At 41.4% G+C, this 57,671-nt stretch carries 46 protein-coding genes and 2 pseudogenes (2 of these 48 cut by a window edge); 24 read left to right on the forward strand and 24 right to left on the reverse strand.

The genetic code is table 11. From position 1 onward, the window contains the following. Both NYE20_RS09570 and NYE20_RS09575 read left to right on the forward strand, forming a co-directional pair. Positions 1-13,444, forward strand: partial view of an amino acid adenylation domain-containing protein gene (locus tag NYE20_RS09570; protein WP_339185227.1) — the 3' portion only. The gene continues 3,023 nt to the left of window position 1, outside the view; only the last 13,444 of its 16,467 coding nucleotides appear in the window; the start codon falls outside the window, past its left edge; its stop codon occupies positions 13,442-13,444. Positions 13,445-13,458: 14 nt separating this feature from the next. Continuing rightward, positions 13,459-21,093, forward strand: coding sequence for a beta-ketoacyl synthase N-terminal-like domain-containing protein (locus NYE20_RS09575; protein WP_339185043.1), 7,635 nt, complete (start codon positions 13,459-13,461; stop codon positions 21,091-21,093). Positions 21,094-21,137: 44 nt separating this feature from the next. On the opposite strand, the gene NYE20_RS09580 is transcribed toward NYE20_RS09575, so the two are convergent. The 4 genes from NYE20_RS09580 to aprX all read right to left on the reverse strand — a co-directional run bounded on the left by NYE20_RS09580 (position 21,138) and on the right by aprX (position 25,284). Beyond that, positions 21,138-22,355, reverse strand: a complete 1,218-nt coding sequence (locus tag NYE20_RS09580; RefSeq protein ID WP_128740345.1) for a cytochrome P450 — start codon at positions 22,353-22,355, stop codon at positions 21,138-21,140. Between the two features lie 229 nt (positions 22,356-22,584). Beyond that, on the reverse strand, positions 22,585-22,941 hold the full coding sequence (locus tag NYE20_RS09585; protein ID WP_003231786.1) for a hypothetical protein: 357 nt from the start codon (positions 22,939-22,941) through the stop codon (positions 22,585-22,587). 78 nt (positions 22,942-23,019) lie between these two features. Next, positions 23,020-23,844 carry a hypothetical protein gene (locus NYE20_RS09590; protein ID WP_161621590.1) on the reverse strand — a complete coding sequence of 275 codons (825 nt, stop codon included), beginning with the start codon at positions 23,842-23,844 and terminating at the stop codon, positions 23,020-23,022. 111 nt (positions 23,845-23,955) lie between these two features. Next, positions 23,956-25,284: a serine protease AprX gene (aprX, locus tag NYE20_RS09595; protein WP_161621591.1), complete on the reverse strand. Its 1,329-nt coding sequence runs from the start codon at positions 25,282-25,284 to the stop codon at positions 23,956-23,958. A 224-nt stretch (positions 25,285-25,508) separates the two neighbouring features. Here aprX and NYE20_RS09600 point away from each other — a divergent pair, with 224 nt between their 5' ends. From NYE20_RS09600 to NYE20_RS09610, 3 genes are all read left to right on the forward strand, one after another. Continuing rightward, complete coding sequence (locus NYE20_RS09600; protein WP_014476869.1) at positions 25,509-25,742, forward strand: hypothetical protein; 234 nt, start codon at positions 25,509-25,511, stop codon at positions 25,740-25,742. A 279-nt stretch (positions 25,743-26,021) separates the two neighbouring features. Continuing rightward, the gene (locus NYE20_RS09605; RefSeq protein WP_003245758.1) at positions 26,022-26,729 is read left to right on the forward strand and encodes a poly-gamma-glutamate hydrolase family protein; all 708 of its coding nucleotides are present in this window, start codon (positions 26,022-26,024) and stop codon (positions 26,727-26,729) included. Positions 26,730-26,798: 69 nt separating this feature from the next. Continuing rightward, positions 26,799-27,251: an OsmC family protein gene (locus NYE20_RS09610; protein ID WP_003231775.1), complete on the forward strand. Its 453-nt coding sequence runs from the start codon at positions 26,799-26,801 to the stop codon at positions 27,249-27,251. 13 nt (positions 27,252-27,264) lie between these two features. Here NYE20_RS09610 and ebrB read toward each other — a convergent pair whose 3' ends face one another. The 3 genes from ebrB to NYE20_RS09625 all read right to left on the reverse strand — a co-directional run bounded on the left by ebrB (position 27,265) and on the right by NYE20_RS09625 (position 28,359). Then, entirely contained in the window at positions 27,265-27,618 is a 354-nt protein-coding gene (ebrB, locus tag NYE20_RS09615) for a multidrug efflux SMR transporter subunit EbrB (protein WP_014476870.1), read from the reverse strand. 13 nt (positions 27,619-27,631) lie between these two features. Then, positions 27,632-27,949 (reverse strand): multidrug efflux SMR transporter subunit EbrA, encoded by a 318-nt coding sequence (gene ebrA, locus NYE20_RS09620; RefSeq protein WP_015483253.1) that lies wholly within the window; start codon positions 27,947-27,949, stop codon positions 27,632-27,634. 134 nt (positions 27,950-28,083) lie between these two features. Continuing rightward, on the reverse strand, positions 28,084-28,359 hold the full coding sequence (locus NYE20_RS09625; protein ID WP_003245252.1) for a hypothetical protein: 276 nt from the start codon (positions 28,357-28,359) through the stop codon (positions 28,084-28,086). An 88-nt stretch (positions 28,360-28,447) separates the two neighbouring features. Here NYE20_RS09625 and NYE20_RS09630 point away from each other — a divergent pair, with 88 nt between their 5' ends. The 9 genes from NYE20_RS09630 (at position 28,448) to NYE20_RS09670 (ending at position 35,319) form a co-directional block, all read left to right on the forward strand. Next, on the forward strand, positions 28,448-28,861 hold the full coding sequence (locus NYE20_RS09630) for a YmaF family protein (RefSeq protein ID WP_003231769.1): 414 nt from the start codon (positions 28,448-28,450) through the stop codon (positions 28,859-28,861). Between the two features lie 99 nt (positions 28,862-28,960). Beyond that, positions 28,961-29,905: a tRNA (adenosine(37)-N6)-dimethylallyltransferase MiaA gene (gene miaA / locus NYE20_RS09635; RefSeq protein ID WP_021479248.1), complete on the forward strand. Its 945-nt coding sequence runs from the start codon at positions 28,961-28,963 to the stop codon at positions 29,903-29,905. A 39-nt stretch (positions 29,906-29,944) separates the two neighbouring features. After that, positions 29,945-30,166: an RNA chaperone Hfq gene (hfq, locus tag NYE20_RS09640; protein WP_003221097.1), complete on the forward strand. Its 222-nt coding sequence runs from the start codon at positions 29,945-29,947 to the stop codon at positions 30,164-30,166. A 194-nt stretch (positions 30,167-30,360) separates the two neighbouring features. Continuing rightward, complete coding sequence (locus NYE20_RS09645) at positions 30,361-30,633, forward strand: YmzC family protein (protein ID WP_014479841.1); 273 nt, start codon at positions 30,361-30,363, stop codon at positions 30,631-30,633. Between the two features lie 81 nt (positions 30,634-30,714). Beyond that, positions 30,715-30,945, forward strand: a complete 231-nt coding sequence (locus NYE20_RS09650) for a hypothetical protein (protein WP_003245262.1) — start codon at positions 30,715-30,717, stop codon at positions 30,943-30,945. Positions 30,946-31,187: 242 nt separating this feature from the next. Beyond that, positions 31,188-31,580 (forward strand): class Ib ribonucleoside-diphosphate reductase assembly flavoprotein NrdI, encoded by a 393-nt coding sequence (nrdI, locus tag NYE20_RS09655; RefSeq protein ID WP_003231758.1) that lies wholly within the window; start codon positions 31,188-31,190, stop codon positions 31,578-31,580. Then, on the forward strand, positions 31,540-33,642 hold the full coding sequence (gene nrdE / locus NYE20_RS09660) for a class 1b ribonucleoside-diphosphate reductase subunit alpha (protein ID WP_038828297.1): 2,103 nt from the start codon (positions 31,540-31,542) through the stop codon (positions 33,640-33,642). The genes nrdI and nrdE overlap by 41 nt, the downstream gene beginning before the upstream one ends. 17 nt (positions 33,643-33,659) lie before the next feature. Then, the gene (gene nrdF / locus NYE20_RS09665; RefSeq protein WP_003231754.1) at positions 33,660-34,649 is read left to right on the forward strand and encodes a class 1b ribonucleoside-diphosphate reductase subunit beta; all 990 of its coding nucleotides are present in this window, start codon (positions 33,660-33,662) and stop codon (positions 34,647-34,649) included. Positions 34,650-34,698: 49 nt separating this feature from the next. Continuing rightward, the gene (locus tag NYE20_RS09670) at positions 34,699-35,319 is read left to right on the forward strand and encodes a hypothetical protein (RefSeq protein WP_032725746.1); all 621 of its coding nucleotides are present in this window, start codon (positions 34,699-34,701) and stop codon (positions 35,317-35,319) included. Between the two features lie 63 nt (positions 35,320-35,382). Here NYE20_RS09670 and cwlC read toward each other — a convergent pair whose 3' ends face one another. After that, the gene (gene cwlC / locus NYE20_RS09675; RefSeq protein WP_017694914.1) at positions 35,383-36,150 is read right to left on the reverse strand and encodes a sporulation-specific N-acetylmuramoyl-L-alanine amidase; all 768 of its coding nucleotides are present in this window, start codon (positions 36,148-36,150) and stop codon (positions 35,383-35,385) included. Positions 36,151-36,783: 633 nt separating this feature from the next. Between cwlC and NYE20_RS09680 the strand changes: the two are divergent. From NYE20_RS09680 to NYE20_RS09690, 3 genes and pseudogenes are all read left to right on the forward strand, one after another. Then, positions 36,784-37,338: pseudogene (locus NYE20_RS09680) on the forward strand (AAA family ATPase); the annotation flags it as partial. A 110-nt stretch (positions 37,339-37,448) separates the two neighbouring features. Then, a complete protein-coding gene (locus tag NYE20_RS09685; protein ID WP_032721590.1) occupies positions 37,449-37,742 on the forward strand; it encodes a hypothetical protein in 294 nt (97 codons plus the stop codon). 257 nt (positions 37,743-37,999) lie between these two features. Next, positions 38,000-38,533 carry an N-acetyltransferase gene (locus NYE20_RS09690; protein ID WP_163135728.1) on the forward strand — a complete coding sequence of 178 codons (534 nt, stop codon included), beginning with the start codon at positions 38,000-38,002 and terminating at the stop codon, positions 38,531-38,533. 124 nt (positions 38,534-38,657) lie between these two features. Here the strand turns inward: NYE20_RS09690 and yokF are convergent, their stop codons facing one another. Further along, positions 38,658-39,548, reverse strand: a complete 891-nt coding sequence (gene yokF / locus NYE20_RS09695; RefSeq protein WP_163135730.1) for an endonuclease YokF — start codon at positions 39,546-39,548, stop codon at positions 38,658-38,660. Positions 39,549-39,728: 180 nt separating this feature from the next. Here yokF and NYE20_RS09700 point away from each other — a divergent pair, with 180 nt between their 5' ends. Both NYE20_RS09700 and NYE20_RS09705 read left to right on the forward strand, forming a co-directional pair. Continuing rightward, positions 39,729-39,980 carry a hypothetical protein gene (locus NYE20_RS09700; RefSeq protein WP_061891062.1) on the forward strand — a complete coding sequence of 84 codons (252 nt, stop codon included), beginning with the start codon at positions 39,729-39,731 and terminating at the stop codon, positions 39,978-39,980. Positions 39,981-40,067: 87 nt separating this feature from the next. Further along, positions 40,068-40,604 (forward strand): SMI1/KNR4 family protein, encoded by a 537-nt coding sequence (locus tag NYE20_RS09705; RefSeq protein WP_163135732.1) that lies wholly within the window; start codon positions 40,068-40,070, stop codon positions 40,602-40,604. A gap of 33 nt (positions 40,605-40,637) precedes the next feature. Here NYE20_RS09705 and NYE20_RS09710 read toward each other — a convergent pair whose 3' ends face one another. After that, complete coding sequence (locus NYE20_RS09710) at positions 40,638-41,639, reverse strand: hypothetical protein (protein ID WP_250621107.1); 1,002 nt, start codon at positions 41,637-41,639, stop codon at positions 40,638-40,640. A 251-nt stretch (positions 41,640-41,890) separates the two neighbouring features. Between NYE20_RS09710 and NYE20_RS09715 the strand changes: the two genes are divergently transcribed. The 3 genes from NYE20_RS09715 to NYE20_RS09725 all read left to right on the forward strand — a co-directional run bounded on the left by NYE20_RS09715 (position 41,891) and on the right by NYE20_RS09725 (position 44,772). After that, the gene (locus NYE20_RS09715) at positions 41,891-43,606 is read left to right on the forward strand and encodes a ribonuclease YeeF family protein (protein ID WP_163135734.1); all 1,716 of its coding nucleotides are present in this window, start codon (positions 41,891-41,893) and stop codon (positions 43,604-43,606) included. 8 nt (positions 43,607-43,614) lie between these two features. Next, the gene (locus tag NYE20_RS09720; RefSeq protein WP_003246188.1) at positions 43,615-44,112 is read left to right on the forward strand and encodes an SMI1/KNR4 family protein; all 498 of its coding nucleotides are present in this window, start codon (positions 43,615-43,617) and stop codon (positions 44,110-44,112) included. A gap of 63 nt (positions 44,113-44,175) precedes the next feature. Beyond that, the gene (locus NYE20_RS09725; protein ID WP_163135736.1) at positions 44,176-44,772 is read left to right on the forward strand and encodes an SMI1/KNR4 family protein; all 597 of its coding nucleotides are present in this window, start codon (positions 44,176-44,178) and stop codon (positions 44,770-44,772) included. A 323-nt stretch (positions 44,773-45,095) separates the two neighbouring features. Here the strand turns inward: NYE20_RS09725 and NYE20_RS09730 are convergent, their stop codons facing one another. Further along, positions 45,096-45,185 carry a putative holin-like toxin gene (locus tag NYE20_RS09730; protein ID WP_250621108.1) on the reverse strand — a complete coding sequence of 30 codons (90 nt, stop codon included), beginning with the start codon at positions 45,183-45,185 and terminating at the stop codon, positions 45,096-45,098. 155 nt (positions 45,186-45,340) lie between these two features. Beyond that, complete coding sequence (locus tag NYE20_RS09735; RefSeq protein ID WP_163135738.1) at positions 45,341-46,339, reverse strand: hypothetical protein; 999 nt, start codon at positions 46,337-46,339, stop codon at positions 45,341-45,343. 167 nt (positions 46,340-46,506) lie between these two features. Between NYE20_RS09735 and NYE20_RS09740 the strand changes: the two genes are divergently transcribed. Together NYE20_RS09740 and NYE20_RS09745 are read left to right on the forward strand one after the other, a co-directional pair. Next, positions 46,507-46,839, forward strand: a complete 333-nt coding sequence (locus NYE20_RS09740) for a YolD-like family protein (RefSeq protein ID WP_339185057.1) — start codon at positions 46,507-46,509, stop codon at positions 46,837-46,839. Beyond that, the gene (locus tag NYE20_RS09745) at positions 46,832-48,082 is read left to right on the forward strand and encodes a UV damage repair protein UvrX (protein WP_339185059.1); all 1,251 of its coding nucleotides are present in this window, start codon (positions 46,832-46,834) and stop codon (positions 48,080-48,082) included. Before NYE20_RS09740 ends, NYE20_RS09745 begins: the two co-directional genes overlap by 8 nt. 41 nt (positions 48,083-48,123) lie before the next feature. On the opposite strand, the gene NYE20_RS09750 is transcribed toward NYE20_RS09745, so the two are convergent. From NYE20_RS09750 to NYE20_RS09805, 12 genes and pseudogenes are all read right to left on the reverse strand, one after another. Continuing rightward, positions 48,124-48,300, reverse strand: a complete 177-nt coding sequence (locus tag NYE20_RS09750; RefSeq protein WP_163136453.1) for an aspartate phosphatase — start codon at positions 48,298-48,300, stop codon at positions 48,124-48,126. Then, on the reverse strand, positions 48,290-49,426 hold the full coding sequence (locus tag NYE20_RS09755; RefSeq protein ID WP_068947494.1) for a Rap family tetratricopeptide repeat protein: 1,137 nt from the start codon (positions 49,424-49,426) through the stop codon (positions 48,290-48,292). Before NYE20_RS09755 ends, NYE20_RS09750 begins: the two co-directional genes overlap by 11 nt. A 127-nt stretch (positions 49,427-49,553) precedes the next feature. Then, a complete protein-coding gene (locus NYE20_RS09760; protein WP_017696899.1) occupies positions 49,554-49,805 on the reverse strand; it encodes a phage holin in 252 nt (83 codons plus the stop codon). Positions 49,806-49,825: 20 nt separating this feature from the next. Next, on the reverse strand, positions 49,826-50,218 hold the full coding sequence (locus tag NYE20_RS09765; protein WP_017696898.1) for a hypothetical protein: 393 nt from the start codon (positions 50,216-50,218) through the stop codon (positions 49,826-49,828). Positions 50,219-50,334: 116 nt separating this feature from the next. Further along, positions 50,335-51,438 carry an N-acetylmuramoyl-L-alanine amidase BlyA gene (gene blyA / locus NYE20_RS09770; protein WP_129137743.1) on the reverse strand — a complete coding sequence of 368 codons (1,104 nt, stop codon included), beginning with the start codon at positions 51,436-51,438 and terminating at the stop codon, positions 50,335-50,337. Between the two features lie 23 nt (positions 51,439-51,461). Beyond that, positions 51,462-51,698: a hypothetical protein gene (locus tag NYE20_RS09775; RefSeq protein ID WP_174616783.1), complete on the reverse strand. Its 237-nt coding sequence runs from the start codon at positions 51,696-51,698 to the stop codon at positions 51,462-51,464. After that, a pseudogene (locus tag NYE20_RS09780) lies at positions 51,678-52,496 on the reverse strand (hypothetical protein); the annotation flags it as partial. The gene NYE20_RS09775 and the pseudogene NYE20_RS09780, both read right to left, overlap by 21 nt. 216 nt (positions 52,497-52,712) lie before the next feature. Beyond that, complete coding sequence (locus NYE20_RS09785) at positions 52,713-52,862, reverse strand: XkdX family protein (RefSeq protein WP_159376901.1); 150 nt, start codon at positions 52,860-52,862, stop codon at positions 52,713-52,715. Then, positions 52,863-53,243: a hypothetical protein gene (locus NYE20_RS09790; RefSeq protein ID WP_250621130.1), complete on the reverse strand. Its 381-nt coding sequence runs from the start codon at positions 53,241-53,243 to the stop codon at positions 52,863-52,865. Between the two features lie 22 nt (positions 53,244-53,265). Continuing rightward, complete coding sequence (locus NYE20_RS09795; protein ID WP_250621128.1) at positions 53,266-55,053, reverse strand: teichoic acid biosynthesis protein; 1,788 nt, start codon at positions 55,051-55,053, stop codon at positions 53,266-53,268. A 12-nt stretch (positions 55,054-55,065) separates the two neighbouring features. Next, positions 55,066-55,884, reverse strand: coding sequence for a hypothetical protein (locus NYE20_RS09800; RefSeq protein WP_159377208.1), 819 nt, complete (start codon positions 55,882-55,884; stop codon positions 55,066-55,068). A 15-nt stretch (positions 55,885-55,899) separates the two neighbouring features. After that, positions 55,900-57,671: the 3' portion of a phage tail protein gene (locus NYE20_RS09805; protein WP_163136451.1), read on the reverse strand. It continues 871 nt past the right edge of the window; the window shows 1,772 of its 2,643 coding nt (coding positions 872-2,643); the start codon falls outside the window, past its right edge; it ends in the stop codon at positions 55,900-55,902.

The raw sequence follows: 57,671 nt of genomic DNA on the forward strand, positions 1-57,671 counted from the left end.
AGACGGATTTTTCGATGCGGGCGGCGATTCGCTTCTGGCTGTAGCTGTGGCTGAACGAATCAAAAAAGAATTCGATTGTGAGTTTCATGTTACTGAGCTGTTTGAGTATTCCACGATCCGTGCAATCAGTGAATACATTTTGGAGATGAAAAACTCAGATCTAGCCGGGACACAAAATGAAGATCATTATGATATCAAAAAAGATAGAAAACACCTAGAACAGAAGATTCCTCCTTATTTTGACGACAGTGTTGCGATTGTGGGGATATCTTGCCAGTTCCCGGGTGCGAAAAATCATCATGACTTCTGGAACCACATCAAAGAAGGCAAAGAAAGCATACGATTCTTTTCTGAAGAAGAGCTTCGCGCAAATGGAGTTCCCGAAGAATTGATACAGCATCCTGACTATGTGCCGGTGCAATCTGTGATCGAAGGGAAAGACTTATTCGATCCCGGTTTCTTTCAAATCTCGCCAAAAGATGCTGAGTATATGGACCCTCAGCTCCGCCTCTTATTGCAGCACTCCTGGAAAGCGATTGAAGATGCAGGATATGTGGCTAAGGAGATTCCGGCAACAAGCGTATATATGTCTGCAAGCAGCAATTCATATAGAACGTTATTGCCGAAGGAGACAACAGAAGGACATAAATCACCGGATGGCTATGTCTCATGGGTTTTAGCCCAAAGCGGAACCATTCCCACAATGATCTCACATAAGCTCGGATTAAAAGGGCCAAGCTATTTTGTTCATTCTAACTGTTCTTCATCACTAGTCGGTTTATATCAAGCATACAAAAGCCTGACATCGGGCGAATCACAATATGCGCTTGTCGGAGGCGCAACATTGCACGCACAATCAGCGATCGGCTACGTGCACCAAAACGGGTTGAATTTTTCAAGCGACGGGCATGTGAAGGCGTTCGATGCTTCGGCTGACGGAATGGCCGGAGGTGAAGGCGTAGCAGTCATCCTGCTGAAAAAAGCTGTGGATGCCGTAAAAGACGGAGACCATATTTATGCCATTATGCGCGGAATAGGCATCAATAATGATGGGGCAGAGAAGGCCGGCTTCTATGCGCCTAGTGTAAAAGGCCAAACAGAAGTGATACAGCATGTATTGGATACAACCAAGATCCATCCTGAAACGGTCAGTTATATTGAAGCACACGGTACGGGAACGAAATTAGGCGATCCTATTGAAATGTCTGCTCTAAATAAAGTGTACAAGCAATACACCGACAAAACACAATTTTGCGGAATTGGTTCAGTGAAAACGAATATTGGCCATTTGGATACAGCTGCGGGGTTAGCCGGATGCATTAAAGTTGCGATGAGTTTATACCATAATGAACTTGCACCGACCATCAACTGTACGGAGCCGAATCCGGATATAAAGTTTGAAAGCTCTCCTTTTTATGTTGTCCGTGAACGAAAATCGTTAGAGAAACACGCAGGTGTCCATCGGGCGGCTCTGAGCTCATTCGGCCTTGGCGGAACTAACGCCCATGCAATATTTGAGCAATATGAAAACATTTCTGATGCAGGTACCGAAAACGAAGGCAATCAGCCTTACATCATTCCTATATCAGCAAAAAATAGTGAACGGCTCCAAGTATACGCGAAGGAAATGCTGTCCTATATCAGTCAAGACGAGCAAAGGCATTTCTCTTTAAGAGATATTGCATATACCTTCCAAGTCGGCCGTGAAGCAATGGATAACAGGATCGTTTTTATAGTGAACGATCTGGAAGAGTGGAAACATCAGCTGGAAGCTTTTGTGACTGGAAAGCCGCTCGCAGAAGGCTGTATCCAAGGAGAAAAAACGAGAATGACATCCGCTGAACAGCTGCTTGGAAATGCTGAAGCAGATGATATGGCTTCATCACGGATATCAAAAGAAGAATTGAGAAAGCTTGCCGAGATGTGGGCAAATGGCTTTCACGTTGAATGGCGCAGGCTCTATCCAAATACAAAGCCACGCCGCATCAGCTTGCCGACATACCCTTTTGCCGAAGAACGATACTGGCCTGAAAGCAGCACCGGCGCTATCACAACAATTGAACCATCTCGTTTGCATCCTTTGGTGCACCATAATACATCGGTTCTGTCAGAGCAGCGTTTCAGCTCCATTTTCACAGGACAAGAGTATTTTATTGCCGAGCATATCATTAAAGGCATGGCGATTTTGCCGGCGGCGGTCACGCTTGAAATGGCAAGAGCCGCTATAGAACAAGGAATTGGCGGATTGGAGGATCATGAAACTGGAATCAGGCTGAAAAATGTCGTGTGGATTCGCCCGGTTGTAGCAGGAAGTGAGCCGGTTCAGGTAAATATCGGACTTTACGATGAAGATGGCGGACACATTGCTTATCGGATGTATGGTGAGCCGGAATCCGCTGATGCAGAACCAGTTGTATATAACCAAGGTATAGCGGAATTGATTCAGTTAAAGCGAGAAAAAGCACTGGATCTTTCTAAGATCAAGAAACAATGTGATCAAAGCAGAATGGATGCTGCCTCGTTTTATGAAGGGATGATCGGCGCCGATTACGGTCCAGGTTACAAGAGTGTAGAGGCCGTATATAAAGGCGGCGGCCAGCTGCTTGCCAAATTATCACTGCCAGAATCTGTTGCACATACGTTGGGCGATTATGTTCTTCATCCAAGTGTAATGGACGGGGCGTTACAGGCGGCTGAATATTTGCAAAATGTCGTCAGAGCGGAACTTTCAGACACTGAAGACTTTAAGGCAGCACTGCCATTTGCCCTGGAGGAACTTGAGGTCTTTCGTCAGTGCGTTTCTGACATGTGGGTTTATGTTCAATTCAACTCGAAAAACAAACCAGGAGATTTGATACAGAAAGTCGATATTCACCTATGTGATGAGCATGGCATGATCTGCGTGCGGCTGAAAGGATTTTCGACGAGAGTGATGGAGGCAGATATACAAACCGAACCATCAAAAATCAACGCTGAAACTTTATTGCTTCAGCCCGTTTGGCAAGAACAAAAGGCTGCTAACAGCTTAGCTGCAAAAAAATATGCAGAGCATCTCGTGTTCCTATGTGAATATGATCATGTGACGAGAGAACAGATTGAAGCAGCCATCGAGGATGTCCATGTATACAGCCTGGAAGCAAGGCCTTCTTCAGTAGATGGGCGTTTCCATTCTTATACAGAACAAGTGTTTAAAAAAGTACAAGAGATCATTCGTATGAAACCGAAGGACGGCATTCTCGTTCAGATCGTAACCTCTGCAGAGGGAGAACAGCAATTGTTTTCAGGGTTGACAGGACTGCTGAAAACAGCTTGTCAGGAAAATGCCAAACTAACCGGCCAAATGATTGAAGTCAGCGGTGAAGATAGTGGAGAAAGCATCGCTGGCAAACTGTTAGAAAATCAAATGAGCGGCGATTCATATGTCAAATATCAAAACGGGACACGGTATATTGCTGATTGGCGTGAAATTAAACAGGCAAAAGGCGTCGGCAGCAAACCGTGGAAAGACAATGGCGTTTATCTCATTACAGGAGGTGCCGGCGGACTAGGTCATATTTTTGCAAAGGAAATTGCGGAACAAACGAAAAATGCGACAGTCATTCTGGCAGGCCGCTCACCTCTTAGCGAAAGCAAAAGCAAAAAGCTGGAAGAGCTTCATAGCAAGGGGGCTGACATCACCTACCGGCAAACAGATGTTACCAATAAAATTGAAGTCTATCAGCTCATTGACGACATTCAAAAAAGATATGGCCGTCTGAACGGTATTCTTCATAGTGCCGGAATCATCAAGGACAGTTACCTGGTTAATAAACAGGCAAAAGATCTGCACGATGTACTGGCGCCTAAAGTAAAAGGGCTTGTTTATCTAGACGAAGCGAGCAAGGATTTGCCTTTAGACTTCTTTATTCTCTTTTCATCTCTTTCAGGAAGTTTAGGGAGCATTGGCCAGTCTGACTATGCGGCAGCCAATGTATTTATGGATATGTATGCAGGCTATCGAAATAGGCTTGCCGACCTCAGCCAGCGGCATGGGAAGACGCTTTCTGTAAACTGGCCTTTATGGAGAGATGGAGGCATGCAGGTCGATCAAGAAACTGAGAAAAGGCTTGTGCAACTGGCCGGTATTGTTCCTATGAGGGCAGAAAAAGGAATTCAGGCATTATATCAAGCACTTCATTCAGAGGCAAACCAAGTAATGGTGATCGAAGGCGATGTACAGAAAATAAAACAAAACATGCTGGCCAAAAACGCCTCCGCACCTATGGAAAAGAAGGAAGCAGAACACATGACTGAACAAATAAATAGCATTGATACAGACAGTTTGCTGGATAAAGTAAAGGCGATGTTAAAGCGAGAGATCGCCAAGCTGTTAAAGGTCAAGCTTGAAACGATTGATGATCATGCTGAGATGACGGTGTATGGTTTTGATTCTATCTCCATGACTGAATTCACCAACCATATCAATCGCGCCTATCAGTTAGAGCTGACGCCAACCGTATTTTTTGACCACCCGACGATTCATGCGTTTGGCAAGCATTTGTCAGAAGAATATCAATCGGTATTTGCGAAGACATTTGCTGTGCGCGCTGCATCGGCTCAGCTTCAGCCTGCTGCGAAACAGGAACAAGCCGTGCGTGCCAAAGCTAAAAGACGCAGAAAGCAGCAAGTCACGCTGCCAAACGCCATACAGAGCGATGCTGGGCCTGAGCCAATTGCCATTGTGGGCATAAGCGGGATTTTCCCTATGGCGAAAGACGTTGAGGCGTACTGGAACATCTTAAAAGAGGGCAAAGACTGCATGACGGAAATCCCGAAAGATCGCTGGGATTGGCGTGAATATGAAGGTGATCCGGCGAAGGAAGTCAATAAAACGAACGTGAAATGGGGCGGTTTTATTGACGGTATTGCAGATTTTGATCCATTATTCTTTGGCATTTCCCCGCGTGAAGCTGAACAAATGGAACCTCAGCAGCGCTTACTGCTGACTTACGCCTGGAAAGCGATCGAAGATGCAGGATATTCGGCGAAAAGGTTGTCAGGCACAAAGACCGGCGTCTTCATCGGAACGGGAAATACAGGATACAGCTCTCTTCTATTTAAAGCGAATTCGGCAATAGAAGGATCAGCGGCAGCCAATACGAGCCCATCGGTCGGTCCGAACCGGGTCAGTTATTTCCTTAATCTGCACGGGCCGAGCGAACCGATTGATACAGCGTGCTCAAGTTCACTAGTGGCGATCCACCATGCCATCTCTTCAATTGAGGAAGGCACTTGTGACATGGCATTAGCCGGCGGTGTAAATACGATTATCCTTCCTGAGGTGTATATCAGCTTTGATAAGGCGGGAGCACTGAGCAAAGAAGGAAAATGCAAGACATTTTCAGATCAAGCCGATGGTTTTGCACATGGGGAAGGTGCCGGCATACTGTTCCTGAAAAAATTAAAAGCGGCTGAAGAAGCGGGAGACCACATTTACGGAGTCATAAAAGGCAGTGCAATCAATCACGGCGGCCGTGCAGCCTCTTTAACGACTCCCAATCCGAAGGCGCAGGCAGATGTTATTCAGTCGGCATATCAAAAAGCGGGAATCGATCCGAAAACCGTGACCTACATTGAAGCCCACGGAACCGGGACGGAGCTTGGAGACCCGGTTGAAATTAACGGTTTGAAATCAGCTTTTAAAGCATTGGGTGTAAATGAAGGAGACACATCAGCCAATCCTTACTGCGGTTTAGGTTCTGTAAAGACAAACATTGGCCACTTATCGCTGGCAGCCGGTGCAGCAGGAGTTATTAAAATATTATTGCAGCTTAAGCATAAAACCTTAGTGAAAAGTCTGCATTGCGAAAACGTGAATCCATACATTCAGCTGAAAAACAGTCCGTTCTATATCGTACGGGAAACGGAAGAATGGAAAGCGCTGAAAAATGAACGGGGAGAAGAGCTTCCTCGCCGGGCAGGTGTCAGTTCATTTGGAATCGGCGGGGTAAACGCCCACGTGATTATCGAGGAATATATTCCGGAAGCATCCGATGAGAATATACCATCCATCACGCCGGAACATCCGGGTATTTTCGTTTTATCGGCTAAAAATGAAGCGCGGCTAAAAGAACATGCACAGCAGCTGGCAGATGCGCTTGATAAGCAAACATATAGTGACGTAAATCTCGCCCGAATCGCTTATACACTGCAAGCCGGACGGGATGCGATGGAAGAACGTCTCGGGATTATTTCCGGTTCCATTGAGGATGTACAGCAAAAGTTAAAAGACTTTGCAGCAGGCAAAAGCGGTGTGGAGGATGTATTTAAAGGCAGGATTGATAAAGGCACACTCCAAATGCTGACAGAGGACGAAGAGATTCAAGAAGCTGTCGAGAAATGGATGGAACGGGGAAAGTATGCAAAATTGCTTGAATTATGGGTAAAGGGGCTTGATGTAGACTGGACGAAATTGTATGGCGAGAATCTGCCAAAGCGCATCAGCTTGCCGACGTATCCTTTCGCAAAAGACCGTTATTGGATCTCTGATCATATTGAAAAAAGCAGCAGCATTGATGCAAATCAAGCAGCCTCCCGCCTTGGCGGAGCCGTGCTGCATCCATTAATGCATCAAAACACATCGAATCTCTCGGAACAAAGGTTTAGCTCTATTTATACGGGAGAAGAGTTTTTCCTTGCTGATCATGTTGTGAAAGGCCAACGGATTTTGCCGGGAGTGGCTCATCTTGAATTGGCGCGGGCAGCTGTTGAGCAGGCCGCAGAGGTACAAGGTGTACCGCGCATCATGAAGCTAAAGAATGCGGTGTGGGTGCGGCCTATTGTTGTAGAGGATCAGCCGCAGCAAGTACACATTAGGCTTTTACCGGGAGAAAATGGTGAGATATCTTATGAAATCTATGGTCATTCAGACGTTACTGGCGAACAGTCAATCGTCTACAGTCAAGGCAGCGCGGTATTGAATCCTGCTGGAAATCTGCCGGCGGTTGATTTGCAATCTCTGCGGGAGCAGTGTCAGGAAAGCCATTTCAGCGTAAACGAAGTATACGACACCTATCGAATGATTGGATTTGAATATGGTCCTGCTTATCGCGGAGTGAAAAAAATCTATACAGCTGAACAATTTGTTTTGGCAAAATTGTCATTGCATCCGTCAGCTGCAGATACGCTCAGCCAATACAAAATGCACCCTGGGCTGATGGATTCTGCTTTGCAAGCGTCAAGCATTTTGACAGGCGCCGGGGATAACCAGCTGACACTGCCTTTTGCGGTCCAGGAGCTTGAAGTCTTCGGAGCATGTTCGTCAGAAATGTGGGTCTACGCAAGATACAGCCAAGGCAGCAAGGCAACTGATAAGGTGCAAAAGCGCGATATTGATGTTTTAGATGAGAGCGGCAATGTTTGCGTACGGATGAAAGGATTATCTTTCAGAGCAGCGGAAGGCGGCTCTGGATCGGCGGAATCTGATCAAACGCTGGAAACCCTGATGTTTGAAGAAAAATGGGTGCCTAAGGATTTTAAAAAAGAAAGTCCTGAGCCTCATTACGAACGGCACATTGTCATGCTTTGCGACATGAATGGCCTCTCAAAAGATCGCATTGAATCAAGAATGACAGGAGCGGAATGCATCGTTTTGGAGTCATTCCGCGAAGGACTTGCAGAGAGGTTCCAGGATTATGCCGAACAAGCGCTTGAGACGGTCCAGGGTCTTCTCAAAAGCATACCTCAGGGCAATGTTCTGATCCAGCTGCTTACCTCTGCACAAAGAAAGCAGTACTCATTCTCAGGGCTATCGGCGCTCCTTAAAACTGCCGGTATGGAGAATAAAAAACTAATCGGCCAGACGATTGAAATCGATTCACATGAAAATGTTGAAAGTGTAATAGAAAAACTGAAAGAGAATAAAAGGCACACAGAAGATCAGCACATCAAATATGAAAAAGGCAAACGGTACATCAATGATCTGGATGAAATGCAAATAGATGATCGGGAAATAAGCATGCCGTGGAGAGATAAAGGTGTATACCTCATCACGGGCGGCGCGGGAGGACTTGGGTTTATTTTTGCAAAAGAGATTGCTCGTCAATCTGAACAGCCTGTTCTCATTCTGACAGGCAGATCTGAGTTGAATGCGGAGCAGCAGGCGGAGCTTAACGAGCTTCAGCAATTAGGGGCTCGCGCAGAATACAGGCAGGTAGACGTAACACAAACGGAAGCAGCCTTAGAGCTTATCACAAGCATTACGTCTGATTACGGAGACTTGAATGGCGTCATTCACAGCGCAGGGCTGATTAAAGATAACTATCTTATGAGCAAAACCAATGAAGAGCTGACACAAGTTTTAGCTCCTAAGGTGAAAGGGCTTGTGAATGTGGATGTGGCAACCGAGCATCTTGCGTTAGATTTCTTTATCCTCTTTTCTTCAATATCAAGTGTTGCTGGCAGCGCGGGACAGGCGGATTACGCAATGGCTAACGCATTTATGGACAGGTATGCTGCTTATCGAAATGCGCTTGTAACCGCTATGTACAGACACGGGCAAACGTTGTCGATCAATTGGCCGCTCTGGAAAGAAGGCGGCATGCGCGCGAATAAAGAAATTGAAAACATGACGTTGAAAAACACAGGTGTGACTCCAATGCGGACCGAGACCGGCATTCAAGCGCTGTATAAAGCTTTGGCATTTGGCAAAGATCAAGTCATCGTCATGGAAGGATTCAAAGACATGATGAGGGAAAAGCTGACTCAAAAGCCATCTTCTGATGATGTACCAATGAAAACAGTGCAAGTACGGGTGACATCTGAAGCAAGAATGGATCAAGGGAATATGTTTGACCACATTCAAGAAGTTTTAAAGCAAACAATCTCTCAATTGCTCAAAATCAAACCTGAAGAGATTGACCCGGACATGGAGTTTAATCAATATGGATTTGATTCGATTACGTTAACTGAATTCGCAAATACACTGAATGAGAAGTACAAGCTGGATCTTACGCCTACGATCTTCTTTGAGCACGCAACTGTTTATGCATTTGCAGGGTATCTGTCAGAAGAATATCCAAATGCTTTTACAGCTCAAACGCCTGCCAAAGCTGAGGTGCTGATGCAGCCTGTCGAACAGAATATAAAAAATATGATGTTTTCGACTGAAAACCGCTTTGTAAAACCTTCGGCAACACCAATGCAAAAGGAAGCTGATCACAAGCCTGAGCCTATTGCGATTGTTGGGATGAGCGGCGTTTTCCCAAAGGCAAAAGACATTGAGGAATATTGGAAGAACCTGTTATCGGGCACGGATTGTATTACAGAGGTTCCAAAAGACCGCTGGGATTGGCAGGAGTATTACGGAGACCCTCTGAAAGAAGCGAATAAAACAAACGTCAAATGGGGCGGTTTTATTGATGAAGTAGCTGACTTTGATCCATTGTTCTTCGGCATATCTCCGCTGGAGGCTGAGCAGATGGAGCCTCAGCAGCGCCTGTTAATGACCTATGCGTGGAAGGCGGTAGAAGAAGCGGGACACTCAGCGAGAAGCCTGGCAGGAACCAAAACGGGCATCTTCATCGGGACAGGAAACACAGGGTACAGTTCACTTCTGTCAAATGTAGACATCGAAGGCTCAGCGGCTGCGAATATGAGTCCTTCTGCAGGACCGAATAGAGTCAGTTATTTCCTGAACATTCATGGACCGAGTGAACCGATCGACACTGCGTGCTCAAGCTCTTTGGTCGCCATTCATCATGCGGTTTGCGCCATTGAAAATGGAAACTGTGAAATGGCGATTGCGGGAGGGGTCAACACGGTCGTAACTCCGCAAGGCCATATCGCCTATGATAAGGCCGGGGCGTTGAGCAAAGAAGGAAGATGCAAAACATTTTCTGACAAAGCCGATGGATTCGCAGTCAGTGAAGGTGCCGGCATTCTCTTTCTGAAAAAGCTGACAGCGGCTGAACGAGACGGTGATCATATTTACGGTGTCATTAAAGGAAGTGCGGTAAACCACGGTGGCCGCGCAAATTCTCTAACGACTCCTAATCCGAAAGCTCAGGCGGATGTCGTAAAAACAGCATATGAAAAAGCGGGAATTGATCCAAGAACCGTAACTTATATTGAAGCGCATGGGACTGGAACCGAGTTGGGCGATCCAGTAGAAATCAACGGCTTAAAAGCGGCATTTAAAGAGCTGTATGAAAAAACGGGGGACCCGGCTGTTCATGGCAGCCATTGCGGACTTGGATCAGCGAAAACAAACATCGGTCACTTATCGCTTGCGGCCGGTGTGGCGGGTGTCATTAAAGTGTTATTGCAGCTCAAGCATAAAACGCTTGTCAAAAGTCTGTACAGTGAAACTGTTAATCCGTATATCAGACTGGATGACAGCCCGTTTTATATTGTGCAGGAATCGAGAGAGTGGCAGGCGCTTCGGGATGAAGCCGGCCGAGAGCTGCCGCGCCGCGCAGGCATCAGTTCGTTCGGGATAGGCGGCGTCAATGCCCACGTGGTCATTGAGGAATATATTCCGAAAGAAACAACCCATCCTGCAACAGCACCAGCTGTGACAGCACAGCACCCGGGCATCTTTATTTTGTCGGCAAAGGATGAAGATCGTCTGAAAGACCAAGCCCGGCAATTAGCAGACTTTATCAGCAAGCGATCTATCACTGCTCGTGAACTCACTGATATTGCTTATACACTCCAAGAGGGGCGTGATGCAATGGAGGAGAGATTAGGGATCATCGCTGTCTCGACTGGGGACTTGCTGGAAAAACTGAACCTCTTTATAGAAGGGGGCACCAATGCGAAGTACATGTACAGAGGCAGAGCAGAAAAAGGTATCGCACAAACATTGAGATCAGATGACGAAGTACAGAAAACGCTCAACAATAGCTGGGAGCCTCACATATATGAAAGCCTGCTTGATTTATGGGTAAAAGGCATGGAAATAGGCTGGAGTAAACTGTATGACGGCAAACAGCCGAAACGCATCAGCCTCCCTACCTATCCATTTGCGAAAGAACGCTACTGGATAACGGATACGAAAGAGGAGGCAGCCGCCCATCAAACAGCTTTAAAAACAGTCGAATCAGCAGCTTTGCATCCATTGATACATGTCAACACATCTGATTTGTCAGAGCAGCGTTTCAGCTCGGCCTTTACAGGTGCTGAGTTCTTTTTCGCCGATCATAAGGTGAAGGGAAAACCGGTTATGCCGGGCGTGGCATATCTTGAGATGGTTCATGCTGCCGTTACAAGAGCAGTGAGAAGAACCGAAGATCAACAATCTGTTATTCACATCAAAAATGTTGTGTGGGTGCAGCCGATTGTGGCGGACGGCCAGCCTGTGCAAGTGGATATCAGTCTAAATCCCCAGCAGGACGGCGAGATTGCTTTTAACGTCTATACAGAGGCTGCACACAATGATCGAAAGATACATTGTCAAGGCAGTGCTTCAATCCGCGGGGCAGGAGACATTCCAGTCCAGGATATCAGCGCGCTTCAAGACCAATGCAGTTTAAGCACACTCTCACACGACCAGTGTTATGAATTGTTTAAGGCGATCGGCATTGACTACGGACCTGGTTTTCAAGGGATAGATCGGCTTTACATCGGCCGCAATCAAGCCTTGGCAGAGCTTTCTCTGCCTGCTGGTGTAACTCACACACTGAATGAATTCGTTCTTCATCCAAGTATGGCCGACTCTGCTTTACAAGCGTCGATCGGGCTAAAGCTGAATTCCGGTGACGAGCAGCTTTCTCTGCCTTTTGCACTGCAAGAGCTAGAAATATTCAGCCCGTGTACAAATAAAATGTGGGTGTCTGTGACATCTCGTCCTAATGAGGACAAAATACAGAGACTGGATATTGATTTGTGTGATGAACAAGGCCGAGTGTGTGTAAGAATCAAGGGGATTACCTCAAGGCTGCTGGAAGAAGGCATACAACCGCCAGACGGGCCGACATCACTAGGAAACTCCAAAGCAACTCTTAACGGAGCGCTTCTTATGGCGCCGATATGGGATCGAGTGCAGCTGGAGAAGAGGATCATTTCGCCTGCTGATGAGCGTGTTGTCATCCTCGGAGGGGATGACAACAGCAGAAAAGCTGTTCAAAGGGAGTTTCCGTTTGCCAAGGAGCTGTACATTGAGCCGAACGCATCAATTCATAGAATTACAGGCCAGCTTGAAGCACTCGGATCGTTTGACCACATCGTGTGGATGTCTCCATCTCGTGTGACAGAGTGCGAAGTCGGCGATGAAATGATTGAAGCCCAAGATCAAGGCGTCATTCAAATGTATAGGCTCATTAAGGCAATGCTTTCTTTAGGCTATGGACAGAAGGAGATAAGCTGGACGGTCGTGACGGTGAACACACAATATGTTGATCAGCATGATATTGTCGACCCGGTCGATGCCGGGGTACACGGCCTGATCGGTTCAATGACAAAAGAATATCCAAATTGGCAGATAAAGCTGATCGATGTTAAAAAATACGAAGACCTGCCGTTATCTCAACTCCTTTCCTTGCCTGCCGATCAAGAAGGGAATACGTGGGCCTATCGAGACAAGGTCTGGCATAAGCTTCGTTTGATTCCAGTACACAACAATCAACCGGTGCACACGAAGTATAAGCACGGAGGTGTTTATGTTGTCATAGGCGGAGCTGGCGGTATTGGTGAGGCGTGGAGTGAATATATGATCAGAACATATCAGGCGCAGATCGTTTGGATTGGCAGAAGGAAAAAGGATGCAGCCATTCAAAGCAAGCTGGACAGACTTGCACGTCTAGGGCCAGCCCCGTATTACATTCAAGCAGATGCGGCTAACCGAGAGGAATTAGAACGCGCGTATGAAACAATGAAACAAACGCATCGTGAAATCAACGGCATCATCCATTCTGCGATTGTCTTACAAGACCGAAGCCTGATGAATATGAGTGAGGAATGTTTCAGAAACGTTCTTGCTGCAAAGGTTGATGTAAGCGTGCGAATGGCTCAAGTTTTCCGGCATGAACCACTGGATTTTGTTTTGTTTTTCTCTTCCGTACAATCGTTTGCAAGAGCTTCCGGACAAAGCAATTACGCTGCGGGCTGCAGTTTTAAGGATGCTTTTGCACAGCGGCTGTCTCACGTATGGCCTTGTACAGTAGCCGTGATGAATTGGAGTTATTGGGGAAGCATTGGTGTTGTTTCATCACAGGATTACCAGAAGAGAATGTCTCAGGCAGGCATAGGCTCAATTGAAGCCCCTGAAGCAATGGAAGCTTTGGAATTGCTGCTCGGGGGACCGCTGAAGCAGCTAGTAATGATGAAAATGGCAAACGAAACGAATGATGAAGCGGAACAGGCAGAAGAAACGATTGAAGTGTACCCGGAAACTCACGGCTCCGCCATTCAAAAGCTGCGAAGCTATCACCCGGGTGACAGCACAAAGATTCAACAACTGTTATAGGAGGGGAAGCGCCAATGCTGAACACAGAAGACATTCTCTGTAAAATGCTTTTCGCACAATTACAGTCCATAGGGTTTTTCACAGAAAGTAAATCCCAGCAGGTATTGGAGAATTTCTATGGCAGATGGTTTGAAGAAAGCCAATCGATTTTAGAACGGCATCAATTTCTCAAGCGAACGGAGAACGGATATATTCCAACACGCTCAATAGGCACCATGAGCGAGCTGTGGAAAGAATGGAATGAACAAAAATTTGACCTGCTTCAAGACAATAATATGAAAGCCATGGTGACATTGGTGGAGACAGCACTTAAAGCCTTGCCGGAGATTCTGACCGGCAAGGCGTCAGCCACCGATATCCTGTTTCCGAATTCATCTATGGATTTAGTAGAAGGGGTCTATAAAAACAATCAAGTCGCAGACTATTTTAATGATGTTCTTGCAGATACGTTAACAGCCTATCTGCAAGAACGTCTGAAGCAAGAGCCTGAGGCGAAGATTCGAATATTAGAAATCGGAGCCGGGACCGGCGGGACAAGCGCGGCTGTTTTTCAAAAATTGAAAGCATGGCAGACACATATAAAAGAATATTGTTATACAGATCTGTCTAAAGCTTTTTTAATGCATGCAGAAAATAAGTATGGTCCTGACAATCCATATTTGACATATAAACGATTTAATGTCGAGGAGCCTGCGTCTGAACAGCATATTGATGCGGGAGGCTACGACGCGGTCATCGCGGCAAATGTGCTTCATGCCACAAAAAATATCCGGCAGACATTGCGAAATGCAAAAGCAGTTTTGAAAAAAAACGGGCTGCTCCTTTTAAATGAAATTAGTGATCATAATATATATTCGCATTTGACGTTCGGCCTTTTAGAGGGCTGGTGGCTGTATGAGGATCCTGATCTCCGCATTCCGGGCTGCCCGGGCCTGTATCCGGATACTTGGAAAACGGTGCTTGAGAGTGAAGGATTTCGCTATGTTTCCTTTATGGCTGAACAATCGCATCAGCTCGGCCAGCAGATCATTGCCGCTGAAAGTAACGGAGTCGTCCGTCAAAAGAAGAGAACGGGGGCAGAAGAAGATCCAAGCCATATACAAATGAATGCTGAAATCGATCATTCACAGGAAAGCGATTCTCTCATCGAACAAACGGCACAATTTGTGAAGCATACGCTGGCAAAATCAATCAAACTATCACCAGAGCGTATTCACGAAGATACGACATTTGAGAAGTATGGAATTGATTCGATTTTGCAGGTGAATTTCATTCGTGAATTAGAAAAAGTGACGGGAGAGCTTCCAAAAACCATTTTATTTGAACATAACAACACAAAAGAACTCGTCGAATATTTAGTAAAGGGGCATGAAAATAAGCTCCGGACAGCATTGTTAAAGGAAAAAACGAAGCCTGCAAAAAATGCAGCTCCACTTCAAACAGAGCGTACAGATCCTAATAAGCCATTTACTTTTCATACACGCCGCTTTGTTACAGAGCAGGAAGTCACTGAAACTCAGCTAGCAAATACCGAACCACCAAAAAAAGAAAAGACAAGTAATTTGCAAGGAACACATTTTAATGATTCTAGTACAGAAGATATCGCAATAATCGGGGTAAGCGGGCGCTATCCGATGTCTAACAGTTTAGAAGAGCTTTGGGGGCATTTAATCGCCGGAGACAATTGTATTACAGAGGCACCGGAATCCAGATGGCGCACATCTTTATTGAAAACATTATCAAAAGATCCAAAAAAGCCGGCAAATAAGAAACGCTATGGCGGATTTTTACAAGATATAGAGGCATTTGACCATCAGCTTTTTGAGGTGGAGCAAAATCGGGTGATGGAAATGACACCGGAACTCCGTTTATGTTTAGAAACCGTCTGGGAAACGTTTGAGGACGGCGGCTATACGCGAACCCGGCTGGATAAATTGCGGGATGATGACGGAGTAGGTGTTTTTATAGGGAATATGTATAACCAGTATTTTTGGAATATCCCATCTTTAGAGCAGGCAGTCCTCAGCTCAAATGGGGGAGACTGGCACATTGCAAATCGCGTTTCCCACTTTTTTAACCTGACCGGACCGAGTATCGCTGTCAGCTCAGCGTGCTCTAGTTCATTAAACGCCATACATCTTGCGTGTGAAAGCCTGAAATTGAAAAACTGCTCAATGGCGATTGCTGGAGGTGTCAATTTAACACTCGATCTCTCTAAATATGATTCTTTGGAGCGTGCCAATCTGCTGGGAAGCGGCAATCAAAGCAAAAGTTTTGGCACAGGAAACGGGCTTATTCCCGGGGAAGGCGTCGGAGCTGTCCTGTTAAAACCGCTTTCGAAGGCGATGGAAGATCAGGATCATATTTACGCTGTGATCAAAAGCAGTTTTGCCAACCATAGCGGCGGAAGACAGATGTATACAGCTCCGGACCCGAAGCAGCAAGCAAAGTTAATTGTCAAGTCGATTCAGCAGTCGGGCATTGATCCAGAGACTATCGGCTATATTGAATCGGCGGCAAATGGTTCGGCGCTGGGCGATCCTATTGAAGTAATTGCCTTAACAAACGCGTTTCAACAATATACAAACAAGAAACAGTTTTGTGCGATAGGCTCTGTCAAATCCAATCTGGGGCATTTAGAGGCGGCTTCCGGTATTTCTCAGCTGACAAAAGTGCTGCTGCAGATGAAGAAAGGGACGCTGGTGCCGACAATTAATGCGATGCCTGTCAATCCAAATATTAAGCTGGAACACACGGCTTTCTATCTTCAGGAAGAAACAGAGCCATGGCATCGCTTGAATGATCCTGAAACTGGAAAACAATTGCCACGCAGAAGCATGATCAATTCCTTCGGAGCGGGGGGAGCCTATGCCAATCTTATTATAGAAGAATATATGGAGACGGCCCCTGAGAAAGAACATATCGCTCCCCGCCAGCAGGAATTCACTGCCGTTTTCTCAGCCAAAACAAAATGGAGCCTGCTTAGCTATCTAGAAAATATGCAATTGTTTTTAGAGAAGGAAGCTTCTCTGGATATTGAACCCGTTGTACAGGCTTTACACAGGAGAAACCATAATTTAGAGCATAGGGCTGCATTTACAGTGACATCAACTCAAGAGCTGTTCGAAAAACTAAAGGTGTTCCGAACATCAAGAGAAAGCTCACTCCAGCAAGGCATCTATACATCATTCGATTTACAGCCATGTGCGGAATCAGCATCTAGGGATAGAGAAATAAACGCAGCAGAGCAATGGGCACAAGGGGCATCGATTGCTTTTAAAGAAGCTGATATAGGGAACCGAACAGGCTGGGTTCATCTGCCTCACTATGCATTTGACCATAATACATCATTTCATTTCGATGTATCGTCTATCAATGAGAAATCGTCAGATGTTGAAGACAATATCAATCAGCCGGTCATTCAAGATCAATTCACTTATGATGAGCCTTACGTTCAAGGACACGTCTTCAACAATGAACGGGTGCTTGTCGGTGCCACATATGGCAGTCTGGCCATTGAAGCATTTTTTAACCTGTTCCCTGAGGAAAACAGCGGCCGTATCAGCAAATTAAGTTATACCAGTCCAATTGTCATCAAACAAGGCGAGACCATTGAACTTCAGGCAAAGCCGCTGCAAAAAGATCAAGTCATAGAACTGCAAATCATGTATCGCGAGCCGTCCTCTGGTTTGTGGAAGCCTGCCGCAATCGGACAATGCGGAATCGGTTCTTTTGAGCCAAAAAAAGTCAATATCGAGAACGTTAAGCATTCATTAACTAAGCTTCATCACATCGATCAGATGTATAAAACCGGAAACGGTCCTGAATGGGGAGAGTTATTTAAGACAATTACTCATCTCTACAGAGACCACAAGTCTATACTGGCAAAAATTCGCCTGCCCCAAAGCGGGCCGGCAAATGGGCACCATTACATTGTAAGCCCATTGATCACAAACAGCGCGTACTTGGCTATCCTCAGTTTCTTAGAGCAGTTTGACATGACAGGCGGCTTCCTGCCGTTTGGAATCAATGATATCCAGTTTACAAAGCAAACGATAAAAGGGGATTGCTGGCTTTTGATTACATTGGTTAAGAATACAGGTGACATGCTGCTGTTTGATGTAGATGTGATCAATGAGTCGTCAGAAACAGTGCTGCACTACTCGGGCTACTCGCTTAAACAGCTTCGTATTTCGAATCAAAGAGGAAATCAAAATAAGGCCATCAAAGCCAGCAATCTGAAAGCTCGTATCAGAAGCTATGTAACAGATAAACTGGCAGTAAACATGGCCGATCCGTCAAAATTGTCAATTGCAAAAGCGCATATCATGGATTTTGGAATCGATTCTTCTCAATTGGTTGCACTGACAAGGGAGATGGAAGCAGAGACAAAGATCGAATTAAATCCGACTCTGTTTTTTGAATATCCGACTATTCAAGAGCTAATCGACTTTTTTGCGGACAAACATGAAGCATCATTTGCTCAGCTGTTTGGTGAAGCTCATCAGCAGGAAGAACGCCCAGCTCAAATTGAAAACCAAATGAAACAGATTCCGGCATACGAGACGAACACGGATAAAACAATCGAACACGCGGCAGACGGCATAGCCATTATCGGCATGTCGGGACAGTTTCCGAAAGCAAACAGCGTAACGGAATTTTGGGATAACCTTATCCAGGGAAAGAACTGTGTCTCTGAAGTGCCGAAAGAACGCTGGGACTGGCGCAAATATGCCGCAGCCGATAAGGAAGGGCAATCAAGCCTTCAATGGGGCGGTTTTATAGAAGGAATAGGTGAGTTTGATCCCCTGTTTTTTGGCATATCGCCTAAAGAAGCGGCGAATATGGACCCACAGGAGTTTCTGCTCTTGATACATGCATGGAAGGCGATGGAAGATGCAGGCTTAACAGGGCAGGTTGTATCCAGCCGCCCGACAGGGGTATTTGTCGCAGCCGGCAATACGGATACAGCTGTGGTTCCTTCCCTAATTCCAAACCGTATATCCTATGCACTTGATGTAAAAGGGCCAAGTGAATATTATGAAGCTGCCTGTTCCTCAGCTCTAGTGGCTTTGCACAGAGCTATACAATCCATTCGAAATGGCGAATGTGAGCAAGCCATTGTCGGGGCTGTGAATTTGCTGCTTTCACCAAAAGGCTTTATTGGCTTTGACTCAATGGGCTATTTGAGTGAGAAAGGACAGGCCAAATCCTTTCAAGCAGATGCAAATGGCTTTGTCAGAAGTGAAGGAGCAGGAGTTCTCATCATTAAACCATTGCAAAAAGCCATTGAAGATTCTGACCATATTTATTCGGTTATTAAAGGTTCAGGTGTATCGCATGGCGGCAGGGGAATGTCACTTCACGCGCCAAATCCGGCCGGCATGAAGGATGCAATGCTGAAGGCTTATCAAGGAGCGCAAATTGATCCCAAAACGGTGACCTATATAGAAGCACATGGGATCGCCTCTCCATTGGCAGACGCGATAGAAATAGAGGCGTTAAAGTCAGGCTGCAGTCAGCTCGAATTGGAACTTCCACAGGAAGTACGGGAGGAAGCGCCATGTTATATCAGCAGCTTAAAGCCGAGCATCGGACACGGTGAACTCGTATCAGGCATGGCTGCTCTTATGAAGGTCAGCATGGCGATGAAGCATCAAACAATACCAGGCATAACCGGATTTTCGTCTTTGAATGACCAGGTGTCATTAAAGGGCACCCGTTTCCGCGTGACTGCCGAGAATCAGCAATGGAGGGATTTAAGTGACGATGCAGGCAAAAAAATTCCGCGCAGAGCGAGTATCAACAGCTATAGCTTTGGAGGCGTAAATGCGCACGTCATTTTAGAAGAATATATTCCTTTACCAAAACCACCGGTTAGTATGAGTGAGAATGGTGCCCACATTGTAGTTCTTTCTGCAAAGAATCAAGACAGGCTAAAAGCAATTGTTCAACAGCAGCTTGACTATCTGAATAAACAACAAGCACTGTCATTACAAGATTATGCTTATACACTCCAAACCGGCCGAGAGGAAATGGAAGACCGCCTGGCGCTCGTCGTCCGCAGTAAAGAAGAACTGGTAATCGGCTTGCAAGAACACTTAGCTGCAGAAAAAGGCGATAAGCCGAAAAGTTCTATACCTGTCTTTAGCGGAAATGCAGAAAATGGCTCGTCAGATCTCGAAGCCTTGCTGGATGGTCCATTAAGAGAAATGGTGATCGAGACTTTGTTGTCTGAAAACAACCTTGAAAAGATCGCGTTTTGCTGGACAAAAGGGGTGCAAATCCCATGGGAGAAGCTTTATCAAGGAAAAGGTGCCCGCAGAATACCGTTGCCAACCTATCCATTTGAAAAGAGAAGCTGCTGGAACGGCTTTCAAGCAGTAGAGAATACGCCTTCTGTTTCACAGGATGAGCGTATCAACAACAGCAGCGATCATCACATATTAGCAAATGTACTAGGGATGGCTCCGGATGAACTGCAGCCTCATAAGCCATTGCAGCAGTATGGATTTGATTCAATTTCTTGCATACAGTTATTACAGCAATTGCAATCAAAGGTGGACCCTCTCATTGCCTTGACGGAGCTTCAAGCATGCCATACTGTTCAGGACATGATGGACTTGATCGCAAAGAAACAGGAGGATACATCCTTACAAAATGATCAAGCTCGCACGTTTCCGGAATTGATACCGTTAAATGACGGCAAGCGGGGGCGCCCTGTCTTTTGGTTCCATGGCGGAGTAGGAGGAGTTGAAATCTATCAGCAATTTGCACAAAAGAGCCAGCGCCCTTTTTACGGCATTCAAGCCAGAGGATTCATGACTGATTCTGCTCCTTTGCACGGAATTGAACAAATGGCTTCCTATTATATAGAGATCATTCGATCCATACAGCCTGAAGGTCCTTATGATGTAGGCGGATATTCCTTAGGCGGGATGATTGCATATGAAGTCACTCGCCAGCTGCAAAGCCAAGGCCTTGCTGTCAAAAGCATGGTGATGATTGACTCCCCATATCGTTCTGAGACAAAAGAGAATGAGGCATCTATGAAAACGTCAATGCTGCAAACAATTAATACGCTGCTGGCATCGATTGCGAAACGGGAAAAGCTTACGGATGTTCTCATCAGCCGTGAAGAGGTGGACATAAGCTTAGAGGATGAAGAATTCCTGTCTGAGTTGATTGACTTGGCAAAAGAACGAGGGCTAAACAAACCAAATAAGCAAATACGTGCGCAGGCTCAGCAAATGATGAAAACACAGCGCGCCTATGATTTGGAGTCGTACACTGTTAAGCCTCTCCCTGATCCTGAGACGGTAAAATGTTATTATTTCCGCAACAAAAGCAGGTCTTTCTTTGGTGATTTAGACACTTATTTCACTTTATCAAATGAAAAAGAACCGTTTGATCAAGCTGCTTATTGGGAGGAATGGGAGCGGCAAATTCCCCATTTCCACCTGGTGGATGTCGATTCTAGCAACCACTTCATGATATTAACCGAACCGAAAGCGTCAACAGCCATGTTAGAATTTTGTGAAAAGCTTTATTCAAACAGGGGAGTAGTGAATGCGAATTTCCTTAAGGCTTTCCGGAAGAAACATGAAGCGAGGGAAGAAAAAGAAACAGATGAATTGGTGAAGCGCTGAGAAAACACAAACGCCCCCTCTTTTAAAAGGGGGCGTTTTGAATGTTATTTTGAAAGTGAAACAGGGAGACTTTCTAATCCTCTTAAAAAGACATTTTTTCTCCATTGAATGTCTTCAGGTGCAACCGCAAGTTCAATATCAGGAAATCTCTTCAGAAGTGCGTTAAATGCAATGTGGCCTTCCAGCCTGGCAAGAGGCGCTCCTAAGCAGAAATGAATGCCAAAACCGAAAGAAATATGTCTGTTAGGCGACCGATTTATATTTAATATTTCGGGGTTCTCAAAAAAATTCGGGTCGCGATTGGCAGATCCAATGCCTATAAAAATCATGTCTCCTCTTTTGATCGAATGCCCCTTATATGTAAAGTCTTCGATGGCCCACCGATTTGCCATCATAACGACAGGTGAGGTGTATCGCAGCAATTCTTCAACCGCTGTAGCGATCATTTCAGGATGCTGCTTGAGCTTCTCACATTCCTTCTTGTGCTGCAGCAATGCGAGTGTGCCTGAGCCGAGTAAGTTAACAGTCGTCTCAAGGCCGGCTACAACGAGCAAGAACAGCATCGAATAGAGCTCTTTTTCGCTTAACTTGCTGCCGTTTTCCTCAGCATGCACAAGTTTGCTGATTAAATCGTCTTTTGGCTTTATCCTTCTGTCATGGATCAGCTTGGCGATATAATCTTTAAATTCACGAAGAGCCTGATTTGTCAGCTCTCTATTACCTTCAGAGGTATCAACCATCGCATTGGTCCAGATTTGAAACTGTGACCGATCTTCTTTTGGGATTCCCATCAATTCAGATATAACAATAAAAGGCAAAGGGGAAGCGAAGGATTTCATGATATCCGCTTTATTTTCTTTTTCCATTTCATCTAAAAGCTGTTCAGCAATTTGTTCAATGCTGCCGCGCAGATTTTCAATGGTTCGGGGAGTAAATGCTTGATGAACAAGTGATCGCAGGCGGGTATGGTCAGGTGTGTCTTTTGCCAGCATATGATCGGATACAAAATCGATATCTTCACTAACGTTGAGCATTTTAATTTGTTCTTGGTTCATCACATTTTTTACGTCTCTTGTAATTCGATTGTCTTTTAAAAAGGCCATACAATCATCGTATCGGGTAATTAACCAGGCCGGATATGTGGCTCCGAACCGTTTTAATTCAAATCGGTGAATGGGCTCTTCCTCTCTAAATCGCCCTAAAACTGAAAAAGGATTGTGATGAAACTCTTTACCATGCGGATGAAACATCAATTTTTCCATTTGCATTCTCCTCGCCTAATAGGGTAAATAGATGAATCAAATTGCTGAATTAGTTTACAAAAAACAGAATGATTTGAAATGTAATCCTGTCTCTAAAACTATATATCTATTTTAGGAGTCATTCAATAGGGTGAAGAACGAAAAAAGTGAAAAAAGGCTCGATATAAAGCAGCGCCTTTGAACGAAAGCTCAAAGGCGCTACGCTGTATTATTTTGATGAAAGTGACTGTCAGCTGTGCTGGATATCAATTGTATATACTGCACGATCTGTTACGACCTTCAATCCTTCGTTTTCTTGGTGAATATGAATGTCACCTAATAAAGGAATCTCATAGGCATTTTGCGGAAGCGGTACGTTTCCGTCCTCAGTGAATGTTGTTCCTTCGCCTTCTAAAACAAGCTCTTCTTTCGCAACATAATCATCAGGATGATTCGTACTGCGTATAGCCACTTTTTGAAGGTGGAGAACAATCTGATCCAAGTCTGATATCTCTTCATCATGGGTCAATTCACCTTTTCTAATATCAAGCGTCTGGCCGACTTTTGATTCCAGCCATTGAGAAAGCTGTGTATTCGTGTGTGCCATCAATATTCCTCCTTTTGATCTACACGATACTATTCCCAATTGCTGCATCTTTTACACGGAAAAGAGCCGCCTCACTCTTTATGTATGAAACAATTCGCTGTTGAGAGCCTTGATATAGCGTACGGCAGAACGCTGGACCGCTTCACCTGCATTTTCTTTGACAACTTTAGAAAAAGCATTGTAAAGCCGGTTGAATTGAAGCGGTTTTACTTTGGCTGCTATTTCTTCAACTTTGGAGGCGGGAAGGGGAATGAGATTTGGGTAGCTGTACATAAAGCTGACCCAGTTTCGGTCCGCCGCAACCGTAATGATATCTCCGGTCAATAGACACCCTTTCCCTTCATTGCCCTTGCTCCAATGCAAAACAGCACCGCCTTTAAAATGTCCGCCCAGTCGGTAAAGGTCCAGTCCCGGCTTTACGTTGAGCGTTTCCCCTGACCAGAAGTGAATGTGATTGCTTGGCCTTGTCACCCATTCTTTATCATCCTCATGGATATAGATCGGCGCCTGAAACGCTTCAGCCCACTCAACCTGAGTAGAGTAATAATGCGGATGAGACAAGGCAATGGCTTGAATACCGCCTAATTCGTTGATTTGGTCAATTGTCTTTTGGTCAAGATATGTCATGCAATCCCACAGCACATTGAAGCCCTTATGCTGGATAAGATGGGCTGTTTGTCCAATCGCAAACTCTGGTTCAGTTTTGATGCTGTAAAGATGCTCTTCTTCCTTTTGGAGGATGTTTTGAAGGGTTCCTTTCTCACGCATGTCTTCAAGAGTTGTCCAAGTTTGTCCATCGGGATGAATATACTGTCTTTCATCCTCGCAAATCAGACACGAGTTGGGCGGATCTACAGTCTGTGCATGTTGCACACCGCATGTATTGCAGATATAATATGGCACTTTCTTCACTTCCTTCATCTATTTTCCATTATTTTACCTTATGATTATGAATATTCAAACGAAAAAACCGGCAGTTCTGCTGAGAGAGAATTGCCGGCTTTTTGGTGCTTTTTATTGGCCAGGGACGGAATTTTTTGCGTTGACAGCGCCCGCTCCGTAGATATTCGGATCTTCATCTTTCCATTTGTCCGTGCCGTTTTTCAAAAGCTCTTTTACTTCATCGGGGGTAAGATCCGGGTTTTGCTGAAGAATTAAAGCTGCGATTCCTGCGCAAATCGGTGTTGCCATCGAGGTTCCTGACATTGTAAAGTACTGAGACCCTACACGGCTTGACTTTTGGAGCTTATCAATATAAGAATTCGGAGAGCGAAGGGAAATAATATTAACACCCGGCGCTAAAATATCGGGCTTTTCTTTCCCATATACTGTCGGGCCGCGGCTTGAGAAGGAAGCGACAGTATCATCATCGCTGCTTGCAGTATTGTTATCGTCAAGCGCACCTACTGTAATCACCTTTTCGCTCACGCCCGGGCTTGCAATGGTCTGCGAATCAGGGCCTGAGTTTCCGGCAGCGACACAGACGACAATCCCTGCGCTCCACGCTTCCTCAACCGCTCTGACTAACGGATCTTCCTGTTCATGATCATATCTAAGGGCATCGCCCCCGAGCGACATGCTAATAATATCAATCGGTTCATCGGGGTTGTCCTCATTGTATTGAATACACCACTCAACACCCTCTATAATATCTGCTAACGTTCCTGAACCCTGCTTGTTTAATACCTTTACGCCGATGAGATTGGCTTCCGGTGCAGGTCCGCGGTATTGACCGGAAGAGGATGCACCGCTGCTTGCGACATCACCTGCACAGTGTGTGCCATGACCATTATCATCGTACGGCTCTGTTTTTTGATTGACCATGTCCGCGAACCCGATAATTCTGCCTTCTAGATCAGGGTGCGGGTAGATTCCTGTATCGACAACAGCGACAGTAACACCTTTTCCTGTCAGGGTTTGCCCGTTTCTGACGACTTCCTTCGCATGGCTTGCTTCGGTTGCCGTGTCTAAAAGCGCTTTGACTTCGCGGTTTAAATACACTTTACGGATATTGCTGCATTCAGAGAGAAGGGAATGTAATGCTGAAGGAGTAACCTCCGCGCTGCAGCAGTTGATTTTGTTGAAGCGGCTTTTTAGCTTGCTGCGTTTTTCTTTTTGCAGAACCTCTCCAGCCATTTGAAAGCCGGTCTCGTGACAGCCTTCCTCAAATTCGATAATGACTGACATTTTTTTTCTGTTTTGCAATTTGGTTTCGAAAAATTTATGCAAGAAGCAAGGAGTCCATTTGAAGGGCCTGTAAAGCTGCAATACGGTTTCCCGTAACGGCCAATCTAGCTTGTGAGCATTTGCTCTCACCATTTGTACCATAGAGTACCCAAACATGTATTTTCCTCCTATTATAAGGTTCTCTGTATACTCTATGAACAGATGATAGGTTTGGTAAGTTTGTTTGTCCTCTATAAGAGACAGACAAGAGTTTGTTTTTCTGAATCTTTCGCATTAGATGCGATAGATTCAGAAGTTGAGGAAATCATTGGGGATTGAAAAAGAACGTTTGTTCGTATTATAATGTGATCATATCAAACTGGGAAGGGGAGAGCAACCGTATGAATTTCTACTTGCACCGATCTTTGGAAAGCCAAATGCCAATCAGCATTATATATATGAAGAAAGACGGAACGATTAGTAAAAGAACGATTATTGTGAGACAGAAAAGCAAAACGAAAATCAAAGCATTTTGTTTTTCGAAACAACAGATCAGAACATTTTTATTGGACTCTATCCTCTCCTGTGACTTTGTGAGAACAAATAAGCAAAATCTCTATTCTGCAGGCCGGTAACAGCTGTCCGTCTCAGCAACCGGGCAGCCTGTTACTAAAACCCTCCTTGAACCTATATACATTTATTTGCCAAGTGAGGTTGTTCCTACCTTTTATGTCTTTCCTCTCAACCTTTTTTCACTCTTATTTGAAATGAACCGCTAATAACCGTGACAATCAATTGATTTTTTGAAACCGGGAACTTTTTCACTGATGATATTGTGTATACAATGGTAAGATAAAACCTATTGGCTAAACCTCATATAATGAACCGCGCCATTCTTATGAAAGGAGTTAAACATGAGAAGATTTTTACTAAATGTCATATTAGTCTTAGCCATTGTCTTGTTCTTGAGATATGTTCATTACTCATTGGAACCAGAACCATCAAATCAGCCAGATACATATTCAAATTTCAGCAGCTTGGCAGAGAATGAGAGCCCAGCCGATTACGATATTTCATATAATGAGAAAAAAGGAAGCAAAGTCTTAATTATGTCTCCGCATGGCGGAAGAATTGAAGGCGGAGTAAGTGAGCTTGTGCGTTATTTCAATAATGAATACTCTACATACCTGTTTGAAGGGTTGAAGTCCCACGATAACCAAACACTGCACATTACAAGCACCAACTTTGATGAGCCATTGGCAAAAAAGAAAATCAAGGAGCATCAATATGTGGTGGCTTTTCACGGATATAAAGGAGAGAACAAGAATACGCTTGTAGGGGGAACAGACCGAAAACGGGCTAAAATGATTGTGAGAGCCCTTGAGCGGAGAGGGTTTTCCGCTGAGTTAGCGTCGTCTAAAAGCGGTCTTGCTGGATTGAATGCCGAAAACATTAATAATCAAGGGGAAACGGGGCTAAGTATCCAGCTGGAAATCAGTCGTGAGCAGAGAGAAGCATTTTTTGATGATTTTTATTATAAAAATAGAAAATACACAAAGAACAGTGAATTTTATGCTTATGTCAGTGCGATCAAAGGTGTCCTGGAAAAAGAGTATTCGTAACAAGCAGATCAGAAGACAAAATAAGAGAAGATCAGTAGACTGAAATAGGATAAAAAAGGAGGCAAAACAATGGCAGATCATCATTTTTATTTAAAAGCGAATTGGCCGGGTAACCGCAATGATGTCGGTACGATTGAAAGCGGAAACCTGATCACATCGATTTCCATTCCTAAAGAAATGGATGGCCCGGGAGAAGGGACCAACCCAGATGAAATGCTTCTCGGGGCGGCAGCGACCTGTTACATTATTACACTTGCAGCGATGATGGAGAGAAGCGGGCTGGAAAAAGAAGACTTACAGATGGAGTCAGAAGGCATTGTCGACGTCACAAAAGGAGTCTTTACATACAAAAAGATCATTCACCGTCCCTCTGTCGTGCTTAAACATGATGCTTCACAAGACGACGTCGCATTGGCGCACAAGCTTTGTAAAAAAGCGGAGTCGTCATGCATGATTTCGCGTGCAATTCAAGGAAATGTCGAGCTGCAGCTTGAAGCCTCTGTGAAACTGGGTGGAGAATAAAGAAAACAGACGGTCACTCACAGACCGTCTGTTTTTTATCTTCAGCGTGGGCTTTCGATTGATTTAGCACGACCACGCCTGCAATGACAAGCGTGAGACCGAATACACCTTTTAAACTGATGGTTTCGCCAAAAAGCAAAAACCCGACAATTGCTGTAAGTGCGGTACCAACGCCCGACCATGTTGCATACGCGCTTGATAAGTCAATTGTTTTTAAAGAAAAGCTTAGAAACGTAAAAGCAGAAAGAAATCCGACTATGACTCCGGCAATGGGCCAGGCTTGTGTAAATCCTTCTGAAAGCTTCAGCATCGTGCTCCCAAACACTTCAGATACAATGGCGAGAGCCAAATAAAGCAATCCTCTCATCTTCATCACTCCTTTACTGCCAATTAAGTAACACGACCCCTGATAGTAATAAAAGAATCCCGATAAGCCCTTTGGCATTCAGATCTTCCTTGAACCATTTTACTCCGATCACTGTCGTCAGCACCGTGCCCGCCCCGCTCCAAGTCGCATAGGAGAGGCTCAGGGGAATATGGTTTAAAGTCAGGGACAGCATATAAAAGGCGAGGGAATAGCCAATAACGACCAAAGCACTTGGCTTCCACTTTTTGAAGCCATCAGATACTTTCAGCATGGCTGCTCCTATCGATTCCGAACATATGGCAATCGTGAGGAATATATATCCTATCAACATCATGAATTCTCCTCACTATATTTTTAGATTAGAAAAAACTTCAGCTAGAAAAATATTAGTGTATGCCTATGTATGAGTCAAGAGATTCATTTTCACACACTAAAAAAGACCCCTTTTTAAGGGGTCTTGTGCGTTTAATAATAAAAAGGGAACGGGGCATACGGATAATAGGGGTATCCGCCATACAAATAAGGATTAAATAAAGCGCTTCCTATAAGCCCGCCTGCAAGGCCACCGATAAACGGTCCTCCAAAAAATCCGAATGGCCGGCCAAACCCATAACCAAATCCGGGTCTTCCAAACCCGTAACCGAACCCGAACGGTCTTCCAAACCCAAATGGTCTCCCGAATCCGAACGGCCTTCCAAATATTCTTGTATCTTCAGGGCTGAAATGCTCTAACTCGTTCATGTTTTCTTTCCTCCTGTAATAAAGTGTAGATGATGCAGTGTATTCACCCTGCCCGGATTTGATTGGGCGAATCGAGGAAAAGGAGGATGTGAACACATTGGGCCTGTATCAGTCTGACTGGTCAAAAGCACCGCCCCACGCACATGCTTATCATGTCAAAACAACGAGAGAACAGGGCCATTATCATCTAATCGAAGGGTTTACTCAGCCGGCAAACGGATCAAATACCGATCAGCATACACATTACTATACAGGGATCACTTCATTTGAAAACGGCCATTTTCATCGGTATTACGGAATCTCAGGACCGGCGATTCCCTTAGCAGATGGCACACATTATCATGAAATCGAAGAAACGACGTATCTGGCCTATAACGAGCCGATTGAGATCCAGTACGGAGGGGTTGTGTACGATCCCGGAGATGACAGAAGAAAAACGCATCGTCATACCCTGAAAGGAAAGACAAGGGAAATTGTCGGCAATGAGCCGCTCGGCTGGTAGAAGGATGTTTACCGATGCAAAAAAAGGGCAAAATGGATAGGTGGTTGTCCATGTTGAATGCTATAATGGGGGGAGATTTATAAAAGAGAGTGATACATATTGAATAATACGAAGCAGCCCGTTGTCATTTTAGTCGGACCGACGGCAGTGGGGAAAACCAATTTAAGTATTCAGCTAGCCAAATCCTTAAACGCGGAAATTATCAGCGGAGATTCGATGCAGATTTATAAAGGGATGGATATTGGAACAGCTAAAATTACCGAACAGGAGATGGAGGGAGTGCCCCATCATCTGATTGACATTTTAGATCCCCAAGACTCTTTCTCTACTGCCGATTATCAAAGCTTAGTAAGAAATAAAATCAGCGAGATTGCAAATAGAGGAAAGCTTCCGATGATTGTCGGCGGTACAGGGCTTTATATACAATCTGTGCTTTACGATTATACATTTACGGAAGAGGCAAATGATCCCGTGTTTCGAGAGAGCATGCAAATGGCAGCTGAGCGGGAAGGCGCTGACTTTCTTCATGCCAAACTTGCTGCAGCAGATCCCGAGGCAGCAGCTGCGATTCATCCGAATAATACAAGAAGAGTCATTCGCGCACTGGAAATTTTACATACGTCCGGAAAAACGATGTCCCAGCATTTGAAGGAACAAAAACGAGAACTTCTGTACAATGCAGTGTTAATTGGCCTGACAATGGATAGAGACACGCTTTACGAAAGAATTAATCAGCGGGTCGATATGATGATGCAGTCAGGCCTTCTTCCGGAAGTGAAACGCTTATACGACAAGAACGTGAGAGACTGTCAATCAATACAGGCGATAGGCTATAAAGAGCTGTATGCATATTTTGACGGTTTTGTGACACTTTCCGATGCTGTCGAACAGCTAAAGCAGAACTCGAGGCGGTATGCGAAACGCCAGTTGACGTGGTTTCGCAACAAAATGCAGGTCACATGGTTCGATATGACACCGCCTGTTGATATGGAGCTGAAAAAAAAGGAAATTTTCACACATATAGCAGGAAAACTCGAACTTTAATCGAAACTTTATGATATAGAGAATCAAGGAGGACGAAACATGAAACCGATTAATATTCAGGATCAGTTTTTGAATCAAATCCGGAAAGAAAATACGTATGTCACTGTTTTTTTGCTGAACGGCTTTCAGTTGCGGGGCCAGGTGAAAGGCTTTGATAACTTTACCGTATTGTTGGAATCGGAAGGTAAGCAGCAGCTTATATATAAACATGCGATCTCAACGTTTGCGCCGCAAAAAAACGTCCAGCTTGAACTCGAATAGATCAAAAAATGCCATGTCAAGACATGAGGAAAGGCTGCCGGGGGTTCCCGGCGGCCATTTTTAACATGCATCCACTTTTGCTCCAAGCTTTTTGTGTAAGCTGACCATGCCAAGGCACGGTCTTTTTTTATGAGAACAACATACGGAAGTAAAATGGTATATTATGTATAAAATGAATTTGGGAGTGATCGACCTTGTTTGAAAGTGAAGCAGAACTGAGACGAATCAGGATTGCACTTGTATGGATAGCTGTCTTTTTACTGTTCGGGGCGTGCGGGAATCAAGATACCATTATTGAAACAGACAGCGGCAATTCAGACTATGAAACGCCTCAGCCCACCTCGTTTCCACTTGAACATAACCATTTTGGCGTTATGGAGGACGGCTATATCAAAATTTATGAGTATAATGAGTCCCGCAATGAGGTAAAGCTGAAGAAAGAATACGCGGATGATGAGCTTGAATAAAATTCACAAGCATTCGAATTTACAAAGCGGATGCCAGCCGCTAAACTAAATACAGACACAGATCAAACAGAGGGTGAAAACATGAAGCATAAAGTGATCGTGAATCATTGGGAAGAAATTTGCGAAGATGATTCTTGCTATGAATACGGAACAAGTATCATTGTGAACGGAAAAGAATTAATCAGAGAAGCGTCAATTATCACTGCTTTGAAGGCGGTTTTAGAAGAGATCGGCGCGGATGTTGAAATAGAAGAAACAGTAGAGAGCGAAAAATGCTGTGATAGCTTAAGAAAAAAAAATCTAGACTACTAAGCAGTTTTTTTTCATGTTATGATATACATCGGCTAAAAACGACACCCCGAGTAGGACGAGAGATGATTCTCGTTCTGCTCTCTTTTTTGGGCCCTAATGAGTCTGCCCATTTGCCTGATTTGATCAAAATATGAATTTTTCATAAAAACGAATCTATATATTGTGTTTTTGCTAGAGGGTAGTATACTATATATAGTGTTAGTGATGAGAGATTCATATTTTTTGATAGGTCGTGATAAAACGTGGTACAAATCATATTTGATTCGAAAACAGGGAATGTTCAGCGGTTTGTGAATAAAACAGGCTTTCAGCAGATACGCAAGGTGGACGAAATGGACCACGTGGACACTCCGTTTGTTTTGGTCACCTACACGACAAACTTCGGCCAGGTACCGGCATCAACACAATCATTTCTCGAAAAATACGCCCATCTCTTATTAGGAGTCGCTGCGAGCGGCAACAAAGTATGGGGCGATAACTTTGCAAAAAGCGCCGATACCATTTCAAGACAATATCAGGTGCCGATCTTGCACAAATTTGAACTCAGCGGCACATCTAAAGACGTTGAATTGTTTACTCAGGAGGTAGAAAGAGTTGTCACAAAATCAAGTGCCAAAATGGATCCAGTTAAATAACGAAATCATGATCCAAAAAGATGGGAAATTCCAGTTTGATAAGGATAAAGAGGCTGTACATAGCTATTTTGTAGATTATATCAATCAAAACACAGTCTTCTTTCACGATTTAAAAGAGAAGCTGGATTATTTGGTTGAAAATCAATACTACGAAGAGGAATTCTTAAGCCTTTATTCTTTTGAAGACATTAAAGAAGTGTTTAAGACAGCTTACGCTAAGAAGTTTCGTTTTCCTTCCTTCATGAGTGCGTTTAAATTCTATAATGACTATGCTTTGAAAACGAATGACAAGAAAAAAATCCTCGAGCGTTATGAGGACCGGATCTCAATTGTTGCGCTGTTCTTCGCTAACGGCGACACTGAGAAAGCAAAAGAATATGTAAACCTGATGATCAATCAAGAATATCAGCCGAGCACACCGACATTTTTGAATGCCGGCAGAAAACGCCGCGGTGAACTTGTGAGCTGTTTCTTGCTCGAAGTTAATGATTCTTTAAATGACATTTCAAGAGCAATCGATATCTCCATGCAGCTTTCTAAGCTTGGCGGCGGGGTTTCTCTTAACCTGTCCAAGCTTCGCGCGAAAGGTGAAGCCATTAAAGATGTTGAGAATGCGACAAAAGGCGTTGTAGGCGTCATGAAGCTTCTTGATAACGCGTTCCGTTACGCTGACCAAATGGGACAAAGACAAGGGTCCGGCGCGGCGTATTTAAACATTTTCCACCGCGATATCAATGATTTTCTTGATACGAAAAAGATTTCTGCGGATGAAGATGTGCGCGTCAAAACGCTTTCGATCGGTGTTGTCATTCCGGATAAGTTCGTTGAGCTTGCACGCGAGGACAAAGCGGCTTATGTATTCTATCCGCACACGATTTATAAAGAGTACGGCCAGCACATGGATGAGATGGACATGAACGAAATGTACGACAAGTTTGTCGACAACCCTCGGGTGAAAAAGGAAAAAATCAACCCGCGGAAACTGCTTGAAAAATTGGCGATGCTTCGTTCTGAATCAGGCTATCCATACATCATGTTCCAAGATAACGTCAATAAAGTGCATGCGAATAACCATATTTCCAAGGTCAAATTTTCTAACCTTTGCTCTGAAGTGCTGCAGGCATCTCAAGTTTCTTCATACACAGACTATGATGAAGAAGATGAAATCGGTCTGGATATTTCCTGCAACCTGGGTTCGCTTAACATTCTCAATGTCATGGAGCATAAATCAATCGAAAAGACAGTCAAGCTTGCGACAGACTCTTTAACACACGTGTCTGAAACAACTGACATCCGTAATGCGCCTGCTGTAAGACGGGCAAACAAAGCGATGAAATCAATCGGCCTCGGTGCTATGAACCTTCACGGCTACCTTGCGCAAAACGGCATTGCGTATGAAAGTCCGGAAGCGCGTGACTTTGCAAACACGTTCTTTATGATGGTGAACTTCTACTCCATCCAGCGTTCTGCGGAAATTGCAAAAGAGAAGGGCGAAACATTTGATCAATATGAAGGATCAACCTATGCGACAGGTGAATACTTCGACAAATACGTTTCAACTGATTTCTCACCGAAATACGAAAAAATCGCCAACCTGTTTGAGGGTATGCATATCCCGACGACAGAGGACTGGGAAAAGCTAAAAGCATTTGTCGCTGAACACGGCATGTATCACAGCTACAGATTATGCATTGCGCCGACAGGCTCTATCTCATACGTTCAATCAAGCACGGCGTCTGTTATGCCGATTATGGAACGGATTGAAGAACGAACATACGGCAACTCAAAAACGTACTACCCAATGCCTGGGCTTGCATCTAATAACTGGTTCTTCTATAAAGAAGCCTACGATATGGACATGTTCAAGGTTGTTGATATGATCGCCACTATCCAGCAGCACATTGATCAGGGAATCAGCTTTACATTGTTCTTAAAAGACACAATGACGACCCGTGATTTAAACCGAATCGATCTGTATGCACATCATAGAGGTATTAAAACCATTTACTATGCAAGAACGAAAGATACTGGGCAAGACAGCTGCCTTTCTTGTGTTGTTTGATTAAAGGAGAGTTTATAGTGACAAAAATTTATGACGCAGCAAACTGGTCAAAGCATGAAGACGATTTTACCCAAATGTTCTATAACCAAAACGTGAAACAGTTCTGGCTTCCTGAAGAGATTGCTTTAAACGGCGATCTCCTCACATGGAAGTACCTCGGAAAAAATGAGCAGGATACTTATATGAAGGTACTGGCCGGACTTACGCTTCTTGATACAGAGCAGGGGAATACGGGGATGCCGATCGTGGCTGAACACGTAGATGGCCACCAGCGGAAAGCGGTGCTGAACTTCATGGCGATGATGGAGAACGCTGTCCATGCGAAGTCGTACTCTAATATTTTCATGACCCTTGCACCGACTGAAACGATCAATGAAGTATTTGAATGGGTTAAACAAAATAAATATTTGCAGAAAAAAGCGCAAATGATTGTCGGGCTTTACAAAGCCATTCAAAAAGATGATGAAATTTCACTGTTCAAAGCGATGGTTGCTTCCGTCTATCTGGAAAGCTTCCTTTTCTACAGCGGTTTCTATTATCCGTTATATTTCTACGGACAAGGAAAACTGATGCAAAGCGGTGAGATCATTAACCTGATCCTTCGTGACGAAGCGATTCACGGCGTGTATGTCGGTCTCCTTGCTCAGGAAATTTATAATAAACAGACAGAAGAGAAAAAAGCAGAGCTTCGTGAATTTGCGATTGACCTTCTGAATCAGTTATATGAAAATGAGCTTGAATATACAGAGGATTTGTACGATCAAGTCGGACTCTCACACGATGTAAAGAAATTCATCCGCTATAATGCGAATAAAGCGCTGATGAATCTTGGATTTGATCCATACTTCGAAGAGGAAGATATTAATCCGATCGTATTAAACGGATTAAACACAAAAACAAAATCGCATGACTTCTTCTCTATGAAGGGGAATGGCTATAAAAAAGCGACAGTTGAGCCGCTCAAAGATGATGACTTTTATTTTGAAGATGAAAAAGAGCAGATATAATATCTGCTCTTTTCGGCTTGAAGGTTCAAATGAGGAGGACGCAGTACCCATGGGAAAAATGGACGAAATGATTTTAGTTGCCCCGCGCGATGATGTGTTTAAGAAAGAAAGCTTAACCTTCCAGGGCGTGTACAATGAAGATAGCAGAGTAGCAGAAATCATGGCTCAGATTGAAGCGGCCTATCGTGAAATGAGAAGAGGGGACGCAGAAGAAGATCCGCGTTTCAAGCAGCCGATACCTTATGTCGTCATTAAGCGTGAAGATGAAGTTTTTCTTTACGAGCGGCTGGCTGGCGGCGGTGAATCGCGTCTGCACAACAAGCTTTCTCTCGGCTTTGGCGGCCATATGAACGCCATCGAAGGGGCAGCTTCATTTGCTGAAGTCTTAAAGCTGAACACAGACCGTGAGCTTGAGGAAGAACTGCAAATAAATGAAGAAGATAAACAGGCGATTGTCACACTGGGATTGATCAATGATGATGAAAACAGTGTTGGCAAAGTGCATATCGGTATTCTTTCTGCGCTTCAATTAAAGCCTGGGGCACAAGTGGAAGTGAAGGAGAAAGAACAAATTGCGGGTAAATGGATGAAAGTTTCTGAATTAAAACAGGATGACATCTACAACCGTCTGGAAACATGGTCACAGTTTGTTGTTGATATTCTTGAATAAAAAAACCCGGTTTCTCGCGATGAGGAGCCGGGTTTTTTTATGAGACGCTCGTCCCCGTCTCGGTTATGATTCTAGGATCACAATAGCGTCAAAGCCGGCATTTTTCGCTCTGGCAGCGAGGGTGTCTGCATTGTCTTTGGATGAAAATGCGCCAATCTGCACTTTGTATAATCCGTCCTTTAATAGGACAATCGAGTCAAAACCTTTGGCTTCGGCTTTACTTGCGAGCGAGTCGGCATTCGCTTTGACTTTAAATGCGCCGATTTGAACCTTATATAACCCTGAGCTGGAAGTCTTTTTAAGGTTAAAGGCTTGCTCCAGCCCGTTTGCATGTCCTCTCGCTAAGCTTTGAATAAAACTGCTCGTTTTCAGCTTATTTGCATCGGCAACGGTATCAATGAAGCCGTTCTCGGTCAAGAGGGCAGGCATTGCCGACTCCCTTAGGACGTGGAAGTTCGCCGTTTTTTTGCCGCGATCGGCAAAGTCGACAGCTTGTATCACTTCAGAGTGAATTGCCGATTGATAAGTCGTCGTCGGGGCTCCTACACCTGGATAAATATAGCTTTCAAAACCTGTGCCTCCCCCGGAATTAACGTGAATGGACAAAAAGAAATCTGCTCCCCAGTTATTTGCGGCATTTGTCCGGTCGTTTAAGCTGACATATTGGTCGCTTGTCCGGCTCAGCAGCAAAGAAACGCCTTCATATTCATTAGTTAATATCGTACGTAAGGCTAAAGCGATTTGCAGGGTTAACGTTTTTTCCTGAAGGCCATTACCTGTTGCGCCTGGATCAGACCCGCCATGGCCAGGATCAATAAAAATTTTAACCATTTTTCATCACCTCATTACAGGATATGAAAAAACACGGCTTCTGCTTGTACGATTATCATTCAACTGAAAAATGAGGAAATAACCCTTTCACACCGGGAATTATTTCTCGGGAAAGCGCACAATTCAACATGAAGCGACAACAGATACGGCCCGACATGAAATATGTGCATACGCCATATGTTTGTTTGTACTATGGGTTCGGTTAACCTGCACTGATTCCTGCTGATTTTAAGCTTTACGTTCATAAGCATTTGAAACGTAAATTGATGAGAAAAGCTCCTTTCATTAAAGACACCACTTTATAAATCGAAAAAAAGAAAAACACTTCAGGTATCTTACGGCGGGTAATACGCTTCGTACAAAAAACAGCCCGTTACATGAAAAAAGGATTGGCGAATGGGGATAATAATGAGAAAAAGAAGCTCACTATAATACTCTGACAAAATGATTAAAAACAAAATCTCATGGTTTGTCCACCCCATGTCCGTGAATACAATAAGAAATAAAGTATTTCTCGGGAAAGCGCAGGATTCCTTATTGTTCCCGAAAAAAGCAATTGTTTCGACACATGATAGGCGTTTGTCACAATCGGCATCCGCTTGAATATCATATAGAGAGAACAGAGAGGTGAAGATGTTGGAGCGCGCTGTGACTTATAAAAACAACGGACAGATCAACATTATTCTGAACGGGCAAAAGCAGGTGCTGACGAATGCTGAGGCAGAGGCGGAATATCAGGCTGCATTGCAAAAAAACGAAGCAAAGCACGGCATTTTGAAGGAAATCGAAAAAGAGATGAGCGCATTAGTTGGGATGGAGGAAATGAAACGCAACATCAAGGAAATATACGCCTGGATTTTTGTGAACCAAAAACGCGCGGAGCAAGGCTTGAAGGTTGGAAAGCAAGCGTTGCACATGATGTTTAAAGGAAATCCGGGAACGGGAAAAACGACGGTTGCACGGCTCATCGGCAAGCTGTTCTTTGAAATGAATGTCCTGTCAAAAGGCCACTTAATAGAAGCGGAGCGGGCTGACCTGGTCGGGGAGTATATCGGACACACCGCCCAAAAGACGAGAGACTTAATCAAAAAGTCATTAGGTGGCATTTTGTTTATAGACGAAGCCTACTCGCTGGCAAGAGGCGGCGAAAAGGACTTTGGGAAAGAAGCGATCGACACACTTGTCAAGAACAAGGTTTTAACTTTTATGCCACTTCTCAACTCGATATCCCTAAGCCTCAACGTCAGCATAAATACGTATGGCAGCAATATTTAGAGCGATTTAATGAGATCAAAAAAATGCACTTTGAAGAGCTTAAAACTGTAGGAGAGATTTCTAAGGAACTAAATATTTCAGATTGGATTATTTTAGATTTATTTAAATCACAAAATGTGGACAAGCTTTCATTTCAGGAATTGTCTAAGCGTAGACGAACTAAGGACTTTGCTTTTCTTTATGATCTGCATTTCAATAAGAAAATGAGCCTGAAGGAAATTAGTCGAGCTTTCGATTATTCTCCACCTTATATCCGTCAAGTTTTTAAGGATCAGGGAATTAAACACTTAACCTTTAAAAATCAGTATAAAAATTGAATTTGATTTTACATCTAGTTTTGGCTTTATCGGATATGTCTGTATATAATAATTAATTCTAAATAAAATTCCCATTTTATTTAGATCTGAAAGTGGCTTGATTGCATACCAAATATAAGGTACCCTGTATATGTATCATAGGGGTTTAACAGCCACTATAACTCCAGAGAGCTCCCTCACATAGCTCTCTGGTTTTTTTAATTTATAGGATGAAGAAAAATCTTATGGTAATCAATTAAAAGAACAGGAGACTATGAATGGAATTCTTAATTAGACAAGAACTCACACATGAATATAATACGACTGAAGAAATTGTTAAAAGAGCTTTTTTTAATGAAGAATATAGTGACAAAAAAGAGCATTTACTTGTAAATAGGATTAGAAAATCAGATGCATTCATTCCTGAACTTTCATTGGTCGCATTAAATCAAGATAAAGATATCGTAGGTCATGTCCTTTTATCTAAAATAAAAATCATAGATGGCGATAACACTGTCGATTCTTTAGCACTTGCTCCAGTTTCTGTTGCGCCTGATTATCAGAAAAAAGGAATTGGGAGTAAATTAATTCGTACTGCGTTAAAAAACGCAATAGAGCTTGGTTATCGTTCAGTAATTGTTTTAGGACATAAAGATTATTATCCAAGGTTTGGTTTTAAGCCAGCTAGCTTATGGAATATAAAAGCCCCATTTGAGGTGCCTGATGAAGTGTTTATGGCTCTAGAATTAGCAGATAATTCTCTTGAAGATGTGCAAGGTATCGTTAATTATTCAAAAGCTTTTTTTGAGTAAAAATTAGATGATTGATTAGATATTGTTAAAAAGAGGTTGTCCCGAAATTTTTTTAATCTGTGGATAGCCTCTTTTTGTGTAAAGAGCCCAAAAAATAAAAAAGAAAGCCACAAAAGGCTTTCAATTAGCGTTCACATGCATAATTGTCATGATCCCTGTCCATTTTAGATTGGTAAGCAGGGTGGGAGCTAGGCACTCCATTCGGATATTTCTTTCTTAACTCTGTACAATTTTTAAACGTTTCTGTTTCTCCAGTTGACTCTGAAGAAGCTTCTTTTTCAGTTGTAGTCGAAGTTTCACTTGATGTCTTTGGAGTAGTAGGCTGTTTAGCTGCCGGTTTAGATGTTGTTGCTTTTTTAACTGCAGTGGTTTTCTCTTTCACACAGCCATTAAATCCTCGGTCAGTCACATATCCATTCTTGCTCCAGATAGAAAGCTTCTCTGATTTTGCTTCTTGCTCGTCTTTCTTAAATTGATCTATGTATTTCGTATTTGGCTCATATACATACGCTACTCTGGCCAATCCTTCTTTTAGCAATGTCTCTTGAACAGATTTGCCATCCACATAAACGTATGCTAACAGTCTTCCATACTTATCTCTGCGATCGCCTTTATCAAATTCCAGCTGCAGTTTACCACTGTTGACCAATTCTTTGTTCCGTTTAGATGCATCCTCACCGTATGGTTGAACACAAGAATTTGGTTTCTTAGTTTCAGGTGTATCAACGAGCAAGTAGCGGACTGTATCTACATTTCCATTGTAGCTTACTTTAATTGTGTCACCATCAACAGCTCTATCTAGAGCAACATCGACCAATTCCTTTTTGTCTTTCTCTTTAGATTTGTCAGTAGTTTTTTCTTTAGTAGCTTCCTTTTGTTCTGTTTTCTTTTCTACATCCGTAGACGCTTGTGGTGTTTCTTTTTCCGTGCTTACTTTTTCAGAATCATTGGAGCTGCAAGCTGCCAACGATAAACTCAAAGTGAATGCTGCAAAACCTAATAATACTTTCTTCAACTTCATTTCCCCTTTTAGAATGTTTGTTCTCTATTTATATCGGTAAACCATCAATAATTATAATCCTATATCTAATTATTGTGAATTTAATTTTTCCTTAATATCATTGCATTTCCCTTTAAAACTTCCAGACGCATGTTAAAATTTCACTGAATTCATAGTCAAAAGGGGAATGTTTTTATGCTTGGAATCAACGTTGAAAAATTAAATGAAAACTTAATTATCAATTGGCAGCTATCCAGAATTGAAATTCCAATCAAAGAAATCAATGATGTTTTTCTTGATCCAAACTATGGAGGAGAGGAAAAAAGTGCAGTAAGGATTGGATTTCCTTATGGCTCTACGGATAGGATAGTGATTAAAACAGCAAATAACACTTACATTTTGTTCACCACTAATGCTGCTTCTATTATGAGTAAAATTGTTTCCTAATAACCAAGTGATGTCCTATTAGTAATGCTTTCCTTATAGCTGTATGACATGGTAAAATCTAGATAATTGTTGATAGGGGGATGGGATATGGAAGAAGGCAAACTTATTCATTTGACACTTGCTGGTATTAAAGAAGCTGTTTCTAAGTATGGCACTTTTCCAATGATTCAACCAGGTGGTTTCATATTAGAAGATGCCACATTTGAATTTAATGAACCTGCAACAGAAGAAGAAATTAGAAAATTAGAATCACATTTCAATGTAAGTTTACCCAAAGATTATAAGGAGTTCCTAGCTCTACATAATGGTTTGGAGTTTCTTGATGGAATCGAAATACTCAGTATTAAAGATGTTATGAAATACAATGAAACAGAAGACCTACCAGAAAAGTGTTTTTTGATTGGTTATCATTTTGATGGAAGGTATGTTATAGATTCGAACAGATATGAAAAAGGAGACTTAGATTACTTATTTTATTTGGATTCGATTGATCATTTTGATGAGGCAGTAGATTTAAAGGCGAATTTTGAAATTTGGTTTGATCGACTTTTAAGTTCGAACGGAAATAAGTACTGGGAAGTTGAAAGAGATGTTAAAGCTTATTATGAAAATATAGATGAGTAAAGGACTCTGATTAGAGTCCTTTATTACTTTTAATTAATAAGAAGCCCACCATGGATTGACCTCTGTTCTATGGAAGCTCCGATCCAAAGGAATTAAATTCCCAGTCATATTTCCGCCGCCGTATTCCCTTGGAAGTTGATGGTGGATTTCAAACTTAGTCCAAGTTTTTTTGCCATATTTCTTATCGTACCAATTTCTATAGGCTGTACGTTCTTTAGTTCCCCATTTAACTCTTTTTTCCGCGGGAATCTTCTTCCAGAAAACATGTGATGGTGCTAATAGATTTAATCCCGATTGTTTGTCAGTATAGACAGGGAAGAACATGCCTTTTTTGTTTGTAAGGTATAGGCCTTCTGTCCAAGTTAAAGTTCTAATGGAAGGGGGTCTTCCTGCCCAAGTTGCGATAGCGCTTCCTGAATACTTCCAAAAGGCTGAAGCATTCACATTAAGCAGTTGATGTACTTCCGCACCTTTTTTTATTTGACCTGCAACGAAAGTTTTTCTTATTACGTGAGGGCATGTAAATTGTTTGTTGTAATAACCACTTTTACATAGAGCTTGTTGAACTTCAAGAGTTGCAGGAGGTGTTCCAACAACTTTTGTAACCTCTACTCCATGAATTACTTTATTGACCTTTCCACCTAAAAAAGTATGACCGAGATAAACTACATTCCCAGCTTTCTTTTCAAGGGTTTTTCGTTGGTTCTCACTTGTAACGTTTCCTGATGAAAGTTTGTTTCCTTGTTTGTCGTAGGCTATATATGTTTGATAGGAATCTGTTACATCGAGTCCTTCTTCTTTTGCAATTTTAGCTAGTTTGCTAGAGGTACCAGTGATCTCTTTTTTGGAGCTGTTTTCACTGAATTGCTTTATTCCATTAACTGAAGAAATACGTTGGGTAAGGTCGATTCCTTGGATGCTTGTTTTGTTAGATGATTCACTTGCAGCTACTTTCTTTTCATGTGTGAAGAGTCCAGAAAGAAGTAAAACAACAGTTAGAGCGGTTAATCCAAAGCATTTTAAAAACTTTTTCATAAACAATCATCTCCTTTTTCTGTGTTATTAACAAATGAATAATCAGCGAGTGTTAAATTGTTGCAAATAATTACATATTATCCCACCTCCAGGCAGGATCATATCAGATGACCTAAAAAATTACAATTGATTTTTAGAGAGTTAAGAAACATTTAAAGTTGTAAATTCCTAGGTTAATTGGTTGTGCACTAGGTGATAACATGGGGATTTGTGGTAAAATTTATATGGAGTAAGCATGAAAGGAGAATGATATGAAGGTTTTTGAAGCTGATTCACTACTCTCTGAAGCGGATAAAAGAACCAAAGAGTATAAGGAACTAAGGTCGCAAATGGTGAAGCTCAAAAAAGCGTTTAAAGCTGTAGCTGACCTAGACGACAGCGAGTTTTCAGGTAAGGGTGCAGACAACATTAAAGCATTTTATCATGATCATGTCGGTGTTACTGATCAATGGATTGATTTAATTGACATGAAGATTGCTTTCTTAAGCAGCATGTCTGCAAAACTTGAAGATGCAAAGATGTCAGATGCTTACATAGAAGAATCTTTTTTAGAACATGAACTGGCGAACGCTTATACAAAATCAAAATCCATTATGTCTGAACAGAAGAAAGCGATGAAAGACATTCTGAATGACATCAATGATATCCTTCCCCTTGAAATATTCTCAACAGAAGACTTCAAAGACAAACTTTCTTCTGCAGATGACAAACGTGAAAAAACAATCGATAAGCTAAACAAGCTTGATGAGGATTTAAAAACAGAATACGCTGAAACAGAACCAAACGAACAATTTATTCAGCAAGATTTTAAAAAGCTGCAGGAATCAACAGGCAAAGGGAAGAACGCCACTCCGATTCACTATAACGCTAAAGCGTACAGAGAAAGTGACATACATAAGAAAAAAGGCGATATTGAAAAGCATTCTGAAGCTTACTTAAGCGTGAAGAAAGAAGAAGCAAAGGAACGTGAAATCAAGGAATTAAAGAAAAAACTTAATGACGGTGTATCTGACCCAAATGAGTATTTAGAGATTGCTAAGAAGGTAGGCTATAAGAATCTCGAGCCGGCTCAGGTTCAGCTTGCTGTACAAATTGAACAGGCCAAACAGCTAGAAAGCGCAGGAGAAATCACATGGGATATCGTAAAAGGTGTAGGAGTAGGTTTATATGATGTCGGAAAAGACACATTAACCGGCTTATGGGACTTCATCACCGATCCAGGAGAAACATTGTCAGCGCTGGGCAATGCAGTTATTCATCCAGTTAAAACATATGATGCAATATCTGCTGCAATTGAAGAGTCATATCAAAAGGATATGGTGAATGGAGATGCCTATTCAAGGTCAAGATGGGTAACGTATGCAATTGGCTCAGTGGCTGCAGCTGTTGTCGGAACAAAAGGTGCAGGAGCCATTAACAAAGCTGATGCAGCAGGCAAGGTAATAAATAAAGCTAGTCAAGCAGGGAAGAAAATTAAGGACGTCAAGATTCCAGATTTGCTGCCTTATAACCCTAAGTACGATCTTGCTATGGCAGGGGACGTGCCATACAATGTAGTGGATGGAGAAAACTTAAAAAATCAGCTAATGAGTTTTGCTAAAGGGTCAGATAAAGAAGTAAAACCTTTCGATGTCGTTGATTATAGACCAAGTAACAGTCCTTTAGAGAATCATCACGGTGTAATGGACGTATGGGCTAAACACAATGTTCCGAATTATGTGAGTAGAGGGAGTAACACACCAACAGTAGCTTTAACTAAGGAACAACACAACGCTACCAAGAAAGTATATAGAGAATGGTTGTTCGAAAAAACAGGGAAGAAAGTTGGCGGCAAAGTAAACTGGAAAGAAGTATCCCCCAGAGAAATACAAGAACTTACTGAGAAGATGTTTGATGCTGCTAATGTTCCTAAAGAAGCTAGACAGCAATATTATAACGCATTTAATCAATACAACTTTAGAAAGTAGGTGCGGACTTGAGCATTGATATGTTAATCAAGAAGATTGCTTCCACATCAGACTGTCGGCTGTTTGAAGCTGATGGTCTCCCAGTAATAGACGAGAAGCATCAACTACCAAAAGATATTAGTGAATTTTATGAACAATGTGGTGGAGCAGTTTTATATGAAAATGCGGATTATCCAATATACATAGTACGACCAGCTGAGTTTGAATTAGCTAATCCCATTATTGTTGGGGAGCTCTGTGAAGAAGACATTTCATCCGAGTGGTATATTGTTTGCACGGATGGAAAAGGAGAATACCTAACAATTGACTTAAACGATCAGCGAAAAGGAAAATGCTATGACAGTTTTTTTGATCGACATGGAATAGTCGGCGAAACACAGGTGATAGCAAGTTCATTTACAGATTTAATACAGCGACTGCTTGAAAATAAGGGTAAACATTGGTATTGGTTAAGGGATGATTATGTATCACTAGGCGATGCATATGATGGCATAGAAATTGAATAATCTATTAAACAAAAGTATTGCAATTGTTCATTGCTAAAGATGTGCAATGCAGAGGGTATTAAAATGAGCTTCACTAAGATCGAACAAAAGTTGAAAGAGTTTACGATTGATGCTGGCAGATATCCTAGCATTAATACAAATGAACAACTCAAAGAGCTTGAAATGAACATAGGCAATCAATTACCTTCAGATTATAAGGACTTTTTGAAGAAATATGGAGGATGTTATTTAGAAAGTAAAAAAACATCAGATGAGATTGAATATGACGTTTGCTATAAACCTTTAGAGAAAGATCCTTGGATGGGCAAGGGCGATGATAAACAATTGTTAGAAGGTTTTTATGGTTTAGCGAACGATCACAACAATCTTCAGAAAGCGATCGATACATATTCTGATCGCTTTCCTAGAAATATTATCCCGATTGCAAGCTCTGCAGGTGGGAATGAAATATGTATGGATATCGATAATGAAAAGATATTGTTTTGGGATCATGAATCAAGTCATCCTGATAAAGACTTTTTCCTGATTGCCAATTCGTTTGAGGAGTTTATCCTAAGTTTAGTTGATGAACCAACTGAAACTGATGATAATGTTAGCGATGTTGAAATTGAGATTTTGGACAATGATTTTGGAAAGTTGCTCTTTGGGAAAGACAAGTAGTCTTTTTTAAAACGCTCCTCTAAGCAAAAGTATTGCAATTGTGAGATGAAGCAGAAGTAAGCATCCACAATTCAATAAAATAATGGTTTTACCCATAAAGCAATAGTATTGCAAATACCATTTTTATATGGTTATAATTAGGGTAATGATACAATTATATAATTATTTTATGCATTTGTTTAATTGTATTGCATAAAATAAAAAAGACCAGGGTGCTACCAACACCCCGGATCTGTACAAAAAGCTGCCCATCAAAGGGCTTGCTCATTGGTTCTTAGTTGAGATAGACCATTCCCTGAACTTTCTGAGGGCTCAAGGGAGGTCTATTTTTTGTCTATATACGTCAACAGGGCAATTATAAAAGACCCAAATGCAAGCATGAGTATTAATGCTTGAAATGTTGACATTAGCATCACCCCCTTTCATTAGGGGATGAGCAAGACTCCCTTGAGTGAGCAAACTTAATGTACAGGAAATATTATACTATACATAAATCCCCTTGTCGTTAAAAATTCACAATAAATTACCAATATGAATCATATGTTTTAAGATTGGATAGAACGTATCTCTAAATTCCCCGTGCACTAATTGATTTTAGAACCTCCTTTGCATCCTCTACAAAGAAAGGGTCATGAACTAAATTTAACTTACCTGGATTTTTACTAAAGTATTTAGCCAATTCAACTAATGTTTGGTCGCGCATTTCTTTTGTAATCAATTTTTCTATATCGTAAAATTCAATCTCTCCATACCTTGCTTTATAAAAACCCAGTCTATCTATGTCTAATAGGGGAGGCGCTCCTATTGCAGCGTGAACTTCTTGAGCGAGTTCATTTAATATAAAATAGCCGATCAACTGAAGGTTATCATTTTTATCCAAAGCGTTCTTTTTCGTTGTTTTAAAATCATACAACGTCCCATCAATCCAAATATCTGCGTCTGCACCGCCTACTAATGGTGAGCTAATGCCAAAAGAAGGGTTAAAAACAACTTCGCTGTTTTTTGTTAATATGCCACTGTTTATGAACTTATTTTCGAAAACCTCTAGCAGGCTTATTAGGTCATTGACTATTTCATCAGAAGAATCTATACAAGTATAAAAATCAACATTTGTCTCTCCAATTGTTCGAGATCTGTATAGCTGTTCTAGTTTGGCTAGCTTTAATGCTATTTGACATATATCTGGAGAAATTTTCGACTCACTTCTGATAAAGTCTAAAATGTCGTTTATTAAGGGTATATAGAAAGTATCCGTGAGCGAATAGTTCTTAGTTTTGTTACTTAATTTCCTCAGTCCCTTATAGGCAATTAAATGATCTCTTGCCTCCTCTTTATTCGTGAACTGTCCAATTCTAAACCTTGCTAAGTAATCAAAAGCAACACCCACTAAACTTGAATCGTATCGATTTTCAAGTGCATAGGGAACATATGTTGAATATTCTTTTGAAAAAGGAAGATTACCACTCAGGGTATAGTAATCTTCTTTTAATGGCTCTATAGAAGCAAGGATATTTTTAAATTCCTTGTCTTTTAGTTTTTTGCTTGTTAGTTTGCTAATCAATGACATTACTTCATCTCCTCAATTAACTTATCCATTTGTTAATAAGTGTATCACGTTTAAATTGTCATAGTATCGATTCATTACCAACATTTACATCGAACTTTTGTTCTCTTTTATACTGAATAAAGAACGTTTGTTCTGTTAATATTAGATCAATAAAGGAGTGAGTCGATATGCTTAGGGATCGAGGAACAATCAAATGGACATCAATGATGCTTCCAGAACATTTAACACAACTTAAACAAGATTTGATTGATGTGTCAAAAATTGAAAAACCATCCTTAGATGACCAACAAATTGAAGAGATGGATCTTCTCGTCTCCGAGGCACTTGAATTTAATAAAGAGTTGAGATTTAAACTCTTTAACAATGGATTCGTTGAAAATGTCACCGGCAGAGTCCATTACATTAATTTTGAACAACAAAAGCTTCACGTGAAAGACCAGAACGACAATACAGTTTATATCAGCATGAATAACATCATAGGAGTTACATACAATGATTGATTACTCACAATTTCCACGAAAGAATATACTTTGTGTCGATATGAAATCGTTTTATGCTTCTGTATCGGCTGTAACAATGGGACTTAATCCTTTAACATGCTATCTTGCTGTTGTAGGGAATACGGAGAGACAAGGAAGTGTAGTATTAGCTGCATCTCCTGCACTTAAAAAAGATTTTGGAATCAAAACAGGATCGAGATTGTTCGAGATACCTGAAGATCCAAGAATACACATTGTAAATCCGCAAATGAAGCTTTTCATCAGAGTTTCAACTGAAATTACAAAGCTGTTTTACAGATTTGTTCCTGAGAAATGCGTACATACGTTCTCTATCGATGAATCTTTTTTAGATGCAGGAAAAGAAGACTCTGAAGAAATGGGCAAAGCAATACAAAGCAGTATGTGGAGAGAATTTGGTTTGATGTGCACAGTAGGTATTGGAGACAATATGTTACTCAGTAAGCTTGCACTTGACCTGGAGAGTAAGAAAACGAAAAGTGGTATTGCACGTTGGAGATATGAAGATGTGCCAAATAAACTTTGGAAGGTTCACCCGTTGTCTAAAATGTGGGGAATAGGAGGGAGGATGGAAAGGAACCTGAATCGAATGGGGATATCAACTGTAGGTCAGTTAGCTAAATTTCCTTTAGAGCTGCTTGAAAAGAAGTTCGGAATAATGGGAAACCAGTTGTATTATCATGCTCATGGAATCGATTTATCTGAAATAGGTGCTCCGTTGATGCAAGGTCAGATTAGTTTTGGTAAGAGTCAGATTTTACTGAGGGATTACACAAGGAGAGAAGAGATTAAGGCTGTTCTTCTGGAGATTTGTGAGGAAGTAGCAAGAAGGGCACGCACACATAATAAAGTTGGTCGAACGATCAGCCTTGGAATTGGTTACAGTAAAGATGAGCTTGGTGGTGGATTTCATCGATCCAAAACAATTAACTTTCCTACAAATATTACAATGGACATTTATAGATGCTGCTTGATGCTCTTTAATAAGTTTTACTCGGGTAAAACTGTGAGAAGTATCTCAGTCACGTTGTCAAATATTGAGAATGATGTGAATCAGCAGTTGAGTTTATTTGAAGTGGATAATGAAAAGAGAAGAAAGCTTGGTTTCGTTATGGACGGGATTAGAAACAAATACGGATCGAAAGCGATACTGAGAGCAGTTTCTTATACATCTGCAGGAACTGCACTTCACAGAGCTGGACTTACTGGGGGACATAAATCATAAAAATAACCCCCTCAATTTGGAGGGGGGATAAGAAAAACATATTAAGAAGTATGTCCTCTGCTTGCAATTTCATACGAATGACCATCAGTAAAACTAATACTGGCTGTATGTCCTCTGCGGGCTTCTTGGACATCTTTTTGAGTGTTAGTTAAATAAATGCTTACAAATCCAATTAAAACAATGGTTAAAATAAAGACAGATGCATGCTTAAGTTTCATAAAGACAATCCCCTCTCTGAATTTGTTTACGGGCATAAAGCACTTTCTCATAATAAGCAACAGCCACTTTATGGTCTTCTTTTTCATTGTAATACTTCGCTGCATCTGATGCTAAATCCTCCACGTCTGAAAGCATTGACTTTAATTCTAAATAATTTAGAATTGAATTTAATTTTTCATTGTCATTATCTACATATAAGGCATGAATGAATTCAAACATTTTTGCCATAATCTCATCGTTTAAATTTTTGGACAAAGACAGACCGTGTGCACACCAAGAAATTCCCTCGGAGTGATTTCTCATTTTAAAAGTGGTTTTTGTCAACATAAGTAAGATATCTAATATGCGATTTGAATGTTCATACCCATTATCCTGATATACTCTAATGCCCTCCTTGAAGTACTCAGATGCCTTTTCATAAGCTTCCTCAGCAAAGGAACATAAGCCGAGATTGTAAAGAGATGATCCGATTAATCGTGACATATCGATTTCTCTTGCTTTATCTAGAGCATCTTTAAAATGAGGGATCGCTTTTTCAGGGTAGTCCATATCCAAATAGTTCAGTCCGATAACAAATGAGCATTGAATAACTCTTACAGTGTAGTTTTCATGTGCTTTATAACTATCGATTGCTTGAACAATGTGGTGCATCGACATATGTGTTTGCTTCATATGATAATAAATTTCTGCAACTTTATAGTGGAATTCAGCTCTTTCAATTTCATCTGCAACAAGTGATAATTTTCTCTCGGCTTGCTTATAGAAGCTTATGGCATTAAGATATTCGTATTGTTCAAATTCATACATTCCCCGGAAAAAGTTAAAATAATATTCAAGAATCCCTTTCAAATCAGTTTGACTACTTTCGATCTTTTCTAATAAGTCTGAAATTTTAGGTCGTTCTTCGTTCAATGTTTTTGGTTCAAGGTAGTCCAGCATCAGCTGATGGCGAAAACACATGAGAGAATAGTACAGCAATAAATCTTGATCTTCTTTCATATGCCTTATTTCTTCCTCGACCTCAGCTTTCAATATTTCCGAATCTGGGACACTAAATAATCTTATGTATTTATACCACTCATTTATTTTCACTCCAACTTTAGAAGAAGAGATCATCTGCTCCAACACAAGCCCTCCTATATTAAATATCTAAATATGTAATATTTTATCATATTTAAATGAATAAGGAAGATTAATGTTATCTTAAATAACGAAAAAAATACCCTCCTCGATTAAGAGAAGGGTAGGGGTTTTATCTCGGTGAATCATAATCCATTGCTTGTTCACTATCAGAAATACCTTGAGTTGTTGGGTCAACAATGATACCCATTGCAGTTAAAAAAGTCAGTAGAGCATTAAATTTCTCTGTTAAATCGTCACCAAATACAGTCAAGTCATATCCAAAAGCAGAGGCAATTGCTTGTACGAATAACAGCGTTGCAGAGAAAATTGCGACAAGAAATGTTTTCTTTTTCAGTCTTACTTTCCAGTTGATTTTAGTCATTAAATCGTCTCCTGTTAATTTTATTTGAGGCCAAAATGTATGAGTAACCATGCACCGATAATAGTGGCAATTACACTTGGTAGCACCTTGAATACAAGGTCTTTTGTAAATTGTGAGGGATCAATTTTACGAGTAGAATCAGAGCGTTCCAATATTTCAACTCGATTATCTAGTTTTTCATATGATTTGCTTAGATTTTTTAAACTGTTGCTCATTTCGTTAAGAGTACTGAACTGTTCTCTTGATTGTGCTTGAGAGTCTTTATTAATTTCAACTTGTTGCTCAACAAGTGTAGCTATACGACCGATAACATTTGTTCTTTCCTCAAGAGAGTCAATCTTGTTATTAGTGTGCTTAGCTTTTTCTTCTAGTGCACTTAATCTTGAAATGGTGCTTTGCTCAAAGTTATCCATTTGTCACCAACCTTTAATGATAATAGAAAGGTGACATTACATCACCTCCTAAAATAAAGAGGATATTCGCTAATTCGGAGAGGTCAGCAAATATCCTCCGAGATAATTGAATATAATTAAATTTTTGAACCGAATTGTCCTGAGATGTATCCACGTTTACCGTTATAAATAACTTCCCAGTAACCTTTTGAATTGTTTTTACCTTTAACTGAACCAGAAATTGAAATAGTGCTTCCAAGCTTAACTGTGCCAATATTTTTAGAACTATTTCGATCAGGTTTGTCCATTACGATTGCAGCGCTTGATACACCAACAATTTTGATTTTTCCAACTGATTTAATAGATGAGGAGCTTGAAGAAGTTGATGTTGTTTTTGGGGCAGAGGAAGAGGTTTTAACTGATCCTGTAACATCAACATATTTGTCAGAAGCAGTGATGTAATATGTAGCGCCTTTAGAGTTATTAACTTTGTATTGATAGGCAGATCCAACTTTAACTTTCTCAACAACTGTAGGAAATCCAATGCCTTTATTTACTGTACCGACAACATCTTTATCTTCCCAAGATGGTTTTGAATAGAAGCGAAGACCGTCAACTTTTGATTTTAGTGAACCACTTGCTGCTGAGGAAGTGGAAGGGGAGGAGGTTGTTGGTTTAGTTGGAGAAGCTTTTGAAACAGATTTGCCTGACATTTTTGCCTTTACTCGATTTTTAAAGTCTACAAATTTTTGGCTGTTAGATACCCATGGTGCAGGGCAATTCTTATGGGTGATGTCATAATGACGAACAATATCATCAATAGGATCTAAACCAAACTTATTACATAATTCAACGAACACATCCTCAGTTCTTTCAACTGTATCTGAATGGAATGAACCGTCTTTTTCAAGGCACATTTCAACTCCAATAGAAAGAAAGTTAGCATTAGGTTTCAGCGCAGCAACTCCTCGATAAGGATTTCCGGCACTATCTCTTTGCTGAATATCATTAGCATGGTAAGCTACTTCATTTAACGGAATGATACAAATTGCTTCAGTTTTATCAACGAAAATGTGAGCTGACGCATAAACTTGCGCATTGCTAAAATATCTTCGGTGATTGTCTGCCCCGGCACCCGGATTGGCTGTATAGTGGAGGACGCATTTTTTCACCCCCTGTAATTTCAAACCTGGTCTAGTATACTTATTGACTGGAATGTAGCTATTAGTGAAAACTGACATAAAAACATCTCCTTAATTTCTAATTAAAAAAGAGCCTCGAATTCACCATTTTCATAGCGATTTCGAAACTCGTTGAATTGAATCTCATTATTGTTGGATGTTCCATAAATTTCATGGAAAAGATTGTGGATTTTTTTAGTTAGAGGAATTCCGAGTCCATAATTCAAATGAAGTCTTACACATTCATTTTTAATTTGCTCAAGCTCATTGACAGTAAAATCGCCAATTTTAGACTGCGGTTCAAAACTTAAATTGCTCAGTGCTTCTTTAACAATCTCGCTAAAATTCTTTTTATAGTGGTGCACATGAAGGTCTTTTGTAGAGTTTGTTATTGCACATTTAAATGAATATTTCTCTAAAGAGGGTTTAGTCCAAACTTCATAAACAGCTTCTCTTAAAGTTTTATTTAAAGGAGAAATACCGCCTTTCCATCTAGAGCTATTTTCGCCTGTGAAAAGAAGTAAATAACACTTTCTGCAGTTTGCTAAACCTCTTACCATGTTATGAAGTGGAGCATATTGAACTCCTAAGTCTATATGTTCCTTGCATAGAAAAGGGAGATTTTCTTTATTGTGATGGTATGTATCGAATAAAGGGATAAACCCACGATCAGAAAAAGCTGCTTGTGCACATTCAACAGTGTATTTTTTAGCACCTTTACATTGAAAACACTCTTCACCTTTAAAGAAGTTGCTGGGAAGGTGCTCCCATATATGTCCTTCAGGGCACTTAGCTTTTAGTTTAGAATGACAGTTTTTATAGGTGCTTAAAATCTCATAGCCTTTAAGGGCATATCTACTTTTCACAGTACTTAAGTTAAGCCTTTTTTTAAGGGAGCCTTCAATTATCCTACATTCTGGACAACGAGTACCTTTTTTAAAGTGTTCGTAATTTACTTGCCATGTGTGATTATGTGGACATCTGACTTTCACCTTTGTTTTTGAATTTACCATGTCTCCAGAAATGTGAATGTAGTTATTCTGAGCTAATAAATCAATAAATTTCTTTTGAGTTTCTTCACGTTTTTTTAAATGATAATCTGATATCTTTCTTGCCATCTATCCACCTAATAATTAAATTTGAGCACAAAAAAGAGAGAAGGTGACTAAACCCAATCTCTCTTTATCTCACGTATGCTCTTGTTATCTCTGTCTTTCAAGTATGTATTTTAAATAAAATCTATATTTTATCTAGAACATTACCATCACCTTAAAATAATAAAACACCTATTGGTTACAGGTGAATTCTTTGAAAATATCCAATTGTTTCTCATGTTATTGAGCGAGGTAATCCTTTCCTGTAATTTCTTTGTATTGATCTTCAGTTATCCATTCAATTAAAACATATTCCTTAATTTTTTCGTCTGTATAGCATTTCCACACATAAAACTGTTTGATGTCAGCTACTTCTGGATATCGTGCCATTTAATATGCTCCCTTCAATTTTTCAATTTGTTTTTGCATCTGAGCAATAACAAAAGCCTGCTCTGATTCCCTCATGCGTCTTTCCTCGTTTTCCTTTTCTGTCTTAGCAATCTGCAAAGAAAGTGCCGCGTTTTGCTGTTTCAAAAGGTCAACAACCGAGATTTCATCTCCAACTGAACTTAAAACTGCGTCAATCTCTTCTTGGGTAGCTGATTCGATCCATTTTTGCTTTTCAGCATCAAACTTTGCCTTGAACAAAGAAGGTGAGTCAGGAAGAGGGATAGTTGTACAATTTGATGGGATGACATAGTTACCTTCTTCATCCTTTTGAGATATGAGCATAGGCTCAATAAACAGAAGATTCTCATCATATCTATACACTTGTATCAAATTTTAACCTCCTTTAATTCAATGGAAAGCTTGTGTTCACATATGTATAAGTAGCATTTTCTCGACCATTAGCCATTAAACCCATTGCTTCCATTTCGCCGTTACTTCTAATTCCGATTTTCCTTGTTCCTGTAGTCCCGGCAACCTCATATGCTGCATAATGGCTACGCTTTGGGCGTGCTCCAGATGGTAAAATTGCAAAAATGACTCCGTCCGTTAAAGGAATTGTTACTTTTCCTCGAATATGAACTAGCCCGCCATTTATAGCAAATTGTAATTTATCACCTGAATCTGGGTTGGAAGCGCCATTCATTAAAGCAAGATCGTTCCAAACAAGACTTTGGCTGCTCATAATTTCTACCCAATCACCAGTTAAACCATTGTTTGTTACAACACGAGTATATATTTTAATATCCCGTCCTGTTGAGTTTCTTTTGAGAGTTTGTACAACAGTACCATGAGGATCAGCAGGTTCAATTTGTAGCCACCAACCGGCATCCCCAGGGCTTGGATGGTCTTTGTAATTAACTGTGTCTACTGTGTACATGTAATAAGAACCAACTTTTCGAAAGTCCTTTAAATTACTTAAGCCTTCTGGAAGACCATTAGCATTTCCATTATTTCTGGTAAGTGCATAACCTTGATAGCCTTGTGAAAGGTCTGCAGTAAATTTAGTAGCATTTTCTTTAGAGTGGTAGGCATACACCTTATTGATCCTTTTCCCAACTGCACCAGTTACAACTCCGGCAAATAAAGACTTCTTACTAGTTTTTGGGTCTTTGTATAAAAAGACTGCTTCTGGCTCTCTAAAACTATCTTCATATTTTCCAGTGGGGCCATAACCAAAATCACAAGAGATGCGCTTTTTTAACTTGCCATCTATGAAACTAAACAAAGTTAATTCACATGGGTAGGTCTGGTTGTTTGTATCGCCTGTATACCAATACAAGTCGAATCCATCTATCGCGAGGCCTTGGAGATAAGAGAGGTCACTTGGAATCGTGACTTTGCCCAGAACTTTATTCACTCCGTTTTTTACATCACTAAGTTTTCGGAGTTCCACTATACTATTGCCATCGGTAAGCTTAATACGAAAAGCTATTAGGCCGTTCTCTCTATCAATAACAGGAATAGTGTAGTAATTATTAAATTTGTTATATCGCTGGATGTAACTACTGTCTTGAGTTAGTGTTGCACCTGCCACATAAGGGAAGCGTACTAAGTCATTTCCAACAGTATTGCCGTTTGAGTCTACAACATCGTAGTTAGACCACACATATACTTTACCATCTTCTCTTTCTAACCCTATTGCAGTTCCGTGTCCGCCATGAACAAGTGTCATGCTGTCCAGCATAACGCCGTTCTGGTTCATACGTGTAATGGTGAAACTCTCGCTTTTATCTTGATTGACATAGGCAACTTGAGTACCATAAATGTCACCAGTCAATTCATCAATAACAAAACATTGTACGATAGAAGTGTGAGCTAAATTTAAAGTTGTGTAATAGACAGGGGATATTGTTGTAAAATCAAAAGTTGTTTCTGCTTTGTAAAACTCATCAAAATCATTTCTAACTGAACTTAAATCTGAACTAACTGAAGACAACTTATTTGAGATTTCATTGAAATTGTTTGTAACTGAGCTTAAATCAGATTTAATTGAGCTAAAATTATTTACAATTTCATCGGCTGTGACTCTATTAGTTTGGGATTTAACTGCCATAGAATCAACAGGTACCCATTGTTTAGTTTCTTCATCATAATAGCCCATTGTATTTACTGGAATTATGTTGTCACTCAATGATTTTCCTCCTTATCCTTTTCTTATCCAAATCATGCTGCTATCAGGGACATCTTTAGAGGGTTTGACTCTTTTTTTGCTAGGTGAGCTATTTGTCCTAAGCCATATTGTCCGAATATTGTAAGGTTCAACATAACTCGAAACAACGTTATAACCATCGAATTGATCTGAAATGCTAATATTAATCCAGTCAAAACCGTCCCAACGATATTCAATGCCGGTTTCTCTAACAGTAACAACCCATCCAATTTGAGGATTTGGATAAGTGTCCATTAAATCTTGATATGTATAAACCATTGGCAAATATATTTTTCTAGTGTTTTCAACTACATACTCGTAATCGGAAGTTGCTTGTCTACACCAGTTTGTTATTTCGATGCATCGTTTTGTTACTCGTTCACACTCGGCGATTCTCTCATTCATCCGTATTATTGCATCTTCAGCATCATCAATAAGTCCTTGGAGAGTCTCTACAACCATGTTACTTTGACGTTTAATCCAAATTCGAGAGGCGGGGAAGAAGGATGCACCTTCACCACTATAATTAAAGGTAAGTGATTTCCCTTCATTTGAAGCATTAAAAAAGACAACTCCCATAAGGTAATCAACCTTAAAATAATTGTCTTCAAGCTCACCATCTTCAATTTCTCGCCATTCCTTGTTACTTCCTATAACTTCGACACGAAACTCTCTGTTTGGAATCTCAGTCAGAAGTACTCTGCCGTTATAGACAGTTAATGTCTCATTATAAGTCAGATAGGGATCATCAACTGAACCTTTTCTTTTTTTACTTAAAATTGGATCGTTATATAATTCAGCAAAGTCTGTCAGATTAATCACCTCCGTTTAATTTTGCTGGTAAGCTTCCCATATATATTTGACATTTAATTTGTTTCCTCTAAAATTTTCATCTGAGCCAGTTAAAAAGATTTTATCGCCTAAAGCTCCGTAGCTTAAATCTCCGCCAATTAGAGAGAGACCAGACGCTGTACATTGATAGGCATAACCACCTGTAGGACTTTCAATAACCAGCATACTGTCTTCAGTTGAAATTGGAGTTATTTTGACTAGATCTGGAGTAAAGGAGAGGGAGATTTGTTTACTTGGAGTACCGTCTCCTATATAAACACCCTTTGCGAACTTAGGAGGTAGGGGGATATTTTCAGCTAATACATAATCTGATGCTGCTCGTCCACCTAACAACTCTGCATTACCGTCTATTGAACCACTAATAATTCCTAATTCATTGCGCACTGGTATTGAATTTGGCGAGGTGGTTATAGAAGCTGTAAAACCATTTAAGGAGTCTGCCGAACCTGCAGATGAGACAATCCATTCTTCTCCGTTAAACAGTTCTTGTTTATTGTTCTGAGGATTAATCCAGATTGTCCCTTTTTCTGGATCTTCTGGCTTAGCTTCCGTGGAGATTGTATAGAGACCATTAACTTTTCCACTAAGGCTTCCTTTTACTTCAATAGAAGGAGAAGGGAGGTAGGGGTTTTCAGAAGGATGACTTGATTTAACTATATCCGAAAGAAGAATTTGATTAATATCAATATCTGCATCTACTCTTCGATATGCTTGAACACCAATCGTATAGTACATATTTGAAGGCAAGCCGGTAAAAGTAGCTGTGCGCCTGTCATATTTAACATTTTGTAAATTTTCACTGGCTTGCACAGAGCCAAATGTGTACTCCTCATTGTCATCACTACCGTGTAAGTAAACCTCAAATCCATCAATGCTGTATTTGTCCTCATCGGAATCAACATAGTCCCACTGAATGGTAATATCAACTGAACCGTTATCATTTACCTTGTGGGTAATTGCAGTGCCATCAGAAGCAATGGCAGGAGGGGCCGGCTGTACTGAGATTCTGTCATTTCGGATATTGAAGTTTTCAGTGACTTTGTCCCATTCAATCTTTCTTTTGTTTAATTCAGTACTTATTTTGTTTGTTCTGTAAACAGTCTTAATGATTTTCTCAAAATCAGATTGAACTCTTTTTCCATTTGTAACTGTGACACTAATATTTGATTGTTCAAAATCAATTGTTATTGCTGAAAGTATGGCTTTAATATCGGTATTTAAATCATTCTGTTGAACTCGTACTATGTCTCCTAAACTGAACCTATCCCAGTTATGTTTTTCACTAATACAGTTAAAAAAGTTAACAATATCGAGTGTTACATTCACTGGTGGTGTATTACGACTTTCAAGTTCTTCGTTGGCATCATCATAAAGTTCATTCTCATCATAGATGCTGTCATTTGACCACTCAGTTGTCGAAATGAAACGTGAGAGCAGTTTTTGCTGATTTTCACTAAAATTGTTCTCAAAAGAAAGCTTTTCTTTAAGCTTAGAAATTGAAGCAGATATTTGAGAAATTGTTGATTCAATCGTAGCAATTTGGTTTTTCTTTTCTGCAACTGCTTTCTGCTTTACGGCAAGTTGAGCTTTTAGTTGACTTGTGTCATCTCCAGCTTTCTTCGCAACTTCAATTCGATCTAATAACTTTTGGACTTCTAGATCAAGTGTGTAAAGCTCATTATTCAATTCGGTTAAACCAGTTTCAGCTTCGTTCTTTTGGGTGAGAAGCTTATTAAACGCATTTCCTT

This window comes from Bacillus sp. FSL R5-0416 (assembly GCF_037975425.1).
Taxonomy (GTDB): Bacteria; Bacillota; Bacilli; order Bacillales; family Bacillaceae; genus Bacillus; species Bacillus subtilis.

Bases quoted from the DNA above. Each gene is read 5' to 3' on its own strand.
- blyA (WP_129137743.1), bottom strand. From the start codon at position 51,438: ATGTCAGTTTTCACTAATAGCTACATTCCAGTCAATAAGTATACTAGA.
- NYE20_RS09725 (WP_163135736.1), top strand. From the start codon at position 44,176: ATGAGCTTCACTAAGATCGAACAAAAGTTGAAAGAGTTTACGATTGAT.
- NYE20_RS09730 (WP_250621108.1), bottom strand. From the start codon at position 45,185: ATGCTAATGTCAACATTTCAAGCATTAATACTCATGCTTGCATTTGGG.
- NYE20_RS09715 (WP_163135734.1), top strand. From the start codon at position 41,891: ATGAAGGTTTTTGAAGCTGATTCACTACTCTCTGAAGCGGATAAAAGA.
- NYE20_RS09625 (WP_003245252.1), bottom strand. From the start codon at position 28,359: ATGAACGAGTTAGAGCATTTCAGCCCTGAAGATACAAGAATATTTGGA.
- NYE20_RS09580 (WP_128740345.1), bottom strand. From the start codon at position 22,355: ATGGAAAAATTGATGTTTCATCCGCATGGTAAAGAGTTTCATCACAAT.
- NYE20_RS09685 (WP_032721590.1), top strand. From the start codon at position 37,449: ATGCACTTTGAAGAGCTTAAAACTGTAGGAGAGATTTCTAAGGAACTA.
- NYE20_RS09600 (WP_014476869.1), top strand. From the start codon at position 25,509: ATGAATTTCTACTTGCACCGATCTTTGGAAAGCCAAATGCCAATCAGC.
- NYE20_RS09605 (WP_003245758.1), top strand. From the start codon at position 26,022: ATGAGAAGATTTTTACTAAATGTCATATTAGTCTTAGCCATTGTCTTG.
- NYE20_RS09575 (WP_339185043.1), top strand. From the start codon at position 13,459: ATGCTGAACACAGAAGACATTCTCTGTAAAATGCTTTTCGCACAATTA.
- NYE20_RS09700 (WP_061891062.1), top strand. From the start codon at position 39,729: ATGCTTGGAATCAACGTTGAAAAATTAAATGAAAACTTAATTATCAAT.
- ebrA (WP_015483253.1), bottom strand. From the start codon at position 27,949: ATGTTGATAGGATATATATTCCTCACGATTGCCATATGTTCGGAATCG.
- NYE20_RS09705 (WP_163135732.1), top strand. From the start codon at position 40,068: ATGGAAGAAGGCAAACTTATTCATTTGACACTTGCTGGTATTAAAGAA.
- NYE20_RS09760 (WP_017696899.1), bottom strand. From the start codon at position 49,805: ATGACTAAAATCAACTGGAAAGTAAGACTGAAAAAGAAAACATTTCTT.
- aprX (WP_161621591.1), bottom strand. From the start codon at position 25,284: ATGTTTGGGTACTCTATGGTACAAATGGTGAGAGCAAATGCTCACAAG.
- NYE20_RS09785 (WP_159376901.1), bottom strand. From the start codon at position 52,862: ATGGCACGATATCCAGAAGTAGCTGACATCAAACAGTTTTATGTGTGG.
- NYE20_RS09750 (WP_163136453.1), bottom strand. From the start codon at position 48,300: ATGAAACTTAAGCATGCATCTGTCTTTATTTTAACCATTGTTTTAATT.
- NYE20_RS09745 (WP_339185059.1), top strand. From the start codon at position 46,832: ATGATTGATTACTCACAATTTCCACGAAAGAATATACTTTGTGTCGAT.
- hfq (WP_003221097.1), top strand. From the start codon at position 29,945: ATGAAACCGATTAATATTCAGGATCAGTTTTTGAATCAAATCCGGAAA.
- ebrB (WP_014476870.1), bottom strand. From the start codon at position 27,618: ATGAGAGGATTGCTTTATTTGGCTCTCGCCATTGTATCTGAAGTGTTT.
- NYE20_RS09740 (WP_339185057.1), top strand. From the start codon at position 46,507: ATGCTTAGGGATCGAGGAACAATCAAATGGACATCAATGATGCTTCCA.
- NYE20_RS09765 (WP_017696898.1), bottom strand. From the start codon at position 50,218: ATGGATAACTTTGAGCAAAGCACCATTTCAAGATTAAGTGCACTAGAA.
- cwlC (WP_017694914.1), bottom strand. From the start codon at position 36,150: ATGGTTAAAATTTTTATTGATCCTGGCCATGGCGGGTCTGATCCAGGC.
- NYE20_RS09710 (WP_250621107.1), bottom strand. From the start codon at position 41,639: ATGAAAAAGTTTTTAAAATGCTTTGGATTAACCGCTCTAACTGTTGTT.
- NYE20_RS09585 (WP_003231786.1), bottom strand. From the start codon at position 22,941: ATGGCACACACGAATACACAGCTTTCTCAATGGCTGGAATCAAAAGTC.
- NYE20_RS09735 (WP_163135738.1), bottom strand. From the start codon at position 46,339: ATGTCATTGATTAGCAAACTAACAAGCAAAAAACTAAAAGACAAGGAA.
- NYE20_RS09610 (WP_003231775.1), top strand. From the start codon at position 26,799: ATGGCAGATCATCATTTTTATTTAAAAGCGAATTGGCCGGGTAACCGC.
- NYE20_RS09670 (WP_032725746.1), top strand. From the start codon at position 34,699: ATGGGAAAAATGGACGAAATGATTTTAGTTGCCCCGCGCGATGATGTG.
- NYE20_RS09690 (WP_163135728.1), top strand. From the start codon at position 38,000: ATGGAATTCTTAATTAGACAAGAACTCACACATGAATATAATACGACT.
- NYE20_RS09650 (WP_003245262.1), top strand. From the start codon at position 30,715: ATGAAGCATAAAGTGATCGTGAATCATTGGGAAGAAATTTGCGAAGAT.